Here is a 56480-nt window from a genome sequence, read left to right as displayed (position 1 = left end):
TTATCGACGGCAAGACGCTGGCGTTCGCCGATTTCAGCGGCAACGTGCAGTACCTCAGCGTCGGCAACCTGAAAAAGGATGACCGCATTTCGATGATACTGATCGACTATGCGGAACAGGTACGCCTCAAGATCATCGGCCGCGCGCGGACGGTGGAAGCAGCCGACGATCCGGAACTGATGGAGCAGCTGCGCATGCCGGGTTATCCGGCGCGCATCGAACGGGCCTTCATCATCACCGTGGAAGGCTACGACTGGAACTGCCCGCAGCACATCACGCCGCGCTTCACGGAAGCAGAGGTCAGCCGGATGGCGGCGCCGCTGCACGCGCAGGTGAAGCGCCTGAAAGAGCAACTGGCAGCCGCCGACGCCACGCCACGCGCGGTGCAGCGCTCCGTCCTTGGCAATGGCCCGCTGGCCCTGACCATTACCGGCGTGCGCCAGATGACGCCCCGCGTGCGCGCCTACGAGCTGCGTAGCGCGGACGGCTCACCGTTGCCGCCGGTGCAGGCCGGCGCGCACATCGACGTGCCGGTCACGCTGCCCGACGGCGTCAGCGCCACGCGCCGCTATTCGATCGCATCCAATCCGCTGCTGGTCAACAGCTACGAAATCGCCGTGTTGCGTGAGGACGACGGCGCCGGCGGCTCACAAGGCGTGCACGCCGAATACCGCCTTGGACTGGAACTGCGGTGCGCCCTGCCCGGCAACGACTTCGCGTTGTCGGACGAGGCCGCGCCAGTCCTGCTGATCGCCGGCGGCATCGGCATCACGCCCGTCAAGGCGATGGCCCACACGCTCGCGGCGCAGGGACGAAACCTTGTATTGCACTACGCTGTGCGCTCACGTGCCGAGGCTCCGTATCTCGACCAACTGGCGGCGGAACTCGGCGACCGGTTGATCATCCACGCCTCCAATGAAAACAGCCGCATGGACCTGGCCAGCGTGATCGCCCTCGCCGGCCCGGACACCGTGATCTACACCTGCGGACCGGAGCGGCTGATAGACGCGGTACGGCGCGAGGCAGTCAACGCCAGCATTCCCGCCGCGCGAGTGCACTTCGAGCGCTTTGCCGCGAACACGGCTCGCGCCGGCGACCAGCCGGTATTCGTAACGCTGCGACGCAGCGGCAAAGTGGTGGAAGTAGCGGCCGGCACCAGCATCCTGGACGCCGTGCAGGCCGCAGGCGTCGCGGCGCCCGCCTCCTGCCGCATCGGCAACTGCGGTGCCTGTGCGGTCAACGTGCTGGAGGGCTCGCCGGACCATCGGGACGATGCCCTGACGCCAGAAGAGCACGCGCAAGGCCGCATGTGCATCTGCGTCTCGCGCGCCAACGGACCTGCCCTGACGCTGGATCTTTAAGGCGTGGCGTACAGGTAGCCGCAACCATTGTCGGCGGGATCTCGCGCCATGATGCGGTCGTATAGTCCGAGATTGCCGGCCATCGTGCGCTCCACGTCCTCCGGCAACAGCAGCCCGGCAGCGAGCTGGCGATCGGCGGCGGCACGGACGGCGGCAGCGAAATCGTCACGCTTGGGATAGCGCGCCTCCAGGCTCGGACGAGGGTCGCCGGCGGCAAGGCGCTCGGCCTCGGTGCGCGCGAACGGTACAAAGCTGCCGTCGAAGCGCGAAGTAGCCCAGGCGAAGCCGGTTTCCGGTGCGCGAAGATTCCAGCCAGTGTGGGTGCCCAGCGGTGCCTGCACTTCCACCAGCCGCACGCCGCCCTTGTCGTTGCCGTCCGCATCGGGCACCGGCACGCGGGTTTCGTAGTCGTCACCGCGTTTCGGCAGGCCCGCGCCACGGCTGAAGTCCAGGCGGGGCTCTCGCAGATTCTGTTCAGGAGGCGTCAGGCCGAAACCCTTGGGGAAGATGGCGCGATAGTCCGCCACCGTGGTCAGCGTGCCGTCCGCCAGTTGCGGATAGGCGCTGGCCGGCGGCTGCTTGCCCTTGACGGTCCAGTCATCCAAAGCCAGCACCAGCGCGCGCATCGGCAGGTAGTGGTCGCTGGTCGACACGCAGGCCGTGAAAGGCGCCACGGTGCGCGAACGGCCCACATAATGCTGGGCGCCCATGAAGGCGTAGATGCGCACATTGTCGGCCGGCGCCACATCCTGCGCGCCATCGGGTGTGGTGGCGATCAGCGAGGCGCCGCGGTTCCAGAACTCCGTCGATGTATTGGCGAAGAAGAGCTTGGGCAGCCTGCCCTGCTTGTCGCGCGCCTTGTCGAGGAAGGAAGCCGTCTTGCGGCTGACCGGGTCGCTCGACGGCGCGGTGGTGAATGGGAAGGCGTCCGCCGGATACTCGTGCTCCTCCATCATCGACGGATGGCGGGTCGGCTGCGCGAAGCGGCTGTTGAAGCCCGCGCTGCCGCCGGCTCCCGGCACATGCAGGTAGGCACCGTTGAAGGCCAGGCGGCCGGATTCATCGACATTCAAACCGTCGTGCAGCATGCGGCCGATCACGCGGCCGGACTGGCTGATGCCGAACATCAGCACGTTCTTCGGTGCGGCCGCGCCCTCAAACGGCTTGTCGCGGAAGTAGGACAGCAGGTCGCGTATGCCGGCCAGGCCGGCACCAGTGACGTAAGGATCCTTGGCTACGTAAGTCAGCTCGTAGATCGTGCCGGGTTTGAAGCCGCCTTCCAGCTGCACGCGCCCCGGCCCGCCCGCCTGTTCCGGCGCGACGAAATGCCAGCTGCTGCGCGGGATCGGGCGGCGCTTGTCTTGCGGGCGTGCGCGCTCGGTCAGCTGGGCATGAGGATCTTCCGGCCTGGCCGGCTCATAGGTCAGGCCGCGCATGCCGGCATAGGTGGCGACATCGGCCGCCGCGTTCACCGTGAATTCGTTGTACACCTTGCCCTTGACGCCCTTGGCCACCGGCGGCGCAAACACCAGCGGCCGCGCACCGGCCGGCGGCGGCGCCACGTCCCAGGTCCAGGCGGAGAACAGCAGCGAAAAACCGTGGCGCATCAGGAAGCCATCGCCGGCATCGGCCGCCGTGGTTGGATCGTTATGGGCCGGGCTGCGGCCGTTGATCTGTCCCAGCATGGCGATGCCGCCACGGTTGTTGACGTCGTAGATCAACGTCGATGGCTGGCCGCTGGTTGGCCGCAACAGCACGAACTCGCTGGAGAACAGCACGCGGCCACGCGCATCGCGCGGCGCCAGTTTCAGATCCGTGATGGCGGCGTTGGCGGCAGCCTTGGGATCGAGCGCGAAGTAGGCAACGCCGCGTATTTTTTCATAGGCACCGGCCTCGCCAAAGCTGACACCGGGCGCGAACGCTATGCGCTCCTTGATCTCGATACGCTCGACCGCCGCCTGTGCGCTCAACGATATGGCCGCAATCGCGGCACCCATTGCCAGCTTCTTCATCCTCGCGCTCCTTAGCACACGTCCACCCACTGCCCTTGCGTGACAGACGCCATCAACGCCGGAGTGATGCGCACGGCACTGTTGACCGAGCCTGCGGCGGGCAGCACTTCATCAAAATTATTCAGCGAATGATCGAGGTAGACCGGCAGCGCTTGCGCCAGGCCGAACGGGCAGACGCCGCCCACCGGATGACCGGTCGCTTCGGCGACTTCCTCGGGCGCCAGCATCTTGCCCTTGCCGAAGGCTTGCTTGAACTTGCGGTTGTCGATGCGGGCGATGCCGCTGGCCACCAGCAGGATCACGCGGCCTTCGCCGACGCGGAACGCCAAGGTCTTGGCGATGCGGCCGGGTTCAACGCCATGCGCTTCAGCCGCCAGCGCCACCGTGGCGGTGCTGACGTCGAGCTCCATGATGGGCGGATGAAGATCGCGGGAGAGAAAGAATTCGCGTACCGATTGCAGGCTCATAAAAAAAAATGCTGGACAGTTTGAACTGTCCAGCAGTGTAGCAGAGCGGCGAACGCTCTTTTAGTTATTCAGCAGCAGGTTGGCGATGATGCCGGTGGCAATGGCGACCAGCACGTAATCGCCGCCGGTCTGCACCCAATGGTAGCCGCGTGGAGGCGCGTTCAGATGATGGCCGCGCCAGTCGTCGACGACGTATTGATGACCGCGATATTCATTCGGCAGACGGCCACCCTTGCGCAGGTCATGGCGCGGTCCGGCGCCGCGATTCGGGCCGCGGTCGTCGTCGTGATGGTAGTCGGCGCGGTCGTTGCGGCGTTCGTCGCCGCGATCGTAGCGATTGTCGTGACGATCATCCTTCTTCATCTGCCCAGGCGCGTCGCGGCGGCCGTTGTCGTGACGGTCCTGCGCGGATGCGGAGCCGATGCCGGCAACGCTTGCAGCCAACACGGCGGCGATAATCATATTCTTGTTCATTTCAGCTCCCTTGGGTTGCGCTTCGATGATCCAATATACTGCGCCGGTCGCCATCGTTCCGTACGGTAACGTACATTGCTCAGGTCGGTGTATCGACGTCGTCCCAGTCACGGTCTTCAAAGCGCACCAGCCAGTTCAGCGCCAGGTGGCGCTCCTGCAGCACGCCATCGTTGAGACCTGCCGGGGCCGGGGTCTTTTTCAGTATCGCCTGGCGCGTGGCCCAATGCAGCCGGTAGTGCAGATCCAGCGCGTCCAGCAGCTCGCCGGCCGGACGCATGGCCAGCTGCTTGCGCAAGCCGTCGGTTCCCCGCTCGATGACGGTGCGCGAGATCGCCGCCACGTCGCAGATCGCGTCGGCGAACGGCAGCGCATCCTGCAGGCCTAATACCCATTGCAGCACCAGGATGGCCTCGTAGCGCCACAGGAATTGGGCGGTCTCCTGTTCGCTGGGCTCTTCCTGCGCGAGATAGGCGCGCTCCACGTCGGTCAGGCCGGCGAATGCGGGCGGAAAGCGTTCTTGCAGATCATCGACGGCGATAGGCCGGCCGCCAGCCAGCGATTCCGCGCGGATCGCAACCACGAACAGGGCCAGCATCCGGCGCAGTACATCCTCCGGCGCACGCAGGCGCAGTTCCGGCTCGGAGACCAGCGGCGGCAACGTGGCCGGCACCATGATCTTGTACGCGGCGAGCAGCTCGTCGGAACGCGCCTTGCGCCGCCAGGCCTGCGGCGGGTACGGCACGACGGCCTTCGGGTCACCGTTGTCGCCGGCGGCGGGCAGCAGGATGCGCCCCTGCGGATCGCGCACGCTGCCGTCTTCCATGAACACGACGGCGTTTGCCGCTTCCGCCCATGCGGCGAAGCTGTCCATGGCGCCTGGCTCGATGGACAGGCTGACATGCTGCTGCACCCGCTGAAGATGGCGGATCACGTGGTACCGCACCTGAGTCATCTGGCCTTGGCCAGCTTGCGCAAGGTGGTTCATGAAACCGTTGAGATGCGGCGGCAATTCGGGATCGGACAGGCCGCGCCGGGCATTGAGCACATGCGGGAAGCCGGGCTTGGGAACGTCGGCGACCGTGCAGTAGGCGTTGATCAGGATGTGGTTGCTGGTATCTTTTGGGAAGAACAGTTGCTTGATTCGGTTGAGCATAAATTATTCATTGTTTAACGCATGTCCAGCGCGCGGGCGCGGCGCGGCGGTGGAAACGCACGGTCCAGCGCCGCCAGGTCCTCCGCCGAGAGGCGGATATCGGCGGCGGCGCGATTAGCGCGCAAGTGTACAGGATCGACGGCCTTGGGGATGGCGATCACGCCATCCTGATGCAGCACCCAGGCCAGCGCGATCTGCGCCGGCGTCACGCCGTGCGCGTCGGCGACGGTCCGCAGGCCGGGATTGCCCAGCAGCGCGGCCTGATCGCGGCCGCTCGATTCCAGCGGCGAGTAAGCCATCAGCGGCATGCCTTGCTGGCGGCACCACGGCAGCAAATCGAATTCGATGCCGCGCTTGATCAGGTTGTACAGCACCTGGTCGGTGGCGACGGTGCCGCAATCGACGGCGTCGCGCATGCTCTCCAGGTCGAAGTTGCTGACGCCGTACTCCTTGATCTTGCCGGCCTTCTTGAGCGCCTCGAAGCCGTCAAAGGTTTCGTCGATGGCGTAGTGTCCCTGCCAGTGCAGCAGGTACAGGTCGATACAATCGACCTTCAGGCGGCGCAGGCTGCGCTCGCACGCCGCCTGCGTTCCTTCGAAATCGGCGTTGTGCGGGTAGACCTTGCTGACCAGGTAGACCTCGTCGCGCCGGCCGGAGATGGCTTCGCCCACCACCTCCTCCGCCCCGCCCTCGCCGTACATCTCGGCGGTATCGATCAGCGTCATGCCGAGATCGAGGCCGAGCTGCAGGGCACGGACTTCATCGCGCTTGCGGGCGCTCTGCTCGCCCATGGCCCAGGTGCCCTGCCCCAGCACGGGAACCTGCCGCCCCGAAGGGAAACTTATCGTCTTCATTGCCGCCTCCGATAGATCAGTGGCCCTGGCCTCCGCCCAGATAGGCTGCGATCACCTTCGGATCGGTTTTCAGGCTTTCGGCAGGACCGTGAACCGAGATACTACCGTTTTCCAGCACATAGCCATAGTCCGCCACATTCAGCGCGGCGGCGGCGAACTGCTCCACCAGCAACATCGTCACGCCTTCCGACTTCAGGCGCTGGATGATGCGGAACACTTCCTCCACCAGGATCGGCGCCAGGCCCATCGACGGCTCGTCCAGCAGCACCACCTCCGGATTGAGCATGACGGCGCGCGCCATCGCCAGCATCTGCTGCTCGCCGCCGGACAGGGTGCCGGCCAATTGCGTGCGGCGCTCCTTCAGGCGCGGGAACAGTTCCAGCGCCTTTTCCAGGTCGCGCTTGATGTCGCCCTTGGGCCGTGCGCGCGTGAAGCGCGGGAAGGCGCCCAGCAGCAGGTTGTCGGTGACCGTCATCGAGGCGAACACGCGCCGCCCCTCCGGCGAATGCGCCAGGCCTGCGCGGGCGATCTTGTGCGAGTCGTGGCCGGTGATGTCCTTGCCGTCCAGCGTGACCTTGCCGCCTTTCGGTTTGAGCATGCCGGAGATGGCGCGCATGGTGGTGGTCTTGCCGGCGCCGTTGGAGCCGATCAGCGTCACCAGCTTGCCTTTCGGGACCTCCAGCGAGATGCCGTGCAGGACTTCGACTTTGCCGTACGACGCTTGCAGATTGGTGATCGATAGCATGTGCTGTCCTTTTTAATGCGCCGCCGGCGCCTTGGTGCCGCCATGTTCTTCGCTGCTGCCGCCCAGGTAGGCCTCGATCACCTTCGGATCGCTCTGCACGGCCGACGGCACGCCTTCGGCGATCTTCTGGCCGAAGTCCAGCACCGTCACCGTGTCGGACAAGGCCATCACCACGTCCATGTGGTGCTCGATCAGGATGATGGTGATGCCGTGGTCGCGGATCTTGCGGATGATCGCCATCAGCTCCTTGATGTCCGGCGCGGTCAGGCCGGCCGCCGGCTCGTCGAGCAGCAGCAGGCGCGGACTGAGGCCCAGCGCGCGCCCGATCTCCAGCAGGCGCTGCTTGCCGTAAGGGAGATTGCGCGCCTCCTCGTCGGCCATCGCCGACAGGCCGACAAACTCCAGGATGCTGGCGGCCCGCTCGCGCGCGGCCTTTTCCTCGCGCTTGTAGCGCGGCGTCTGCAGCATCACGTCCAGCACGTTCGATTCGAAGGTGTTGTGCAGGCCGACCAGCACGTTCTCGGTGGCCGTCATCTCGCCGAACAGCTGCACGTTCTGGAAGGTGCGCGCCACGCCGCCCAACGCGATCTCGGACGGCGTGCGGCCGGAGATCACCGCGCCGCTGAACGACACCTTGCCGTCGGTCGGCTTGTAGATCCCCGTCAGCACGTTCATCATCGTGCTCTTGCCCGAGCCGTTGGGGCCGATCAGGCCGTGCACCGATCCCTGCACCACGTTCAGGTTGACCTGGTTGAGCGCCTTCAGGCCGCCGAACTGCATCAGGATCTGGTCGACGCTGAGCAGCGTGTCGCCGGCGTTGCCGCCCTTGGCGCGCGCGAACGGCTCGACGCCGCTGGCCGCCACCGCCTTCGCATGCACGGCGCCCTTGCCGACAAGGCTGAACAGGAAGCCGACGATGCCGTCCTGCAGGTAGTAGACCACGAACAGCGTCATCAAACCGAACACGGTCAGGCGCCAGTCGACGATGTTTTCCAGCTTGTACGAGAAGGCGGCCATGCCGATGGTGGCGATCAGCGGCACGATCACGTCGCGCGGCGTCGAACGCTTCTTGGCCAGCATGTAGGCCGAGCCGACCACGCCCAGCACGGCGGCGGCGGTGGCGATCTGGCGGAACAGTTCGATGTCGGCCAGCAGGCTTGGAAGCATGACCACGATCAGCGCGCCGATCAGCGAACCGGAACGGGTCTTGCGGCCGCCCATGATCACCGCCAGCAGGAACAGGATGGTCAGCTCGAAGTTGTAGGTGTTGGGCGAGATGTACTCTTCCGAATACGCATACAGGCTGCCCGCCAGGCCGGCAAAGCCGGCGCTGATGATGAAGGCGTACACCTTGTAGCGGTAGACCGACACGCCCATGCAGTCGGAGGCGATCGGGCTGTCGCGCAGCGCTTCGAAGGCGCGCCCCAGGTTGGACTTCAGGATCCGGTGCACCACGATCAGCGACAGCACCATCAGCGCGGCCACCATGTAGTAGTAACTGACCTCATTGAGCTTCTGGCCGACGATCATCGGCTTGGCGATCTTGATGCCCATCGGGCCTTCGGTGATGAAGGTCATCTCGTTGATCAGGATCTGGATGATGGTGCCGAAGGCCAGCGTGACCATCGCCAGGTAGGGGCCGGTGACGCGCAAGGCCGGCAACGCGAGGATGGCGCCGAACACCGCCGCCCCCAGCACGCTGGCCGGGATGGCGATCCAGAACGGCGCGCCCAGCTTGAACACCAGCACCCCGGTGGCGTAGGAGCCGATGCCGAACAGGCCGGCGTGGCCCAGCGACACCTGCCCGGTGTAGCCGACCACGATGTCCAGCCCGAACAGCAGGATGGCGTAGATCAGGATCGTTTCAAACAGGTGGATGTAATACGGATTGGGGATCAGCACCGGATACAGCACCAGCACCGCCAGTCCCGCTATGCTCGCAGCCAGGAGTTTCTTGTTCATGGGTCAGACCTTTTTGATGGCGGCTTTGCCGAACAAGCCGGACGGCTTGACGGCCAGTACCAGCAGGAGCAGCAGCAATCCCGGCACTTCCTTGTAGCCGGTCGAGATGTAGTAGCCTGTGGTGGTCTCGGCGATGCCCAGTATCAGCCCGCCGACGATGGCGCCCACGCCAGACGTCAGGCCGCCGATGATCGCCACCGCGAACGCCTTCAGGCCCAGCGAAGCGCCCATGGTGGCGCCGGTCAGCGTCAGCGGCGCCACCAGCACGCCGGCAAACGCCGCCACCGCCGACGACAGCGCGTACGAGAAGGTGATCACCATGCCGGTGTTGATGCCCATCAGGCCGGCCGCGTCGCGGTCGTTGGCGGTGGCCACCACGGCCTTGCCGTAGATCGATTTGCGGTTGAAGATCTCCACCGCCGCCATGATGGCCAGCGCGCCCACCACCACCGCCACCTGCATCGGCTGCACGTTGGCGCCCAGCACCTGGAACGGCGTCGAGCTCAAAGGCGAAGGGAAAGTCAGGTCGTCCTTGCCCCAGATATTCTCGGCCACGTTCTTGAAGATGATGGCCAGCGCGATGGTCGACATGATCCAGCCGAATTCGGACTTGATCTTGATCGCGGGCCGCACGCCTATCCATTCGACGAACATGCCCTGCAACGCACCGAACACGATCACCAGCGGTATCATCAGCAGGTAGCTCATGTAAGGCCCGCCGTGGATATTGCCGACCAGGCTAAGCCCGACCAGCGCCCCCAGCATCAGCGATTCGCCCTGGCCGAAGTTCAGCGTGCCGGAGGTGGCGAACGTGAGCTGGTAGCCGAACGCGATCACCGCGTAGATCATGCCGAGCGCGATGCCGCTGAACGCCAGTTGCAATAAGATTTCCATGATTTCCACCACCAGTGAGGTCTACAGAAGACGGCAAGAAAATGGCCAGGCTTGACTCGTCAAGACTGGCCAGTGCAAAGACTCGCGAGCTTACTTGGCCAGGACTACTTTACCGTCCTTGACCTCGCCGAAGACGGTGATGTCCGCAGTGATCGCTTCGTGGTTATCCTTGCTGAACGGCTTGCTGTACGAGGTCACCACGCCATCGATCTTCTCGTTCAGGTTTTCCAGCGCGGCCTTGACCTTCGGGCCGTCGGTGGAACCGGCCTGCTTGATGGCGGCGGCCAGCAGGTAGATCGAGTCGTAGCCCTGCGCGGCCGACACCGGCGACGGCATGCGGTCGCCAGGCGGATGGTAGGCCTTCACGTAAGCGTCGATGAAGGCTTTGCGCTTGGGCGTGGTCGGGTCCTGGATGAAGGTTTGCGGCATGCGGGTGCCGTTGCCGTTCTTGCCGGCGTTGTCGATGAAGTTAGCCATCGACAGCGTCCAGCTGCCGATCAGCGGCACTTTCCAGCCCAGCTTTTCCATGCCGTTGGCGATCTGCGCCAGCTCGGGGCCGATACCGTAGGTCAGCACCACTTCGGCGCCGGCCTGCTTGGCTTTCAGCAGCTGGGCGGTCATGTCGACGTCCTTCAGGTTGTACTTCTCGACGGCGACCGCTTTCAGGCCTTTCTTGTCGAGCGCTTTTTCCAGGTCTTCGCGACCCAGCTGGCCGTAGTTGGTGGAGTCGGCCAGGATCGCGACCTTCTTGAATTTGCGGCTCTCGACCGCCTCGTGCACGATCATGCCCGACTGGATGGTGTCGTTGGCGGCGTTGCGGAAGATGTAGTTCTCCGGCTGGTCGGCGAACTGCTTGGTGACGATGGAGCCGGTGGCCACATTGTTCATGACCGGGATCTTGGCTTCCTGGTAGAAGCGCTGCGAGGCCAGCGCGACGCCGGTGTTGATGTAGCCGACGGTGGCGGCGACCTTCTCTTTATTGATCAGTTCCTGGGCGATCTGCACGCCGCGTTCGTTCTTGGCTTCGTCGTCGCGTTCGACCAACTGGATCTGGCGGCCCAGCACGCCGCCCTTGGCGTTGATCTCCGCCACGGCCAGCTTGACGCCGTCGCGCATCGACACGCCCATCGGCGCGGAACCGCCGGTGAACGGACCGGCCACGCCGATCTTGATGGGATCAGCCGCCATGGAGGAAGCCGAGATACCGAAAGCTACACTTGCAACGAGCAATTTCAACTTGAAGTTCATCTGTCATCTCCTGTATTACAACATTTTTTTAATAGTCGTTACGTTGGAAACTCAGCCGGATAGCCATCCCATCGATGGGCCATTGTAGGTGACTACATCGACAGCAGCAACAGATAGATATGCCGCGTCGCAGCAAGGCGCGAAGCCCTGCCACGTGTAAGCAAACAGTAAGAATTCAGTGGATTTTTCGGGAACGTTTACATACCCGGAGTTACACGGCTGCTGCCGCGTTGCGCCAGCGCGCGATTGGCGAAGCGCATCTGGGTTTCGGACAGCGCCTCGTTGCGGTCGAAGCCCATCGAGCCGTCGCGCAGGCCGATGGCCATCGCCATCACCGCGTCAGGATACTCCAGGTCGGCGGCCTTTTCTATCAGATGGCGCGCGGCCTGCTCGTCGCGCTTGACGCCGTCGCCGCTCAGATACAGCTTGGCCAGCGCGAACATCGCCGCCGGCATCTGGCGATCGGCCGCGAACTGCAGCCAGCGCGCGGCGGCCCTAGCGTCGCGCGCCACGGCCATGCCGTTCTTGTACATCAAGCCCAGGTAGTAGGCCGCCAGCGGATCGCCCGCCTTGGCGGCGCCGCTGAACAGGGAGAACGCCTTCGGCAGGTTGACGGCCACGCCCTCGCCGCCGCGCAGGTACAAGCGCGCCTCGTCGACCGGCCCAGCGTGAGCCATTCCGACCGAAACGAACAACATCGATACCGCCGCCATTTTCCGCATGAGCTTCATGCGCCCTCCATTCATATCGACAAATCGATGGCGTACAGGGCAAAGCCCTTGCCGCCGCCATCGTCCGTTTTAACCTGGGAGACCGACTTCAAGCCGGCCTCCTTCGCCAATTCCATCATGCCGGGGGCCGAGTGAAATACCACGGCGCCCCTGGTCGCCACCGGAGCGAACCGCCAGCTGCGCGTGGAGCCGTTACGCGCCCGGGTGAGATTTTTCTGCCGCTGGATATACGCGATCAGCACGTCGCGACTGGAATCGGGCGCCGCCAGCACGGTCTTGCCGCCATCCAGGCCGGGGAAACCTCCGCCGCCGCTGGCGCGGTAGTTATTGGTCGCCACCAGGAACTCCTGCGACGGCGACAACGCCGCACCTTTATAGTGCAAGTCGACGACGCGCTGGCCCACAGGCTTGGTGACGTCGATCTGGTAGGAGACGTCGGCGCTGGTCAGCATGTCGAAGTTGAAGCCGGCAAAGGCGGCGTTGACCAGCTCCTGCTGCGCGCCGCTGGCCGGGTCGATGCGGTTGAAGCGCTCGGCCGATTTTTCCAGCCAGGCCTTGAGCCCGGCGCCGTTCAGCTTGACCGCATGCAGCGCGTTCGGATACAGATACAGGTCGGCGGCGTTGTTGAGCGCCAGGCCGCCAGGCTTGACGTCGGTGTAGTCGCCCACGCCGCCGGCGCCAGTCTTGAACGGCGACGCCATCGACAGCACCGGCAAGCCTGCGTACTGCGGCAGGTTGGCCTTGACGTAGTCCTGCACATAGGCCGTCTGCGCCTGGTTCACCAGTTCGATGGCGCTGATGTCGCCGGCGTCGGCGAAGTACGTCGTCATGCGGAAGTCGCTGGTGCCGACCGGCGTTTGCACGTAGCTGATGGTGGCCTCGTGTTCGGCGGCCACCAGCGCGGCGATGGCGAGATCGGCGGCCACGTAGCTGCGGTCGGGATTTTGCGTACCACGCGCCTCCACCGTGGTGCGGCGCTTGTCCACCACCCAAGCCTTGCCGTCGTACGTCAGGTGCAGGCCGATCACGCCCAGGTGCTTGCCCCACAGGCTGGCCATCACCGCCGGCACGCCGTGTACCGTGCCTGCCGCCTTGTCGACGCCCTGCAGGTTAAATTCAGGCAGCTTGCTGGCCGCGTTGGGGAACTGCTGGTGCGAGTGGCCGATCAGCATCGCGTCCACGCCTGGCACTTGCGACAGGTAGTAATTGGCGTCGTCCATCCGGGCAGAGTATGGCGCACCATCAAGACCTCCGTGTGACACGGCCACCACCAGGTCGGCGCCCTCGGCGCGCATTTGCGGGATGTATTTTTGCGCCGTCTCGCGCACGCCCTCGGCGTAGACCTTGCCGTCCAGCCAGCGCTTGTCCCACGACAGCACGGCCGGCGGCGCGAAGCCGATGATGCCGACCTTGATCGTGGCCGTCAGCGGCTTGCCGTCCGGACCGGTGGCGCCGATCCGGCGCGTGAGGATGCGGTAAGGCTGGAACAGCGGCTGCCGGGTCCTGGCGCTGTAGATATTCGCCAGCACGATGGGGAATGCCGGCCCGGCGCAACGCGGCGCGTCGGCTGGCACGCCGTCCACGTCGAAATGGCTGCCGGTCACCTGGTTCAGGTAGGCCAGGCCGTAGTTGAATTCATGGTTGCCGATGCCGGCGCCGTCGAAGCGCAGCAGGTTCATGGCCTTGTAGATCGCCAAGGGCTGGCCGCAATCGACCGGCTTGACCAGCGCCTGGTAGTCGGCCAGCGCCGTGCCTTGCAGGGCGTCGCCGTTGTCGAGCAGCAGATTGTTGGGGAATTCGGCGCGCGCCTGCTTGATCAGTGTCGCGGTGCGCTCCAGGCCCATGGCCGGATCGGCCTTGAGCTTGTAGTAATCGTAACTCAGCACGGTCGCGTGCAGGTCGGTCGTTTCCAGCAGCGCCAGCGTGGTCTCGGTCCCGACAGGCGTCGTACCGCCCTGCGGCAGGCTGGAACAGCCGAGCAGCATGACAGGCAACACGAGATACGCTGGACGCATGAATGATCTATGAATAAAGTTGCAATTTTCTGGGCAACGGGCGCTGCGCCACATCATACGCAGCGTGTTTCCTTGAATCAAGTCACTTAAGTCTTGAGCACGATATTTTAAACTTTCCGTGGCAAGAATGGCAGGATTTAGCGACTTGCAGGCGACATTCAGCATGCAAGAGCCATGCCGGAGGCGCCGCGCGGGGCATCATAACGATCTGGGGGGGGGATAAATCTCTAGGCCTGCGTCAGGAAGACTTCTTTATCGATGTAACTGCCAATTTCTCTCGGTGTTGCACCGAATAACTTGATGAAGTCAGATGCTCCGAGGATAGCCTCGCATTGCAGGGCGATGGAAATATGAAGTTTATTCAAATCGTCGACATAGCGACTGCGGCCAATTTCATGAGAGTCCAGGGCTTTGCGTAAACCGGCCTGGGCCTCGTGTAAAGCAAGCTGCAGCACTTCGACTCGGGCCAGCTTCACGCGGTCAAAACGTGGCCCGAGGAAGGCATCCGCCATAGCCATGAATTCCTTATGCCGAATGTCCATGACCCCACCTCCCATTCAATATCCCGGTTGGCATCGCCCCTCCACCATAAAGTTACACTAAGTCAACGATTACATGTGCAGGCAGCGCGTGCAATACAAACTTGTCTTATGGGGGACATTGCTCAATAGGGTATAATCTAGGGTTTGATTTCAGCCATAGAAAAGAAGAAAACCATGGAAGCCGAACGCATCAACGCCCTCTCCGCCCTGCTCGCCGATCTGACCTCGCGCGAAGCCGAACTACGGAGGTATCTTTGACTTCGATAAAAAGTCAGAGAAACTCGAACAAGTAAACGAAGAACTGGAAGACCCGACGGTCTGGAACGACCCGAAAAAGGCCCAGGACCTCGGTAAAGAGAAAAAATCGCTCGAAGCCATCGTCTTCGCGCTGACCAAGGCCGACACCGACCTCAAAGACATGGGCGACCTGTTCGCCATGGCCAAGGAAGAAGGCGACGACGACACGCTCGAAGCGCTGATCGTCGATGCCGAAGAAGTCCGCAAAGTCATCGAAGGCATGGAGTTCCGCCGGATGTTCAACAATCCGATGGACCCGAACAACTGCTTCATCGACATCCAGGCCGGCGCCGGCGGCACCGAGGCCCAGGACTGGGCGTCAATGCTGCTGCGCCAATACCTGCGCTACGCCGAACGCAAAGGCTTCAAGGTCGAAGTAATGGAACAGTCCGACGGCGAGGTGGCCGGCATCAAGACCGCCACCATCAAGGTCGAAGGCGATTACGCCTATGGCTACCTGCGCACCGAGACCGGCGTGCACCGCCTGGTGCGCAAGTCGCCGTTCGACTCGGCCAACGGCCGCCACACTTCGTTCACGTCGCTGTTCGTGTACCCGGAAGTGGATGACTCGATCGACATCGAGATCAACCCCGCCGACCTGCGCATCGACACCTACCGCGCGTCCGGCGCCGGTGGTCAGCACATTAACAAGACCGACTCCGCGGTACGCCTGACGCACGGCCCGTCCGGCATCGTCGTGCAGTGCCAGAACGACCGCTCGCAGCACCGCAACAAGGCCGAGGCGATGGAAATGCTGAAGGCCAAGCTGTACGAGATGGAACTGCGCAAGCGCATGAGCGAGCAGCAGAAGCTGGAAGACTCGAAGACCGACGTCGGCTGGGGCCACCAGATCCGTTCCTACGTGCTGGACCAGTCCCGCATCAAGGACTTGCGCACCAACTTCGAAACAGGTAACACCAAGGGCGTGCTGGATGGCGACCTGGACGACTTCATCTCCGCATCGCTCAAGCAAGGCGTATAACCCATGACTTCTCAATCGCAGCGCGCGTTCATCTTCGACATGGACGGCACCATCGTCGACAACATGGCCTTCCACACCAAATCGTGGCTGGCCTTTTTCGAACGTCGCGGCCACGTGCTGGACGCGGACGAATTCTTCCGCGCCACGGCCGGCCGCCAGGGCCATGAAATCATGAGCACCTACTTCGGCAAGCAGATGACCAAGGAAGAAAGCGCCGCGCTCGATTTTGAGAAGGAATCGCTGTACCGCGAGCTGTACGCGCCGCACCTGGCGACGGTCAACGGCTTCGAAGCCTTCATCGCCCGCGCCAAGAACGCCGGCGTCAAGCTGGCTGTGGCCACCGCCGCGCCCAACGAAAACATCGACTTCACGCTCGATGGCCTGGACCTGCGCAAGGAGTTCCACGCCATCGCCGGCGCCGCCGACGTCGCGCGCGGCAAGCCCAATCCGGACGTGTTCCTGCTGGCAGCCGAACGCACCGGCGCCCTACCCGTCAACAGCATCGTGTTCGAAGACGCGCCCCTGGGCGTGGAAGCGGCGCGCCGCGCCGGCATGCGCGCGGTGGTGCTGACCACCACCCTGCCGGCCGAAGCGTTTGCCGAATTCGACAACGTGATCGCCATGGCGCGCGACTTCAGCGAGCTGGATGTCGAAGAGCTCTTCGCCTCCGTCACCAACTAATCATCACCTCAACAAAAGAACAGACCATGACTACGGATCTTCAAGACCAAGCCGGCACGCCTGCGCCACAAGACGAAAACAAGATCATCGCCGAACGCCGCGCCAAGCTGGCCGCGATTCGCGAACAGGGCGTCGCCTTCCCGAACGACTTCAAGCCGCAGCACAAGGCGGCCGACTTGCACGCGCAATACGGCGAGAAGTCGCGCGAAGAGCTGGAAGCCGCTCCGGTCACCGTGGTGCTGGCCGGCCGCATGATGCTCAAGCGCGAAGCCGGCAAGAAGGCCGCCTTCGCCACGCTGCAGGATGCCTCCGGCCCGAAAGCCGACGGCCGCATCCAGATCTACGCCACGCTGGACCTGACCGGCGAAGCCGCGATGGCCGCGCTGCACCACTACGACCTGGGCGACATCCTGGGCGTGACCGGCACGCTGTTCAAGACCAAGACCGACGAGCTGACCATCAAGGTCACCGAGCTGCGCCTGATCACCAAGTCGCTGCGCCCGCTGCCGGACAAATTCCACGGCCTGGCCGACCAGGAAACCAAGTACCGCCAGCGCTACGTCGACCTGATCATGAACGAGGACACCCGCCGCACGTTCAAGGCGCGTACCGCCGCGATCTCGTCGATGCGCCGCTTCATGGAAAAGAACGAGTTCATGGAAGTGGAAACGCCGATGCTGCACGCCATTCCGGGCGGCGCCGCGGCCAAGCCCTTCATCACCCACCACAACGCGCTGGACATGCAGATGTTCCTGCGCATCGCGCCCGAGCTGTACCTGAAGCGCCTGGTGGTCGGCGGCTTCGACCGCGTGTTCGAGATCAACCGCAACTTCCGCAACGAAGGCGTGTCGATCCGACACAACCCTGAATTCACGATGATGGAGTTCTACGCGGCCTACACCGACTACACCTGGATCATGAACTTCACCGAAGAGATCATCCGCCAGGCCGCGGTCGATGCGCACGGCACGGCGACGCTGACCTACGGCGGCCGCGAGCTGGATCTGGCCAAGCCGTTCCACCGCCTGACCATCGTCGAGGCGATCAACAAGTACGCGCCGGGCTACACGCCGGAGCAGCTGACGGATGTGGAATTCATCAAGAAGGAACTGCTGAAGTTTGGCGTCAAGCCGTTCGCCACCGCCGGCCTGGGCGCGCTGCAACTGGCGCTGTTCGAGGAAACCGCCGAGGCGCAGCTGTGGGAACCGACCTTCATCATCGACTATCCAGTCGAAGTGTCGCCGCTGGCGCGCGCATCGGACGACCGCGAAGGCATCACCGAGCGCTTCGAGCTGTTCATGGTCGGCCGCGAGATCGCCAACGGCTTCTCCGAGTTGAACGATGCGGAAGACCAGTCGGCCCGCTTCCTGGCGCAAGTCGAAGCCAAGGACGCCGGCGATGAAGAGGCGATGTTCTACGACGCCGACTACATCCGCGCGCTGGAATACGGCATGCCACCGGCCGGCGGTTGCGGCATCGGCATCGACCGCCTGATGATGATCATCACCGACTCGCCGAACATTCGCGACGTGCTGCTGTTCCCGCACTTGCGACGCGAAGAGTAATCGACCAAAAGCCGCTCAAACCGAGCGGCTTTTTTTGGTCCGTCAGTATTTAAAGGAAGGCCCACTAGGTCCTAATGCCGCTAAGTTAAGCCTGTTTTTGACCACAAACCGACGAACCGTCATTCCCGCGCACGCGGGAATCAGAGTCCATATACAGACCTTGAATTTTCAGAGGTGGATAGTGAAGATTAGATACATTTCGTTAGCTGTCAGCGCAGTTATTCTCTGCGGGATTTCTGCATGTACCTACCGGGTTGCTGAAACGGAGCGGGAGTTTGAGTTGATCGATGATGGTGCCCCAGAAAACAACGCAGTAAAAAAACTCGGCACACCTGATGTTGTCGAGACCTTCACTTCTCCTTTTTTTAGGTACGCATCCGAACCGTGCCGTCTCCCATGTGTGAGACGGCTTTGGTGGGAACATCCGATACTTAAAGGGTTTGAGGCATGGTCAGTTGAAGTTGGTTCGACTGGAACTATATTAAAAAAAACGCACTGGGTATCCCCATAGTTGGCAGTTCCCGACTGCGGATTCAACCGGTCGAGTACGTATCGCGTCGGGTTAAATTTTGCCTACTACAAATAATCTGCCAAGAACCTTTTTGCTCGACCGGCCCCGATAAAGCGAGTAGTCTTCAGAACACCGACTATTAAATGGAAAGGAAGCGACATGGCTTGCCGCCATACGCTGCTACGCCTTGGTGCGGCGCTGGTGACGGCAGCCGCATGCCTCGCCGCGCACGCGACGGACACGGTGACGCTGTACACCGAAGAATACCCACCCTTCAACTGGAACGACAAGGCCACCGGCACCGCCACCGGGCTGTCGCACGACATCGTCGTTGAGCTGATGCGGCGCGCTGAAATCCCGGTCAGCGCCGCGGCCGTGATGCCCTGGGCCCGCGCGATGGCGCTGACCAACAAGAACGCCAACAGCTGCCTGTTCTCGATGGCGCGCACGCCGGAACGCGAGGCCAATTATGCTTGGGTCGGCCCGATAGGCCGCAATGAATGGGTGATGTATGCGCGCCGCGAAGACCATATCGCGCTCGCCAGCCTGGCCGACGCCAGGCCCTACACAGTCGGCACCATCATCGGTGACGCCGTGATCCCGCTGCTGCGCGAGAACCAGCTCAAACTAAGCATCGTCCCGTACAACCGCACCAATGGACCGAAGCTGAAGATGCAGCGCATCCAGCTATGGTCGGAAGGCCGTCTGCCTGGCCTGTACATGATGCGCGAGATGGGCATCACCGACGTCGAGGCGGTCCTTACCTTCGCCCACTACGACATGTACATGGCCTGCAACAAGGCGATGGACAACCACGAGGTCGCGCGCCTGAACGCGCTGCTGCGCGCCATGCACCGCGACGGCACGGTCAGGCGCATCTACGGCAACTACGGCTACGACAACTACGCGCCCCGCGCCGAGCAACTGGCTAAATGAGCGCTGCGCCGTGATCGCTCAGGGCGAGCGGGCAAACATCGCCGCCATCGCCGTGACGTCGCGGCCGACGCCGCGATAGCCGATAAAGCGGCTGGCCTCGTCGAACATCGGCTCGCCGCTGACCTGCAGATACTGGACCACGCCGGCTGCGGTGGTCCGGCTGTAGACGAAATCGAGGAACGGCTTGCGGTCGGCGATATTCGATTCCAGCAGCGCGCGCTCGGCGATATCCCATCCGCCGGTATCGCGCCCGCCTATGCCCACCATGTCGGCCACCGGGCCGGACCAGTTGCTGAGCGTTCCTTCGGCATCCTGTTCCCAGTACCAGTCGGTCGACAATTCGGCGAAGCGCTGGAAGCGCGCCTCGCTCGCGCGCAACTGTGCCGTGCGCTCCAGGACCGTGTATTCCAGCTGCTGGTTGTAGCGCCGCAGCTTGCGGTGCAGCAGGCGTACTTCCAGCATGTTGTGGATGCGCGTTTCCACTTCGATCAGCTCGAACGGCTTGCCGACAAAGTCCTTGGCGCCGGCCTGCAGCGCGCGCAGCTTGTGATTGGGCTGGGCGGTGACCACCAGCACCGGCACATAGCCGTCTGGCTCGATATCGTGCAGCGCTTCCAGCACCGCGAAGCCATCCATGCCGGGCATTTGCAGGTCCAGCAGGATCAGGTCATAGTGATGGCGGCGATGCAGCTCGCACACGGCGAACGGATCCATGGTGCTGCTGACGTTGGTATAACCGGCGTTGGCCAGCATCTGTTCCAGCAGCATCACGTTGGCTTCCTGATCGTCGACGATCAGTATCTCGGCGGCAAGCATTTCGGCTGGTTCTATCATGATGCGGGTCCCTCGGTATTTGGATGCAGGCTGCCGTGCGTTGCGGCGAATTCAAGCGCTAGATCGAGCGCGCTCATGAACTGGACTACATTGATCGGCTTGGTCAGATAGCGGAAGAAGCCCGCGTCCACGCCTTTTTCTATATCGCGCGCCATGGCGTTGGCGGACAAGGCCACGACCGGTATGTGCGCGGTGGCGGTATCGTCCTGCAAAATCTTCAGGCAGCCGAAACCGCTGATGCCGGGCAGGTTGATGTCCATCAGGATCACGTCGGGCTGGTAGGTACGCGCCAGATCGATGCCGGCATAGCCGTCAATGGCGGTCAACAGCTTGAGGTCCCTGCGCCGCAGCACCAGCTGCTCCACCAGGTTCAGGTTGGCTGGGTTGTCTTCGATGTACAGCAGAGTCTTCATCGGCGCATTGTCGAAATCGCTCAGCGACAAGGGCCGTCCGAACGCCGCGATTTCCAGCACCGGCTCGCTGCTGGCGGCCAGCTCGATCCAGAATGTGGTGCCGACGCCGATCTCGCTGTGCACGCCGATGACGCCGCCCATCAGCTCGGTAAGCTGCTTGGTCACGACCAGGCCGATGCCGGTGCCCTCTTCCGCGCCGTCCTCCTGGCCCAGGCGGTTAAAGGGCTGGAACAATTGTTCGACTTGTTCCTGGGAGAGGCCGGCACCAGTATCGGTCACGCTGACGCGCACCATGCCGTCGCTGGCCGCCGTGCACTCGACCGTCACCATGCCGTCGCGGCGGTTGTATTTGATGGCGTTGGAAAGCAGGTTGATCATCACCTGCTTGACGCGCGTGCGGTCGGCGTGGACGAAGAACGGCTCGCTCATCGGCGCGAAGAACAGCCGGATGCCGCGCTTCTCCGCCTGCGGCCCGATCAGCGCCTGGCAATCCTTGAGCACTTCCGACAAGCCCATCGATTCCTGCGACATCGTCACCTTGCCCGATTCGATCATGGCCAGGTCGAGGATCTCGTTGATCAACTGCAGCAGATACCAGCCGCCCTTGAGGATCTGGTCCAGCGAGCGCTGTTGCGACGGGCTCGGCGGCGGTTTGTCGGACGCCAGCAATTGCGCAAAGCCCAGCACCGCGTTCAGCGGCGTGCGCAGCTCATGGCTCATGGCCGACAGGAATTCCGACTTGGCGCGGTTGGCGGTCTCGGCCAGCGCGCGCGCCGCCTCCAGTTCGACGTTGGTTTCCTGCAGCGCCAGCTGTTGTTCGTGCAGCCGCTGGGCCAACAGCGCCTGCTCCTGCTCGACCCGCTTGCGGGCCGTGTTGTCCGTCCCCATCAGCAAGTAGCCGATGACTTTTTCGTCGGCGTCGCGCAGCGGGCTGACCGAGACGATCGCCGGGAAACGGCTGCCGTCCTTGCGGATATAGGTCAGTTCGTAGATGTCCTCGATGCCGCGCGAGGCCTTGAACACCAGCGCCTCGAAGCCCGGCCGGATGGTCATGCCGACCTCGACGCTGAGCGCGGCCGCCCGCGCCACGATTTCCTGCGCGTCGGAGATGCCGGCCGGCGTGATCTGGTTCACCACCTCGGAGGCGCTGTAGCCCAGCATGCGCTCGGCGCCGACATTGAAGATCTGGATCACGCCCTGGGCGTCGGTGGCGATGCTGGAAAAATTGGCGCTGTTATGGATGGCCAATTGCAGCGCATCGGCCTTGAGCAGCGGCGCTGCGGATTGTCGGACGGATTTCATTTCACTCCCTGGCGTTGACGTACGTCCGACATCAGGCGGGCGAATTCTTTTTTGACCACTTCATAGCACTCGCAGACATCCCCTTCGAGACCGACGCGATCCAGCACGGAGATATGGCCGCGCCGGCTGCTGATATAGCCCTGGCTCTGCAGGCGGCCGGCGGCCACCGTCACGCCTTCGCGCCGTACGCCCAGCATGCTGGCGATCAGTTCCTGGGTCATGGTCAGCTCGCTGGTCGGCAGGCGGTCCAAGGTCAGCAGCAGCCAGCGGCAGAGCTGCTGGTCCACCGTGTGGTGGCGGTTGCAGATCGCGGTCTGCGACATCTGCGTGATCAAGGCCTGGGTGTAGCGCAGCAGCAGACGCATGACCGGCCCGGCGCGGTTGAACTCCTCCATCAGGATGTGCGACTTGAGGCGGTAGCCGTGGCCGGCGGTCTGCACCACGGCCCGGCTCGGCGTCGTATTGCCGCCCATGAACAGCGAGATGCCGAGGATGCCCTCGTTGCCGACGCCGGCGATCTCGGACGAGCTGCCGTTCTCCAGCACGTAGTGCAGCGAGACGATGGCCGAGGTGGGGAAGTACACGTAATTGAGCTGGCCGCCGGACTCATACAGCACGTCGCCCAGGCGCATCATGATCGGTTCAAGATGGGGCGACAGCCGGGCGAACTCGGCATCGAGCAGCGCTGCCAGCAAATGGTTTTGATTGGGGTCGTTCAGACGCATGGAAAAACGTTCCTTGTTTTCCAGTCGTCAACTAGGCGTTAGGCTCAGACGGCAAACGATGACCGTCCCGCAGCGTAACACATATAAAGAAATATAGGTTTAAGGTAAGACCGCCCGGCCAGTGCGTATCACTGTTTGAAGGGCTCGATCTTCTTGAATGCCGCCATCGTTTTGCTGTGGGCCGCCGTGACCCGTTCGAACAGTTCGGCCGCCAGCAGGTGGTAGACCTCGACCTTGGCGCACTGCGCCAACTCATGCACCGCGGCATGTTCTTCGGCCAGGGCCGTGGCCAGGTCGGTAAATTCGGGCTGTCCTTCCGGACGATAAATCGACATATCACCTCCGTAGCGGAAAGCTCATCGTAACAGGCATTCGTGCACCGGGATGTTCTGCAGGCGCCGCCCGCCGGCGGCACCCTCTCAGGGAAAAATAAACAGGAACTGGGCGTCGTCCAGCACCACCGCATCGTCGTCGTGCTGCGGCTGGCTGCGCCGCTCCACCCGTCCGGTGCGGCGGGTGCGGGTGTCGTTGCGCTTTTGCCAGTAGGCCGGCCTTGCTTCCGGTGGAGGTGCCGGCGCCAGCAGCCGTGCGGATTCGCGGCGTATCACGCCATAGCACTCACAGACATGCCGCTCCAGCCCGTCTCGCGTCAATACGCGTATGTGGCCGCGCCTGCAGCTGATGAGCCCGAGCGTTTGCAGGCGGCCGGCCGCTTCGGTGATCCCTTCGCGCCGCACGCCCAGGATGGTCCCCAGCGCCTCCTGGGTCACCACCAGCTCGCTGGTGCGCGAATGGTCCAGCGTCTGCAGCAGCCAGCGGCAGAGCCGCTGGACGGTCGAGTGATGGCTGTTGCAGACTGCGGTTTGCGACATTTGCGTCATCAGCGCCTGGGTGTAGCGCAGCAGCAAATCAAACAGCGCGCCCTTGCGGTGAAACTCCTCCAGCAACAGACCCGCCCGCAGGCGGTATCCGTAGCCGCCGCTGTGCACGATCGCCCGGTTGGGCGTGGTGGCCCCGCCCATGAACAGCGATATGCCCAGCACCCCCTCGTTGCCGACGCTGGCGATCTCCAGCGCCCCGCCATCCTCGAGCTCGTATTGAATGGAGACGATGGCCGTGATGGGGAAATAGACGTGCGTCAGCTGGCCTCCGCAGTGGTACAGCACGTCGCCCTGCGCCAGCACGACCAGTTCCAGGTGAGGCGCCAACCTGCCGAATTCCGCCGCACCAAGCACCGCAAGCAGGCGGTTCTGGTGCGGGGACGCATTGTGCATGGGCATGTTCGGTTCCCTGATTTCAAGATTTCGATTGCTCAGGCTGCCAGTTCCAGTGCCGCAGGTCTGTGCGTTTCCGAACATTATCTTTTTTAAAATACATAAAAACAACATTGAATTTTTGTGCGGAAACCCACAGAGGCGTTTATCGGCGGACGTCACGATGCATTAACGGCGGCGTGCGGAGCTGCGGGGTGCCTCGGTTCCGCCGCCTGCCGGTGTAGCACCTCCACCCGGTATCCGGGTCATTAAGTTTTTCTTTCGGGACGTAAAAATGAAAACAAAATTTGCAATGGCAGCACTGGCTTGGCTGGCGATCGGCGGCGCCGCATCAGCCAACAATATTACGTTCGATGCAGGCGTCCTGCCTACGAACCCTGCGGCCCCCTATGGTCACGTATTCATCCATGACGCCTCGGCCTTCACCGACACCATCGACTTCGTCGTCAGCACGGGCAGCCTGGGCGCGTCGCTCAACTCGCTCAACGTCAAGCTGCGGACCCTGGATGTGCTCAATATCGACGGACTGAGCTATTCGGTCTGGGGCGGCACCGCGGCGGCAAGCACCACCTGGTACGGCACCTTCCCCGGCGACAACCTGAGCTACGACATTGGCCTCACCCTGCCCGGCGCCTACCACCTGGTGGTCACCGGCATGGCCGATGGCAGCAGCGGCGGCGCCTACGGCGTGGCACTGGTGTCGGGCGTGCCGGAGCCGGAAACGTATGCCATGATGCTGGCAGGCTTCGGTTTGCTGGGTGTGGTGGCCCGCCGCAAGAAGTCCGGAAAAACAGCGATCTGATCCAGACAAAACCGCTCTCCCGAGCGGTTTTTGTTAGGCGGCGAATTCACCTGCTGTCGCGTTTTTTGATGGATAAATCATGACAGCTGACAAGTACCACCCGCAAGCCGTCCTGATGTGGCTGGAAACGGATCACTCCCTGCTGCTGGCCCGGCGTTCGGTTCAACTCTGGGCCGCCATCGCAGACGAGCTGATGCCGATAGTCGGCGACCGCGGCCTTATCGCGCTGTTTAACCGCTGCATCGACATCTGCGGCACGACCTTTCCGTGGCTGCTGAAAGCGCCCGCGCGCAGTTCGCCGCCGCGCTGCTTCGACACGCTCGGCGCGCAATTGTCCGAACGTGAACCTCGGGACGGGCTGGCGGCCAGCCGCGCCTTGTTCGGCACCTTCCACGACCTGCTGCTGATACTGATCGGCGAACCGCTGGCGGGCGGCGTGCTCGAGGCGGCCTGGCGCGACCTGCTGCGCCATCCCGATGGCAACCCCCTATCCCTTCCCGCCCAATCTGAACCAGAGGAGCAAGATGAACACAAACACCGGTGATCCCCCGGTCACGGAGCGTCGCTCCGGCGAGCACGGCAGCGCGCATGACCGGCGCGCCACGGACCGTGCCCGCGCAGTCATGCTGGCCGGCGGCGAGCGTCAATTGGCAAGGCGCGAGACGCTGGTCAGCGCGCGGGAGCAGGCGGCGGACCGCCATGACGCCGACCTGCAGCAGCGGGAACAGGCGCTCACGCTGCGCCACAAGCATCTTGCGGCCCGGAAGCAAGGCGAACGCGAAGCCCGGCGCATCAAGCGCGCACTGGAGCGCCACATCATCAAGCTGCGACGGGCCAACGCCCATCTGGTGATCGCCACGCTGGGCGCCCAGGCCATGATGGAGACGGTGCAGCGCGCCAAGGAGCACATGGGCTACATGGCCCACCATGACTTCCTGACCGACCTGCCCAACCGCATCTTGCTGATGGAGCGGCTGGCGCTGGCGATTGCCATGGCCAGCCGCCAGCAAAGCCGGATGGCCGTGCTGTTTATCGACCTCGACCGGTTCAAGGTGATCAACGATTCGCTGGGGCATGCGGTCGGCGACCTGCTGCTGCAGTCGGTCGGCCGGCGGCTGCTGTCGGTGCTGCGCGCCAGCGACACCGCCAGCAGGCAGGGCGGCGACGAATTCGTCGTGCTGCTGGCCGACGTGGCCAACGAGCGCGCGGTGTCCGAGCTGGCCGACAAGCTGTGCCTGGCGATCGCCGAGCCGTACCAGCTCGGCGGCGAGACGGCGCATATCGGCGGCACGATAGGGATCAGCATGTACCCGGACGACGGCGAGGACGCCGAGACGCTGATACGCAACGCCGACGTCGCCATGTACTACGGCAAGCACAGCGGCCGCAACCGCTGGTACTTCTACCGGCCCGAAATGAATCTGCGCGCGGTCGAACGCCAGCGCACCGAGGCTGACCTGCACCGCGCGCTGAAACTGGGCGAGTTCGAGCTGCACTACCAGCCGCGCGTCAACCTGTCCAGCGGCGCCATCACCGGCGCCGAGGCGCTGCTGCGCTGGTCGCATCCCGAACTGGGCGCGGTGGCGCCGGCGCGCTTCATCCCGGTGGCCGAGGACTGCGGCCTGATTGTGCCCATCGGGCAATGGGTGTTGCGCGAAGCGTGCATGCAGATTTCACGTTGGAAGCAAGTCGGGCTCGATCCCGGCATCGTGGCGGTCAACATCTCGGCGCTGGAATTCCGCACCGACGGCTTCACCGACGCGCTGCGCGCCATCCTGGCCGAGAGCGGACTGGAGCCGGCCTGCCTGGAACTGGAAATCACCGAAGGCGTGCTGATGCGTGACGCCGGCGCCAGCGCCGCCATCCTGCGCGAGCTGAAGGAAATTGGCGTGGTGCTGGCCATCGACGACTTCGGCACCGGCTATTCCAGCCTCAGCTACCTGAACCGGTTTCCCATCGACGTTTTGAAGATCGACCAGTCCTTCGTGCGTGAAATCAATACGGAGCCGGGCGACGGCATCATCGTCGGCGCCGTGATCGCGATGGGAAGCAGCCTGGGCCAGCGGGTGGTGGCGGAAGGCGTGGAGGAGGCGGCGCAATTAAACTTTCTGCGCGCCCACCATTGCGACGAAGGCCAGGGCTATCTGTTCAGCAGACCATTGCCCGCGCCCGGATTTGCCGCGCTGCTCAGGCAGGGTCTGGACAATTAAACACCATGCCATGCCCTAATGCCGTTAAGTTAAGGATTTCCTGAGCCTCCGTTCAGGATAGCGTTGCGGTTTTGCTTTGGTGACCCGATCGAATTTCCGGTCGGGTCGATAGACATTGAGTTCGAGGATCATCCTCTCGCGCATCCGTTTGATCGTTCCTGGTAGATTGCCCAAGGCCCGTTCGGAGGCCGCATGTAGCATCTCGAGCTGAAATATGCCGAGGGCGAAGACAAAGCTAACGTCATTGGGAGCGCATTTTGCCTGGTCGGCCGTGCGCGCCATTTCTAGTCGCACGAGGTTATAGGCGATAAGAATGCCCCAGATTTCCTGCCTGGTTGCTGCGACACTTTGGCTGCGCAGGCATAGGGCCATCCCCATCATGGTTTGCTTGATCTCGCGGTAGCTCGTTTCGATCTGCCAGCGCTCGCTATAACAGTCGCGGACGGTTTTGGCGGAGAAGCGCCGGCGATCCGTCAATGAGGTCAGCAAATAGCACAGTTTGCCCGTCGGATCTTTCGTTGCAATGGCACGCGCTTGCCACTGCTCGGGCATGGAGGGGACGCGCTTGCGTACTTGTGGGGAAACGCGCATTTCGACGATGCCATCCTCACTGTCGCCGCTCACAAGACGCCATTGCGTATTAGCCTTGGCCGGCACGAGGAAGTGCCGCTCCTGGCCTTGCATACGAAGTTTATGCAACAGCTCGGCGGCTAGAAAACCTTTATCGAAGACCGTCAGCGAATGGTCGGGTATATCGTCTAGCAACGGCAAGGCAAAGCTCATCTCGCCTTTGCTATAGGGGCCAAAATCGGCGGCCAAGACCAACTGGGTGCGCAGCGCAGCCAATGTCACCATGCGGGCATGGGGGTAACTGGCCAAAGCTCCCTTGGCGAAGTGTGGCGAATCGAAATGTGCCCGGTTTTCCGCGCTATCGGCTAATTTCAGGGTCGTCCCATCCATGGCGAGCAGTTGGAGGCCGTGGAAGTCGGAACGATGGGCGTCTTGCATCTGCCAATGGCGCGCGGACGTTGAGAATAGCCACGCCAACGGTTCTTCGCCCAGCCGCTGACGTGCTTGCGTTACAGCGCTATCAGTGACGCAAGTGTCCTTCAGATCCGGTAGCGCCAGTTCCAATTCACCCAGCACTTGTCGCACTGAGTGATGTCGGTAGATCGCTAGCGCGATGACCAACCAGACTACCTGCTCCGCCGGCAGACGCCGCTGCCGAATACTCGCCTTGCCGGTGTAGCTCAATGCTCCCATGATCCATTCGACGGGCAACTGCTCCCCAAGCCGGCCCCAGTCCGGAGCTGGCAAGTCACACGTGGTCAAAGGGAGAACGTCGGAAAGCATGGCGCGAAGGTTAACAGCCTTCGCGCATGTTTACAACAACTAACTGGGGCCGGCCTAGTTCCTTAACTTAACGGCATTAATGCCATGCCCGGTATTTCCCCCGCTGGAGGGCAATCCGGAGTATGGTGTAAGTCTGTGCCGTCATAGTGGTGCGCCGCGTGGTTCCGATTTACTTATCAAGACTGGCCTGTCCCATCATGAATGACAATGCGGAATCCGATGCAACTGCCGCATCACCGGCACCAGCCGAGCGGGACGAACGCTACCTGCAAGCCTTGCATGACAAGGAGCTCGGCGACCTGCGCGCCCTGATTGCCCAGCTGCTGATGCAGCTGGAGCTGCTGCAGCTGCAGCATACCAGTGCGCAAACGCTGGAGAGCCATGTGATACAGCTGCGCGAGGCGAACGAGCACCTGGTGCTGGCGACGTTCAGCGCGCAGGACAAGCAAGCCAACGCGGAAGCGTCGATGCAGCGCCAGACCAACTTCCTGTCGATGCTGGCACACGAACTGCGCAATCCGCTGCAACCCATTGCCTACGCCAATACCTTGCTGGGCAAGCTGACCGGCGGCAATCCCGAATTGTCGCGCCTGCACGCCATCGTCGAACGCCAGATGAGCCATATGACGCGCCTGATCGACGACCTGCTCGACGCCTCGCGCATCAGCAGCGGCAAGATCGGTCTGGACAAATCCGCGCTACTGCTCGAGGACATCGTGACGCTGGCGGCGGAAGGCAGCCAGCAACGGCTCGACGCCCGGCAGCAGCAGCTGAGGATCGTGCTGCCGCCGATCCGGGTGCTCATCTACGGTGACCGCATGCGGCTGGCGCAGGTGTTTTCCAACCTGCTCAACAACGCTTCCAAGTTCTCGCCGGAGCACGAGGTCATCGTGCTGGCCGCGCAAGTGGTGGGCAACATGGTGCAGATTTCGGTGAGCGACCACGGCATGGGCATCGCGGCCGAGCTGCAGCCATTCATCTTCGACCTGTTCACGCAAGGCCTGCAGTCGTTGGACCGGGCACAAGGCGGACTGGGCATAGGCTTGACGCTGGTGCGTTCGCTGGTCGAAATGCATGGCGGCACGGTGCGCGTGCACAGCGACGGCATAGGATTCGGCAGCACCTTTACCGTGCTGCTGCCGCTAAGCACCGAGGTCGCCACGGCGCCGGCCCTGCCCTCGCCGCGGCTGCCCACCCCACGCCCGCTGCATATCCTGCTGGTCGAGGACAATCTGGACGCCGCCGAAACGCTGTGCCTGCTGCTGGAACTGGGCGGCCATACGGTGGTACCGTGCCATGACGGCGCCGACGCGGTGGAACTGGCGCTGGCGGGACACTTCGACCTGGTCATCTGCGACATCGAGCTGCCCAGCCTGGACGGCTTTGTCGTCGTCGAGCGCATCCGCGCAGGGCTGCCGGGCAAGGCGCCGTTTTTCATCGCCACATCCGGCTACAACCAGCCGCAGGACCGCGCGCGCGCCATCCGCAGCGGCTTCGATCACTATCTGGTCAAGCCGGTGGCGATCGATATGCTGCTGGCATTGATAGAGCTGCATGTACACTGACGGCCCGCAGCGGCCCGCAAGCGGCAACCATACTGATCGCTTTACTGTATTGATACTTAATTATGGCGACTAACGACGAACGGTACCAGATGATCGAGCGCAACGTGATGCGCCGCCCCGAGACCGCCAAGGCCGACACCATCGTGCTATGGGAACGGCTGGCCATCGAGTTGGTCGCCATTATCGGGCACAGCGGTTTCGACACGCTGTATGCGCGCACCATCCACATGGTGCGGATGGAGCACCCGTGGCTGGCCGAGGGTGCCGACCCGCGCTTCGAGAAACTCAGGGCCAGCCTGGAGGGCCAGGAGCAGGTGCCCGCGGGCACCGCCAGCATCGCCCTGCTCACTACTTTCACCGACACGCTGATCCAACTGATCGGCGAGTCATTGACCACTGCCATACTTCGATCGGCCTGGGGCCAGGATACTGCGGGCACTGCCGCTAAGGGAATTCAACAATGAGCAATAAAGTCAACATTCAGCGCCTTGCGACGGGTGTTCCGGGGTTGGACGAACTGCTGGGCGGCGGCGTTCCGGAATTTTCATTCAATTTGCTGGCGGGCACACCGGGCAGCGGCAAGACCACGATGGCGCACCAGATCATGTTTTCGCTGGCCAACCCGGACCGGCGCGCGCTGTTCTTCACCGTGCTGGGCGAGCCGCCGCTGAAAATGCTGCGCTACCAGCAGCAGTTCCCGTTCTTCGACGTCAGCAAGGTCAACCAGTCGATCAAGTTCGTCAACCTGGCGTCCGACCTGCTGGACGGCGATTTCGACCGCGTGCTGGCGCGCATCGCCGACGAGGTGCGCAATTTCTCGCCGAGCCTGGTGTTTGTCGATTCGTTCCGCTCGGTGGTGCAATCGGCCCAGGGTGTGGACCGCGGCGCCGCCGGCCTGCAGCACTTTGTGCAGCAGCTGGGCATGCAGATGACCAGCTGGCTGGCGACCACCTTCCTGATCGGCGAATACCTGGCGCCGGAGGCGGAGTCTAGCCCGGTGTTTACCGTGGCCGACGGCATCATCTGGATGTCGCAGCTGGTGCACCGCGACGCGCTGGTGCGCAAGATCCAGGTGGTCAAGATGCGCGGCCAGGCGCAGAGCCTGGGCGTGCACACCTTCCGCATCAGCGACAGCGGCGTCGATATCTTCCCGCGCGCGATGCTCGGCGCCACCACCGCCAAAGTCACTATCGACGGCCAGCAGCGGCTGTCGATGGGCGTGCCGGAGCTCGATGCGATGATGGACGGCGGCGTGCCGGCCGGTTATTCGTTGCTGCTGGTCGGGCCTTCGGGATCGGGCAAGTCGGTGCTGGCCACGCAGTTCCTGGCCGAGGGCGTGCGCAACGGCGAGACCGGCGTGATCGCGGCGTTCGAGAAGAGTCCAAACCAGTTGCTCAGCCACCACTTGAACACGCTGATCGAGAGCGGCCAGGTCGGCGTCATCAATACCCGCACCTTGGACCTGTCGATCGACGAGATACTGCACGACCTGGTCGCCATGATCACGCGCATGCAGGCCAAGCGGGTGGTGATCGACTCGCTGTCCGGCTTCGAGCTGGCGCTGGCGTCGTCGTTCCGCGACGATTTCCGCGAATCGCTGTACCGCATGGTGGCGGTGCTGACGGCGATGGGCGTGACCGTGCTGATGACGGCCGAACTGGAAGACCGCTACGAGATGCTGCGCTTCAGCTCCTACGGCAACGCCTTCCTGGCCGATGCCATCGTCATGCAGCGCTACATCGAACTGGAGGGCGAGCTCAAGCGCGCAATTTCAGTGATCAAGATACGCGCCAGCGATCACAGCAAGGAGATCCGCCTTTTTGACATTACGTCCGACGGCATCGTCATCCGCGAGCCGCTGACGCGGTATGTGGGCGTACTGACCGGCCGCCCGGAAGTGGCGCCGGCCCGCGCCGACCAGCCTTAGCCTGGCGCCCGCCGGCCCGGCGCCGGCGGCCAGGCTGGGTTTCCGCTGCCTACTTGTAGATGCCGCAGTTGATGATGTGGTCTCCGTAGCGCTCGAAATACATCGACTTGGCTTCGATCTGCTTGCTCACCGGATTGACGAATTTATAGTCCTGCCAGCCCTTGCCCTTCGCCACGGCCAACTGGATGCGCTCGCGCATGAAGTACTTGCCGTCCGCGTCCTTCAACTCGATCAAATCCTTGCCCTGCATCTTGGGATTGGCGCCGTGCGCGATATTCTTCGCGTTTAAGTCGTTGATCGTGATGTAGAGGTCACGGTCCCTGAAACGGCCCGGCTTGCCCTCGTTGATCTCGGCAACGACCTTGTCGAACCCGTCGGTCTTGATGGCGGCGATGGCCCGGTTCACCATTGCCACCGCCTCTTCGGGGGTGCCGTGGGAATCGGCCGCCCAGCTGCTGGTGCTCAGGCTGAAGGTAAGGATGGCCAGGGCCAGGTAGAAAAATTTGCGCATGCATGTCTCCTTGGTTGTTTTAATGGTGGTCCGGTACTTTCGCAATTCCCATGCCATCGCGCGCGCCCTCCTCAACCGCGGATAAGTGCTTGATATTGTAGGCCGTTTTACCAACAGCGGCGGCGCGATTTGTGCGAAAAGCCAGCCTGATGCCACGGAGCGTTCCGGATTCCCACACGACGCCGTGTGAGGGCCAGCTTGAAAAGATGGGGATGATTTTGATCCAGATCAAAGGTTTTTCGGGCGTCGATTCATAGTATGAATACCAGCAGTCCCACATCAGATCATATATTCCAACAGGAGCGAGCAATGAGCAAAATGATGAAGGCTGCGGTGGTGCGCGCGTTCGGCCAGCCGCTGCAAATCGAGGACGTCGCGGTACCGACGCCGGGGGCCGGACAGATCCTCGTCAAGATCGAGGCCTGCGGGGTTTGTCATACGGACCTGCACGCCGCTCAAGGCGACTGGCCGGTCAAGCCGACGCCGCCGTTCATTCCCGGACACGAGGGGGTGGGCTATGTGGTCGAGGTCGGGGCCGGCGTCAAGCATGTCAAAAGCGGCGACCGGGTCGGCATTCCATGGCTGTATTCGGCCTGCGGGCACTGCACGCATTGCCTGGGCGGCTGGGAGACATTGTGCGAGTCGCAGCAAAATACCGGCTATTCGGTCAACGGAGGATTCGCGGAATACGCGCTGGCCGATGCCGACTACGTCGGCCACTTGCCGAAGGATATAGGTTTCATCGATATCGCGCCCATTCTGTGCGCCGGCGTCACGGTCTACAAGGGCTTGAAAATGACCGATACCAAACCCGGCGACTGGGTGGTCATCTCAGGAATTGGCGGGCTCGGCCATATGGCGGTCCAATATGCCCGCGCCATGGGACTCAATGTGGCCGCGGTCGATATCGACGACAACAAACTGGCGCTGGCCCGACGTTTGGGCGCCGCCCTGACGATCAACGCGAAGACCACGGACCCGGCGGCCATGGTCAAAAAAGAGATCGGCGGCGCGCATGGGGTGCTGGTGACCGCCGTCTCGCCGGTCGCCTTCTCTCAGGCGCTGGGCATGGTGCGCCGCGGCGGCACGGTCTCGTTAAACGGCCTGCCGCCGGGCGATTTCCCCCTGCCAATCTTCGACATGGTGCTGGGCGGCATCACCGTGCGCGGCTCGATCGTCGGCACGCGGCTCGATCTGCAGGAGTCGTTGATTTTCGCCGCCGAGGGCAAGGTCAAGGCGACAGTCGCCACCGATAGCCTTGACAATATCAACCATGTTTTCCAGCGCATGCGTGAGGGCGATATCGAAGGTCGCATCGTGCTCGACTTTGCCGCAAAGCCGCATTGACATCGATCGCCACGCCCGAGCACAAAAATGCCGCCCGTGGGCGGCATTTTTTCAGCATGCAGGCCTTGAGCGCGCGCCTACTGGATCACGCGGTAGCAAGGCGTGTACTGCTTGCCGGCCAGCTTCATACGGTGCTGGGCGACGAACGATGCCAGCAGCGCGTCCATCGGGCCCATGATCTCCTTGTCGCCGTGGATTTCAAAGTGGCCGAACTTCTCGATGGCGCGGATGCCCTCGTCCTTGACGTTGCCGGCCACCACGCCCGAAAACGCCCGGCGCAGATTGGCCGCCAGCATGTGCACTTCCTGGTTCTTGTGCAGGCTCAGGTTGCGCATGTTCTCGTGCGTCGGCGCGAACGGCTTCTGGAATTCCTGGTCGATCTTCAGGCCCCAGTTGTAGTAGTAGGCGTCGCTGCGGGATTTGCGGAACTCGCGCACCTGCTTGATCCCGGCCTGCATCTCGCGCGCCACCAGTTCCGGATCGTCGATGATGATCTTGTAGCGCTGCTGCGCCTCCGGTCCCAGCGTGTCGTGGATGAACTGGTTGATCTGCACGAAGTACTCGCGCGACGTCTCCGGACCGGTGAACACCAGCGGGAACGGGATGTCGGCGTTATCCGGGTGCAGCAGGATGCCCAATATATAGAGGATCTCCTCGGCCGTCCCCGCGCCGCCCGGGAACACGACGATGCCGTGGCCGGTGCGCACGAACGCTTCCAGCCGCTTTTCGATATCCGGCATGATGACCAGCTCATTGACGATCGGGTTCGGCGATTCGGCCGCGATGATGCCCGGCTCCGAGATGCCCAGGTAGCGCCCCTTGTGCAGGCGCTGCTTCGCGTGGCCGATGGTGGCGCCCTTCATCGGGCCCTTCATCGCGCCGGGACCGCAGCCGGTGCAGATGTCCAGGTCGCGCAAGCCCATTTGATAGCCGACTTCCTTCGAGTAGTTGTACTCGGCGCGGTTGATCGAATGGCCGCCCCAGCACACCACCAGGTTAGGATTGAGCATCGGCTTGAGCACACCCGCGTTGCGCAGGATGTGGAACACCGAGTCGGTGATGCCTTCGGTGGCGCTCATGTCGAACTTGGGATTGTCGGTCACCTCGTTGCTGACGAAGACGATATCGCGCAGCACCGCGAACAGGTGTTCGTGGATGCCCTTGATCATTTTGCCGTCGACGAAAGCGATCGCCGGCGCCCCCTTGATATCGAGCTTGATGCCGCGCTCGCGCTGCACGATGCTGATGTCAAACGATTTATACCGTTCCAGCAGTTCCTTTCCATCGTCGATAGTGCTGCCGCAATTGAGCACGGCCAGTGCGCAATTGCGGAAGATGTTATAGAGGCCGCCCTGGCTAGTGTCGAGCAGCTTGTTCACTTCCGCCTTCGAAAGGACCTCCAGCTGGCCTTCGGGCGAAATCAGGGTATCGACAACGTCATGTTCCATGATGCGTAAATCCTTATTCAAATTCGATGCATAACAGGTAAGCCTGCAGTGCCAATATACGACAACTCGGCACTTTTTGGGTCGGAGATTGCAATAGCGGGAATCACCACATTTATTAGCACAATTGACACAATCGTGCAGGACAGGCCTCAAAAAGCTGGACAGGAACCGTTTGTAGATTAAAATGGCGCCCAATTTGGATTCCCCACAAGGGAGTCTCGATCCCCTTTTCACAGATCCATAAAATTAGGAGAAGCCGCATGAGCGGTGCTACCACCACCAATACGGAAGTCGCCATTCCCGAATTCAAGCAGATCATGGGCCACCCTGCTCCGCTGTGGATGTTGTTCATGACAGAATTCTGGGAGCGCTTCGCGTTCTACGGCATCCGCTGGGCACTCGTGCTCTACGTCGTCGCCCAGTTCCACAACGGCGACCCATCCGGCCAATCCGCCGCCAACCTGGTGTACGGCTCCTATCTCGCGCTGGTGTACGCCGCCGCGCTGTTCGGCGGCTATGTCGCCGACCGCGTATTGGGCTACCAGCGCTCGATCCTGGTCGGCGCCGCCTTCATGTCGGCCGGCCTGTTCATGATCGCATTCCCCAACGAGACCGTGTTCCAGTTCGGCCTGGCCACCATCATCGTCGGCAACGGCATGTTCAAGCCGAACATCTCGACCATGGTCGGCAAGCTGTATAGCGTGGCCGATACCCGCCGCGACTCCGGCTTCACCATTTTCTACATGGGCATCAACTCCGGCGCGCTGGTCGCACCGGTGCTGACCGAGTGGCTGGCTGCCACCGTCTTCGGCCACAACGGCATGCCCGCTTACAAAGTGGTGTTCATGTCGGCCGGCGTCGGCATGTTGATCAGCCTTGTATGGTTCTTCATCGGCCGCCGCAACCTGAAAGGCATCGGCGCCCCGGACGCGTCCAACGCCGATCCGAAGCGCCTGCTGTACGTGATCGTCGGTTCGCTGTTCGTGATTCCGGTCGTATACTTCCTGCTGGCCGCCGGCGCCAACAAGCTGCAGGCCGTGCTGTCGGTGCTGTTCGTGCTGCTGTCGGTGATGCTGATGGTCGAAGGGATCAGGAACGGCAAAGTGGCGCGCGACAAGGTCATCGCCATGCTGGTCATCTTCTTCTTCAATATCATGTTCTGGATGTTCTTCGAGCAGGCGGGCAGCTCGTTCACCTTCCTGGCCGAGAACATCATCAACCGCAAGATGTTCGGCGACTGGATCTTCCCGGTGGCGTGGTTCCAGACCGTGAACTCGCTGGCGATTATCGCCTTCGCTCCGGTGATCGCGTTCATCTGGGTCATGCTGGGCAAGAACAACCCTTCGATCCCGCGCAAATTCGGCCTGGGCCTGTTGTTCAACGGCTCGGCCTTCGGCCTGCTGATGTACGCGCTGTCGATGCTGGTCGATATCGACAACAAGATCCCGTTCTGGACCCTGTTCATGGTCTACGTGCTGCAATCGGTCGGTGAGCTGTGCCTGTCGCCGATCGGCCTGTCGATGGTGACCAAGCTGGCGCCTACGCGCCTGGTGGGCCTGGGCATGGGCGGCTGGTTCCTGTCGACCGGTATCGGCAACAACCTGTCGGGCATCTTCGCCTCGGCGGTCAGCGGCGAAAGCGGCATGTCGGTGACGTCGGCGCTGTCCGGCTACACCTTCGGCTTCTGGTCGCTGATGGCGGGCGGCGTGCTGCTGTTCCTGCTCGCACCGTTGATCCAGAAGCTGATGCACGGCGTGAAGTAAAAAGCCAGACAATGAAAAACGGCGCTTGATTCAAGCGCCGTTTTTTTATTTGATCGGATGCGCAAGCAGCCAGGATTGCAGCGTGGCGCCGGCGTCCTGCGGCAGGTGCAGGCCCAGTTTCGAGCGCCGCCACAGGATGTCCTGCGCGGTGCGCGCCCATTCGTAGCGGCGCAGGTATTCCACTTCCGCCGCGTACAATCCCGGCGCGATCTCGTCCCCCATCCCATCGATACCCTCTTTCTGCGCCAGCAGCGTGTGGATGCGCGTGCCGTAGGCGCGGGCATAGCGCATCGCCAGCAGCGGCGGCAGCCAGCTGTAGCGGGCACAGACCCCGTTCACCCAGCTGTCGAATTCCTTGACCGAACGGTTCTGCGGTTCGGCGCCGAACAAATCGCCGCCCGGCAGGCAGGCGTTGTGGGTCCAGCCGCCGTGGCGGTTGCCCAGCGCCTTGGCGATCTGGTCGACCGCCTCCTCGGCCAGCTTGCGGAAGGTGGTGATCTTGCCGCCGAAAACGCTGAGGATGGGTGCGCCGTCGCTGTCGACCTCCAGCCGGTAGTCGCGGGTGACGGCCTTGGCGTCCGCGCCATCCTCCACCAGCGGACGCACGCCCGAGTAGGTCCACACCACGTCGTCCGGCACGATGGGCTGGACGAAATACTCGCTGGCCAGCTGGCACAGGTAGGAGATTTCATCCGCGCTGATGACGACCTGGTTGGCGTCGCCGTGATAATCGAGATCGGTGGTGCCGATCAGCGTAAAGTCGCGCTCATACGGAATGGCGAACACGATGCGGCCGTCGCGGTGCTGGAAGATGTAGGCATTGTCATGCTCGAAGATGCGCCTGACGATGATATGGCTGCCCTTGATCAGCCGCAGGTGGCCGCCGCCCTCCTTCGGCACCGCCGCATGCAGGAAGTCCGCCGTCCACGGCCCGGCCGCGTTGACCACGAAGCGGGCATTGACGCGGATGTCGCCGCAGCCGGCCTTGTGCAGCGCCGCCTCCCAGCCGCCGGTCTTGCGCACCAGCGCGGTGCAGGCGGTCTGGGTCAGGATGGTCGCGCCCTTCTCGCAGGCGTCGATGGCGTTCAGCACCACCAGCCGCGCGTCGTCGACCCAGCCGTCCGAATAGATAAAGCCGCGCCGGAATTCCGGCTTGAGCGGCTTGCCCGCCGGGTGGCAGCGCAGGTTGATGCCGGCCGACGCGGGCAGCAGCTCGCGCTTGGCCAGCAGGTCGTACAGCATCAGGCCGGCCCGTATCAGCAGCGCCGGGCGCTGGCCTTCGGCATGCGGCATCACGAAGCGCAATGGCCACATGATGTGCGGCGCGGCGCGCAGCAGCACCTCGCGTTCGATCAGCGCCTTGCGCACCAGGTTGAATTCGTAGTACTCCAGATAGCGCAGGCCGCCGTGTATCAGCTTGGTGGAAGCGGACGACGTGTGCGAAGCCAGGTCGTCCTTCTCGCACAGCACCACCGACAATCCCCGCCCCGCCGCATCGCGCGCGATGCCGGCGCCATTGATGCCGCCTCCCACCACCAGGACATCGCAATCGAGAGTGTGCTGCGGTTCCGCCATGTCTTCCCCGGTAGAGCAAATAGATGTAGATACCTAGTACGTTACGACAAAATCACCATTAGTCATAGGGCTGAGCGGCCAAATTTGCACAAATTATCAGTTTCTCTTTAAGTGTGGCCAAATTTTGATGGTCTATAATCCGGTAACCGATGCAACCGTGAGACTGAGTTTTGACTGCTTCCCCCATCGATTTCTCCAAGTGGCTCACCCGCCGTAATGCCATCCGCGGCTTCATCCTGGCCGGCGTCGCCGCGCTGGTGGCCGGCGCCCTGCTGCTGGGCTACCTACTGCTGTACGTGGCCCCCAACCTGCCGTCGCTCGACGTCATCACCGACTACCGGCCCAAGATCCCGCTGCGCATCTACACCGCCGACAACGCCCTGATCGGCGAATTCGGCGAGGAACACCGCGATTTCGTGCCGATCAAGGACATCCCGGAGATGATGAAGAAGTCCGTGCTGGCGATCGAGGACAAGCGTTTTTATGAACATAATGGCATCGACTGGCGCCGCGCGCTGGGCGCCGCGCGTGCCAACCTCGGCGGCGCCATGCGCCAGGGCGGCTCCACCATCACGATGCAGGTGGCGCGCAACTTCTTCCTCACGCGCGAGAAATTCTACGGCCGCAAACTGAATGAAGTCATGCTGGCCTATAAGATCGAGGCCGCGCTGACCAAGGAACAGATCCTCGAGCTGTACATGAACCAGATCTACCTGGGCCAGCGCTCGTTCGGCTTCGGCGCGGCGGCGCAGGTCTATTTCGGCAAGTCGCTGAAGGACCTCGATGTCGCCGAGATGGCGATGCTGGCCGGCCTGCCGCAGAATCCCGCCCGCCACAACCCGGCCGTCAATCCCAAGCGCGCCAAGCAACGCCAGCACGTGGTGCTGAAGTCCATGCGCGAGCTGAATTACATCACCGAAGACCAGTACCAGAAGGCGCTGCACGAGACGCTGCACGTCAGCCACAAGGGCCAGGAATTCGACACTCACGCCGAGTACGTGGCCGAGCTGGCGCGCCAGGTGGTGTATGCGCAGTTCAAGGAAGATTCGTACACCAAGGGCATCAGCGTCTACACGACGATCCTGAAGGCCGACCAGAACGCCGCCTATGAATCGATGCGCCGCAATGTGTTGAACTACGACCAGCGCCACGGCTACCGCGGTCCGGAAGCCTTCATCACGCTGCCGGCCGGCGAGGACGAGCGCGACGACGCCATCGAGGAAGCGCTGCAGCGCCGCCCGGGCAGCGACCGCCTGATTCCGGCCGTGGTGCTGGAAGCGGGCCCCAAGGCGGTCAAGGTGCAGAACCCGTTTGGCGAGGAGATCACCATCACCGGCGACGGCCTGAAACTGGCGTCCAACGCTCTGAGCGAGAAGGCCAAGGACACCGTGCGCCTGCGTCCAGGCGCGGTGATCCGCATCATGCAGGACAAGAAGGCCTGGAGCATCACCCAGGTGCCGCAGGTATCGGCGGCGTTCGTGTCGATGGACATGGTCAGCGGCGCCTACCATGCGATGGTCGGCGGCTTCGATTACAACCTGCAGAAGTTCAACCACGTGACGCAGGCCTGGCGCCAGCCCGGTTCATCGATCAAGCCTTTCGTGTATTCGGCGGCGCTGGAAAAAGGCTTCTCGCCGGCGACGATGATCAACGACGTGCCGCTGGACCTGACCGGCGCGGAGACCGGCAACGAGCCGTGGAGCCCGAAAAACGACGACGGCAAGTTCGACGGCCCCATCACCATGCGCCGCGCGCTGGCGGAATCGAAGAACGTGGCGTCGGTGCGCATCCTGCGTTCGATCACCGTGCCGTTTGCGCATAACTACCTGGGCAAGTTCGGCTTCGACCTGTCCAAGCATCCGAAAAACCTGACCATGACGCTGGGCACCGGCTCGGTCACGCCCAACCAGCTGGCCGGCGCGTACGCCGTGTTTGCCAACGGCGGCTACACGGTAGAACCCTATTTGATCGCCAAGATCGTCGACGGCAACGGCAAGCTCATTTCCGAGGCCAAGCCGCGCACCACGCTGCCCGACGACGCCCGCGTGCTCGATCCGCGCAATGCCTTTGTCATCGACGGCATGCTGCGCGAGGTCACGCGCTCGGGCACCGGCGCGGCCGTGGGCAAGCTTGGCCGCGCCGACCTGGCCGGCAAGACCGGCACCTCCAACGACGCGGTCGACGGCTGGTTCGCCGGTTATGGCGGCGGCATCGTGGCGGTGTCGTGGATGGGCTTTGACGATTCCAAATCGCTGGGCGGCAAGGAGTTCGGCGCCACAGCGGCGCTGCCGATCTGGATCGACTACATGAAGGTGGCGATGCAGAATCGTCCGGCGCAGGAACGCCAGGTGCCGACCGGCCTGACCCAGGTGGGCGGCGAATGGCTGTACGACGAGTTCACCGGCGACGCCGCGCGCCACTCGCTGGACATGGACGAAGCCGACGCGGTGCCGGGAGCGGAGAACGTCACGCCGCAACCTACGGGCGCCACGCCGCCGCCACCGCCGTCAAACTAAGGGGCGAGATAGCCGCGCATCATGCGCACGGCGCTATCGGCAAACTGGTCCGGGCTGACATCGGCAGCCCGGTACTTCCAGCGCTTCACATACCAGTCCTGGAACATGGCCATCACGTGCGCGGCCAGCAGTTCCGGCTTGCCTTCCGCCCGCCGCGGCATCTGCGCGATCACCCCGGCGATCAGCGCCTGCACATGCAGCTCCGATTCCTTGGCCGTGTTGCGCTGAGCCGCCTGCAGCACGCGCGAATCCATGAAGACGAAGTAGAACCACGGCTGCAAGATCTCCGACACGTAGATCGAGGCCCGCACCAGCGCTTCCAGCTTGTCCAGCGGATCGGTGACGTCCTCGAACATGCGCGGCATTTCGTGGGTGGCGTGGCGCACCACGTCCTCGATCATTTCCGCCAGTTGGTCCTTGCCGCTGATGTAGCCATACAGGCCGCCCATCGACAGCCCCGTCTCGCGGCACAGGTCGCGCAGGTTCATCGCGCGGAAGCCGACGTCGTTGGCGAGCTTGAAGGTGGCGCGGAATATCTTTTCCAGATTTTCCAGCGCAGGTTTGCGGCGCTTGACCGTGATGCGCCCGGCATTGTGGTCGAGCAGATAGGCCCAGATATTTTCGCCGTCCAGCGGCGTCATCGCCTGGAATTGTTGGAAGTCGAATTGTGCCTGCAAGGTTGTCTCGATGTGATTTTTGGTCCGATTATAGCGCAGGAAAACAACTCCGCTCAGCAGGAATGCAATTTGGCTCCGCAGGCCTAGCGTGCGGACTGCAAGGCCAACGGCTCGGTGCTACATTTTACTGACCGGGACGCATATCCGGATCACAAAATAATCGGAGACCACAAATGCAAAAACGCTTCTGGAAGATCGTCGCGATCTGTCTGATCGCCCTCACCTCACTGCCCGCCCCGTCCTGGGCCGCCGGCTACACGCAGACCAAATACCCGATCGTGCTGGTGCACGGCCTGTTCGGCTTCGACAGCGTGGGCCCGGTCGACTACTTCTACGGCATCGCCTCGGCGCTGCGCAGCGGCGGCGCCGACGTCTACGTGACGTCGGTGTCGGCGGCCAACAGCACCGAGGTGCGCGGCGAGCAGCTGCTGGTGCAGGTCAAGCAGATCCTGGCCGCCACCGGCGCCGCCAAGGTCAACCTGATCGGCCATAGCCATGGCGGCCCGACCGCGCGCTACGTGGCATCGGTGCGGCCGGACCTGGTGGCGTCGGTCAGCAGCGTGGGCGGCGTGAACAAGGGCTCCAAGGTGGCCGATGTGCTGATCGGCGCCGTGCCGAACGTGACCTACAGCCTGGCCAACGCGGTATCGGGCTTGATCAGCTTCCTGTCCGGCAGCCCGACCTTGCCGCAGAACGCGCGCGCGGCGGCGACCTCGCTGAGCACCGCCGGCACGCTGGCGTTCAACAGCCGCCATCCGGAAGGTGTGCCGACGTCCGCCTGCGGCGAAGGCGCGTACCAGGTGAACGGCGTGTCCTACTTCTCGTGGAGCGGCGCCCAGCCGTACACCAACGTGCTCGACGCCAGCGATCCCGTGCTGGCGCTGACCGCGATCGCCTTCGACGGCGCCAAGAACGATGGCCTGGTCAGCAGCTGCTCCAGCCACCTGGGCCGCGTGATCCGCGACGACTACGCATTGAACCATCTCGATGAAGTCAATCAGCTGATCGGCATCACCAATCTGTTCGAGACCAGCCCGGTGACCATCTTCCGCCAGCAGGCCAATCGCCTGCAGGGCCTGGGACTGTAAGGAGCGGCAATGAACACAAACGCAAAACTGTCGTGGCTCATGGCGCTGGCCGCAGTCCTCGGTGCCGGCCTGTATCTGACACCGGCGCGCAACGAGGCGCCAACGGCGCCGGCCAAACCCGCCGATGCTAACTATTTTGCGTTTGTGCGCTCGATGGAGGGCACGCGTCCCGACGGCGATATCCGCCAGGACGGTGCCGACAAGCTGGCCGTCAACGCCGAACTGGCCTACCTGTTCGACTACTACCTGGCGGGATTGGGCGAGAAGCCGCTGGACGCGATACGCACCGAAATCGGCCGTGAGCTGGATCGCCGCCTGAGCGCGAAACCGGCGGCGCAGGCCAGGCGATTGCTGGACGCCTACCTGGCCTACAAGCGCGCGCTGGTCGACGTCGAGCGCGGCCTCCCGCTGGTGGCGGATCAGGCGCAAGGCGCGCGCCAGCGGATGGACGCGATGCGCCGCCTGCGCCTTGCCTACTTCAGCGCGGAGGAAGCCGAAGGCCTCTTCAGCGCGACCGACGCCTACGACCTGGATGCGCTGGCACGGCTGGAAATCAACAACGACAAGAGCCTGACCGACGCGCAGCGCAAGGAGCGCATCGCCGCGCTGGACGCGCGGCTGCCGCAAAAAGTACGCGAGGAACGCGAAGCGCCGACCAAGGTGCTGCGGTTGGAGGAATCGGTGGCGCAGGCGCGCGCGCAAGGAGCTGGCGACAATGAGATCTACCGCATGCGCTCAAGCGCCCTGTCGCCCGAAGCCGCCGCGCGGCTGGCCGACGTCGATCGCGAGGAAGCCGACTGGCAGCGCCGCATCGCCGCCTACCAGGCGCAACGGCAACAACTGCAGCAACAAAACCGCACCGACCCTTCCGCACTGCAGCAATTGCGGGACAATGGCTTCACCAGCGACGAGCAGAAGCGGCTGGCGGCGTATGAATAATATTTAAGGACCGTAGCGGGCAATAAGATACACGCCCCCCATTACCAACGAGGCAACGCCATATAGTCTCCGACGATGGATCATCAGAGCCTTCTGCAGTTCGGCGTTACGATTCGTCATCGCGGTTTGCAATTCCGCTTTCGTTCTCACCGTCGCAAGGCTTTTACGTATAGCCGCCTGATCAGCCTCTATCGCCGCGATGCGCGTTTCAATGACCCCGAGCCGCGTATCGACTCTTGCATCATATGCGCCGCGTGGCGCGTTTTCAATGTGACTCCCGTTGTCATTGGACGACATGATTTGCTCCTCGAAGCACGTGGCCGAACTGCCAAACTACTCCAGACCGCTCCACTTCGATTGAGCCACATCAAACAAAAAAAAGCAGCCTCAAGGGCTGCCTTACTGTACTACTGCGCCAGATAGTGGCTTGCTTTATTGTTGGTTCTCGTCGGTCAATATGATGCTCCGTCGGGATACCGTCAATCACATTCTTTCAGTCTGTGGCGCCGAGTGCACAGTTGTAGGTTAAGCTTGCGGTTTTGACACTCGGAACACCGAAACATGGAACCACTGGACATCGTCGACACCCAGAACGACACCCCCGCCACCGGCAAGAAACTCAACGCCACCGTCGCCATCACCGTCGCCCTGCTGGCCACCTTCATGGGCATCTGCAAGGTCAAGGACGACAACATCAACCAGGGCATGCAACAGGCCCAGGCCAACCGGGTCGACCACTGGGCGTTCTACCAGGCCCGCAACGTGCGCGAGGAAGTCGCCAAATCCACCGTGGTGCAACTGCGATTGGCGGCGGCTGGCAAGCCGGCGGCGGAACAGGCGGCGTACCAGGAAGCGATCCAGCAATATGAGAAGGTGGCGCAGGATCAGGCCAGCAAGAAGGCCGAAGCCAAGGCGCAGGCCGAGCAGGACCAGAAAACCTACGACGCGGCCAATTTCAAGGACGACCAGTTCGACCTGTCCGACGCCCTGCTGGCGATCGCCATTTCCCTGCTGGCCATCACCGCGCTGACCCAGTTGTGGGCGCTGTACTTCACGGCGCTGGTGCCGACCGCCTTCGGCGTGCTGATGGGCTTGTCCGGCCTGGCCGGCTGGGGCCTGCACCCGGACTCGCTGATCGCGCTGCTGTCCTAGCAGGCGCTTAACCGCCGATCACGCGGTTGCGGCCGGAGCGCTTGGCCTCGTACATGGCGGCGTCGCCGGCCGAGATCAGGCGTATCAGGTCGTAGCCGTGCTCGTCCGAAGAGACCACGCCCACGCTGGCGGTGTAGCGCACCGACAGCGCGTCGATCTCCACCAGTTCCAGTTCGATGCGGGCGCGCAGCCGTTCGGCGACCTTGGTCGCCCCATCCAGATTCAGGCCGTCGAGCACCAGCACGAACTCCTCGCCGCCAAAGCGCGCCAGCAAGTCGTAGGGCCGCAGCTCCAGCCTGAGCACCTGCGCGATATGCCGCAGCACCTCGTCGCCAACCGGGTGGCCGTAGGTATCGTTGATCAGCTTGAAATGGTCGATATCGACCATGATGAGCGCCATGCTGCGGGAGGCGCGCAGTGCGCGCAAACCGACCCGCTTGCCGTGGATTTCCAGCCCGGCACGGTTCAGCGCGCCGGTCAGCGCATCCAGCGTCGACAGGTGGCGCAGGCGTTCGGCATAGCGCCACATCACCATCAGGATCAGGCCGAAGGCGATGCAGACCTGCGACAGCGGAATCGCCAGCAAGGTCATGCCCATCACCCGCGAACTGGCGACGTCGCCCGCATCGGCGTGGAGCAGCATGTGCGCGCCGCGCAGGAACATGGCCAGGCCCAGCACCGTGAAGCCGATCAGGCTGATGGCGATGCCGCGCCAGCCGCCGTGCCGCGCGATCGTCGCCGCACACCACCAGTTGAGCAGGGCAAAATAAAAGCCGCTAAAGCACAGCCGCGCGCGCAGGCTGGGGACGATGACGGTAAAGTAAGCAGGTATCAACATCGCCAGCGCGGTGGCGATGGCGACGGTGCGCCATGGCAGCGTGTCCGAGCCATGCACGCGCAGGCCGCGCAGCACCAGCATATTGCCGAACGCGATCACGCCATAGCCGAGAATAGTGTTGAAGATGGGCGGGGCGCTGTCCAGGTTGGCCATCGCCAGGCCAAGCGCCACCAGCAGGTTGCCCGCCGCCCACCAGCGCAGTTCGGGCGGACTGCCGGAATAGCATGCGGAAGCAATCAGCAGCGCCGTCGTCAACAGCGTGATGCAGACTTGAACCAGCAATAAGGTGTCGAAATTGAGCACGCTGAGGTCCGTCCTGATGATGTGACAATGTATCTCAGTGCAACACAGGTGGCAATCGCTCATGCAAAATAGAAACAAAAAACCGCAGTCGGCCGGTCAAATTCGCGGAGGAAACCGCGCATATCGGTTAAAGTGGCGCTTATAGCAATTTATCCATTTCAGCCATGGCCTACCCTATCGAGCACAAGCTGGTCATCGGCATCGCCTCCAGCGCGCTGTTTGACCTCACCGAATCGCATAAAATCTACCTGGAAGGCGGCGCCGAGGAGTACCGCAAGTACCAGGAACAGAATATCGACGTCATCCTCGGCAAGGGCGTGGCGTTTCCGTTCATCCGCCGCTTTCTCGGCATCAACAAGCATTACGCGCAATCGGCGCCGGTCGAGGTGGTGCTGTTTTCGCGCAATTCCCCGGAAACCGGGCTGCGGGTGATGAATTCCATCGCCCACTACGGGCTGGACATCTCGCGCGCCTGCTTCGTCACCGGCCAATCGCCGTACACCTACCTGCCGGCCTTCAATACCTCGCTGTTCCTGAGCGCCAATGAGGAAGACGTGCGCAACGCGCTGGCGGCCAACTATCCGGCCGGGCTGGTGCTGCCGTCGCGCACCGAGGACGACGACAGCGACGCCGAACTGCGCGTGGCCTTCGACTTCGACGGCGTGATCGCCGACGACGAATCGGAGACCGTCTTCAAGCGCAACAACGACGTCGACGAATTCCATGCGCACGAACGCGAGCGGGTGGCGATTCCGCACCAGCCGGGCCCGCTGGCCGACCTGTTCCAGAAGCTGTCGCTGATGCAGCGGCTGGAGGAGCGCGCGCAGCGCCGCGATCCGTCGTACAGGAAGATCCTGCGCATCGCCATCATCACGGCCCGCAGCGCGCCGTCGCACGAGCGGGTGGTGACCACGCTGAAGAGTTGGGGCGTTTCCGCCAATGAAACTTTTTTCCTCGGCGGCATGGAAAAGGCGCGGGTGCTGGGCATCTTCAAGCCGCATATATTCTTCGACGACCAGCTCAGCCACCTGAAGTCGGCCGGCGGCAATATACCGATGGTGCATGTGCCCTTCGGCATAGCCAACCGGCCGCCCAAGCCGGCGTGAACGGCAGGCGGCGGCGGAGCGGGGCTTCGACTATAATGTCGGCAGGTCCCTCACTCCCCCTACCGTTGAATGGCTGTTGTGTCCCTGGTCTTAAAAAAATCCCTCCCCAAACCCGGCACCCGCTTCGCCCTGCCCGCGCTGCACGGCTCGTCGGATGCCTACGCCCTGGCGCTCACCGCGCTGGAATTGAAATCCCAGGGCCGGATGCTGGCCGTGATCGTCGCCAGCGCCAGCGACGCCCAGCGCCTGCTCGACGAGATTCCATGGTTCGGCGGCGACCAGCTGCGCTGCCATCTGCTGCCCGATTGGGAGACCCTGCCCTACGACTCCTTCTCGCCGCACCAGGACCTGGTGTCCGAGCGCCTGGCCACGCTGCACGAAATCTCCAGCGGCCAGTGCGACGTGATGCTGGTGCCGGCCACCACCGCGCTGGTGCGCATGGCGCCGCCGTCGTTCCTGGCGGCCTACACCTTCTTCTTCAAAAAAGGCGAGTCGCTCGATGAAGCGCGCCTGAAGTCGCAATTGAGCCTGGCCGGCTACACCCACGTGACGCAGGTGATGTCGCCCGGCGAATACTCGGTGCGCGGCGGACTGATCGACCTGTTCCCGATGGGTTCCGCGCTGCCCTACCGCCTCGACCTGTTCGGCGACACCATCGAAACCATCCGCACCTTCGACGCCGACACCCAGCGCTCGCTGTACCCGGTCAACGAGGTGCGATTGCTGCCGGGCCGCGAATTCCCGATGGACGAAGCGGCGCGCACCACCTTCCGCAACCGCTGGCGCGAGCAGTTCGAAGGCGATCCCTCGCGCACGGTGGTGTACAAGGACATCAAGAGCGGCATCGCCTCGGCCGGCATCGAGTACTACCTGCCGCTGTTCTTCGACGAGACGGCCACGCTGTTCGACTATCTGCCGCAAGGCGCAGCGCTGGCACTGGTGGGCGACATCGACGCCGCCATCAAGCGCTTCTGGACCGACACCGGTTCGCGCTACCGCTTCCTGAAGGCCGACCGCGACCGCCCCATCCTGGCGCCGGAAGCGCTGTTCCTGTCGGACGAGCAGTTCTTCACGCTGGCCAAGCCCTACGGCCGGCTGGTGATATCGAAAGATAACGACGGCAGCGCCTCCGAACTGTCCGCGCCGGTGCCCAACATCGCCGTCAACCGCCACACCGACGACCCGCTGACCAACCTGCGCGCCTACCTGCTGCAGGCCGGCCGCCGCGTGATGATCTGCGCCGAATCGAACGGCCGCCGCGAAACACTGCAGCAGTACTTCAACGAATACAACCTGGCCTTGACGCCGGTCGAGGGCTACCAAGGCTTCGTCACGTCCGATGCGAAGCTGATGCTGGGCGTGGCGCCGCTGCACGCCGGCTTCGAGCTGTCGACGCCGGACGAGAACATCATCTTCATCACCGAGACCGAGCTGTATGCCGGCTCCGGCCGCCGCGTCGGCAAGAAGAAGCAGGAAGCGGTCACGCAGGTCGAATCGATGGTGCGCGACCTGTCGGAGCTGAAGATCGGCGACCCGGTGGTGCACATCAACCACGGCATCGGCCGCTACATGGGCCTGACCAGCATGGACCTGGGCGAAGGCGAGACCGAGTTCCTGCATCTGGAATACGCCAAGGACACCAAGCTGTACGTGCCGGTATCGCAGCTGCACGTGATCTCGCGCTACTCCGGCGCCTCACCGGACGACGCGCCGCTGCACTCGCTGGGCTCCGGCCAGTGGGAAAAGGCCAAGAAAAAAGCCGCCGAACAGGTGCGCGACACCGCCGCCGAGCTGCTCAACCTGTACGCCCGCCGTGCGCTGCGCCAGGGCCACTCGTTTGAATATTCGGCGCATGACTACGAACGCTTCGCCGACAGCTTCGGCTTCGACGAAACGCCGGACCAGCAGGAAGCGATCAACAACGTCATCAAGGATATGACGTCCGGCAAACCGATGGACCGGCTGGTCTGCGGCGACGTCGGCTTCGGCAAGACAGAGGTGGCGTTGCGCGCGGCCTTCATCGCCGTCATGGGCGGCAAGCAGGTGGCGATCCTGGCGCCGACCACGCTGCTGGCCGAACAGCACGCGCAAACCTTCGCCGACCGCTTCGCCGACTGGCCGGTGCGCATCGCCGAAATGTCGCGCTTCCGCAGCGGCAAGGAGATCACGCAGGCGATCAAAGGCATGGCCGACGGCACGCTCGACATCGTCATCGGCACCCACAAGCTGCTGTCGGACGACGTCAAGTTCACCCGCCTCGGCCTGGTCATCATCGACGAGGAACACCGCTTCGGCGTGCGCCAGAAGGAAACGCTGAAAGCGCTGCGCGCCGAGGTCGACGTGCTGACCCTGACCGCCACGCCGATCCCGCGCACGCTGGGCATGGCGCTCGAAGGCCTGCGCGACTTCTCCGTCATCGCCACCGCGCCGCAAAAGCGCCTGGCGATCAAGACTTTCGTCCGCAGTGAAGGCGAATCGATCATCCGCGAAGCCTGCCTGCGCGAACTGAAACGCGGCGGCCAGGTGTACTTCCTGCACAACGAGGTCGAGACCATCCAGAACCGCATGGCGATGCTGACCGAACTGCTGCCGGAAGCGCGCATCGCCGTGGCCCACGGCCAGATGCACGAACGCGACCTGGAAAAAGTGATGCGCGACTTCGTGGCGCAGCGCTTCAACATCCTGCTGTGCACGACGATTATCGAAACCGGCATCGACGTGCCGACCGCGAACACTATCATCATGCACCGCGCCGACAAGTTCGGCCTGGCGCAGCTGCACCAGCTGCGCGGCCGCGTCGGCCGTTCGCACCACCAGGCCTATGCCTACCTGCTGGTGCACGACCTGCTGTCGCTGACCAAGCAGGCGCAGCGCCGGCTGGACGCGATCCAGCAGATGGAGGAACTGGGCAGCGGCTTCTATCTGGCGATGCACGACCTGGAAATCCGCGGCGCCGGCGAAGTGCTGGGCGACAGCCAGTCCGGCGAGATGACCGAGATCGGCTTCCAGCTATATTCGGACATGCTGAACGAGGCGGTGCGCTCGCTCAAGGCCGGCAAGGAGCCGGACCTGGCGGCGCCGCTGGCCACCACCACCGAGATCAACCTGCATGTGCCGGCGCTGCTGCCGGCCGATTTCTGCGGCGATGTGCACGAACGGCTATCGATTTACAAGCGCATGGCCAACTGCACCGTCCAGGACAAAATCGACGACATGCAGGAAGAGATGATCGACCGCTTCGGCAAGCTGCCGGACGCGGTCAAGGCGCTGATCGAAACGCACCGCCTGCGCATCGCCGCCAAGACAGTCGGCATCATCAAGATCGACGCCCATGGCGAAGCGGCCACGCTGCAGTTCATGGCCAAGCCGCCGATCGACCCGATGCGCATCATCGAACTGATACAGAAAAACCGCCAGATCAAGCTCAATGGCCAGGACAAACTGAAGATCACCGCCGCCATGCCGGACCTGGCGGCGCGTGTCGCGCAAATCAAAGGCGCCATCAAACAGTTGACCGCCTGACGCATACCACGTAATTTAAACACTTAGCCCAAAAAACGCTAATGCCTTTTATGAAAAACACCATGAATTTAGTACTGCAGGGGCTTGACGATTGCAAGGCCCGACTGGAGCGTATCGCCGCGCTCACCGCACCCAAAAGCCTGACATGGCTAAGCGACCGCGCCGTCCGTTGCGAAGGCATCGCTTTCTCGCCCGCGCTGCGCCAGACCATCGAAGTGGCGGCGCAAGCGGCGCAACTCGACGCCACCTATTCCATCGGCATCCACAAGATGAGCGAATTCAAGCTCGTGGCGATGGACATGGATTCGACGCTGATCACCATCGAATGCATCGACGAAATCGCCGACATGCAGGGGCTGAAGCCACAGGTGTCCGAGATCACCGAAGCGGCCATGCGCGGCGAGCTCGATTTCTCCGAGAGCCTGAAGCGCCGCGTGGCGCTGCTGGAAGGCCTGGATGCGTCGGCGCTGGAGCGCGTGTACACGGAGCGCCTGCAGCTGTCGCTGGGCGCCGAGGCGATGCTGAAGGCGGTACAGCAGGCCGGCTTGAAAACGCTGCTGGTATCGGGCGGTTTTACCTTCTTCACCTCGCGCCTGAAAGAGCGCCTGGGGCTGGACTACACCCACGCCAACGAACTGGAAATCGTCGACGGCCGCCTCACCGGCCGCGTGGTCGGCGGCATTGTCGATGCGGACGAAAAGAAGCGCACGGTGGAACGCGTCTGCGCGGAACTGGGCATCAAGCCGTCGCAGGCGATCGTCATGGGCGACGGCGCCAACGACCTGAAGATGATGAGCATCTCGGGCATGTCGGTGGCGTTCCGCGCCAAGCCGGTGGTGCGCGAGCAGGCCAACGTCGCGTTGAACTTCGTCGGCCTCGACGGCATCCTGCCGCTGCTGACCTGAGCGGCGCGGCGGCCCCGTTGCCGCCCTGCCTGCACTTCTATTCCTGCCTGCGCGCCACCTGACGGTCCGGGCCGCGCAGGCGGACGCCAGCCACGCTGCCGTTGTCGCGCTGGTCGAACTCCACCCGCACGCCTCCCCAGCGCGTGACGAACACGCCGTCCCCGGCCGGCACCACCTCGATCGGCGTGTCGTTGTTCATCCGCACAAACAATTTATTGCCGCGCTGTGTGACGGTCAACAGCCGCCCGTCGGCCAGTTCGTACTGGCCGCGATAATCCTGTAGGTCCGACGCGGGCAGCGTTTTTTCGGCAGCCCCGGCGGCGCCGGCCATGCAGCAGCCCAGCGCCAAAGCCAATACTAAAGTACGCATGATATTTTCCATCCAGGTCAAGGTCGCCATCGCTCACAATGTGGATGGCAACATGCACACTTTAGACAAAATAATCACGGCTTGCGCGCGAAATCCGACCAACACCGCCGCGACGGCGATGAAAGGTCGTTATGGAGGGATGGACGGGAGGCCCGGGTTCGCCTATTGCGGCTTGGGCGGACGGATGCCGGTGTATTGCGCCGACGCCAGCTTCCACTTGCCGCCCTCGTTCACCGCGACATAGCCGGCGCGGAAGGCAAAGCTGCGCTTCTCGGCGCCCATGGTCATGGTGCCGCTCAGCTTGACCAGGATGGTGCCGGTGCCGCCGTAGGTGTGGATGGCCGGCTCGGAGACTTCCATCGTTGGAGCCTCGCGCTTGTTGGCCGGCAGATAGAAGCCCAGCACTTTTTCGCGCGGATCGACTTCGCCGACCGGCGATATCTCGTAGAAATCGCGCGTGACGATGGCGTCGATTTTCGACGGTTCGAAGTCGCGCTGCGCTTCGGTATAAGCCTGCACCAGTTTCAGCAACTGCTGCTGAGCTGTTTCTTCGGCATGCAGCGGGAAGGATGCGATGGCGATGGCTGCGAACAAAATAGATTTCATGATTTCCCCTTATGGTGCGGCTGGCGCGACATTGATGACCGGCTCCTGCGCGTTGGCGACATTCAAAATAAAAGTGTATTTGCCCGGCCTTGGGATCTCGACCGACAGATTCGGGCCGACGGCATCCATGACCTGCGCGGTGCCCAGTGCCACCTGCTGGTCGTCCTCCAGGCCGCCCAGGTCGATGGTTTTGAAATCCTCCGAACCGACCTTGAAGTCGTAACGTCCCGGCGCCAGTTCGATGGTCGCGGCGTAGCTGCCGGCCCCGGTCTTTTGCAGGCGGTCGCGGATGCCCCAGTCATTCATGTCGCCGCGCAGATAGAGCGCGGTAGCGGATATGTGCGCCGGCGCCAGCATGACCGCCTTGCGTTCCGACGGCAGCATCACCGCGTCACCGTGCGCAGCGCCCGACAGGTCGCTGACCAGTGATCCAAACCGGCTGCCTTCCACATTGCTCAGCACGATAACGCTGATCCTGTCGGCGATACGATAGCTCACCTCGGTGGCAAAACCTTCGATGCCGCCGCCATGCCCAAGCTCCTTGCTGCCTTGCGCCTCGCGCACCAAGAGGCCATAGCCGTAGCCGGACTTGTAGGCGGTGGTCATCGCCTGCAGCGCGCCGGCGGACAGCAGCTTGCCCTCGTACAGCGCGCGCTGCCAGCGCAGCAGGTCGGCGGTGGTGGAATACAGCGCGCCGGCGCCGTGCGGAATGCTCATGTTGATAAAGCCGGCGTTGGCGATGCCGCTCTTGCCGCGCGCATAACCGGCGGCGCGGTTGGGCAGGATGGCGGCGTTCCAGTCGTAGCCGGTGTCCTTCATGCCCAGCGGCTCGAAGATATTCTTGCGCAGGAAGGTGGCGTAGCTGTCCCCGCTCACCTGTTCGATCAATTGGCCCAACAGCACATAGCCGGTATTGCTGTATTCGAATTTGGAACCGGACTCGAACCGCAATGGCAGATCGCGCACCAGCGCGGCGATTTCCGCCGGCTTTTTGGTGAACGGCTCTATCGACTGGTACTCTTTTTGCGACGTGAAGTTGGCGATGCCCGAAGTGTGGTTCAGCAGCTGCGCAATGGTGATCTTGTTCCAGGCGGCCGGCAGGTCAGGCAGGTATTTGCTGACCGGCTCCGACACTTTGAGCTTGCCGCGATCCTCCAGCAGCAGCACGCCGGCCGCCGTGAACTGCTTGGTCACGGAGCCCAGCCGGAACTTGGTGCTGGGCGCGTTGGGGATGTTCCATTCGAGGTTGGCGGAGCCGTAGCCCTTGTCCAGCAAGACCCGGTCGCCTTTGGCCACCAGCACGGTGCCTGAGAATTTGCTGGTGGCGGCAAAGGAATCGGCGACGGCCTCCAGCCGCTTGACGTCCTGCGCCTGAACCGCGGCGCTGAACGTGAGGGCCGCGGCAAGGCCGGCGGCATGCATCCACTTGCGGTGTTGCGACATATGTTCTCCCGGTGCGGATCGCGCTCAAGTGGCGATCGACCGGCATATGCTGCCACCAACTTATTTTTATAGCAACGCTTATTTTTTCTCGTTCTCGCGCAGCCGCTGCGGCAGGCCGTACATGACGATCAGCGCGCACAGCAAGGTCGTGCCGCCGATGACGTACAGCGCCGGCGTGGTGCTGCCGGTCAGGTCGCGCACCCGGCCCACCATCACCGGGCTGACGATGCCGCCCAGCTGGCCCAGCGTGTTAATCAGCGCGATGCCGCCCGCCGCGCCGGCGCCGGTGACCAGCTTGGGCGGCAGCGCCCAGAAGGCCGGAATCGCGGCGACCACGCCGGCGCCCAGCACGCCCAGCGCCACGATCAGCAAGCCGGTTTGCTTGTCGAAGATGCCGGCGCTGAAGAAACCCAGCGCCGCCAGCACCAGCAGGCCGGTGACGAACTTGCGCCGCTCGCCGCTGGCGTCCGACATGCGCCCCACCACCACCATGCAGATCGCGCCGCAGATGTAAGGCACGGCGGTCAGCAGGCCGATGATGGTCGGGTTTTGCGTGCCTGCGCTGCGGATCAGGTGCGGTGCCCAGAAGTTCAGGCCATACGACGCGACCTGGATCAGGAAGTACACCAGTCCCAGCGTCAGGAAGCCCGGCGTCTTGATGGCGCTCAGCAGCGAATGGCCGCCGTGTTGCGGCGCGCTCTGCTCGATGCGGCTGCGCAGCAGGGCCTTCTCGTCGGCGGACAGCCAGCCGGCGTCCTCGATGCGGTCCTTCAGTTGGCTCAGCACCACCAGCCCCAGCGCGATGCACGGCAGGCCACCCAGCATGAACAGCCAATGCCAGCCGCGCATGCCGGCCACGCCTTCCATGTGGCCGAGGATCAGGCCCGATACCGGCGCGCCGAACAATCCGGCGAAGGCTGAAGCCAGGAACAGCATCGACGTGATGCGGCCGCGGAAGGTGGTTGGGAACCACAGCGTCAGGTAGTACAGCACGCCGGGCGCGAAGCCCGCCTCCATCGCGCCGATGATGAAGCGCAGGCCGTAGAACTGCCATTCGCTGGACACGAACACCATCGCCGTGGTGGCCAGGCCCCACGAGATCATGATGCGGGCGATCCAGCGCCGCGCGCCGACCTTGTAGAGGAACATATTGCTCGGCACTTCGAACAGCACGTAGCCGACCACGAACAGGCTCGCGCCCAGGCCGTAGGCGGTGTCGCTCAGTCCCAGGTCGCCCTGCAGCTGGAACTTGGCGAAGCTGATGTTGATGCGGTCGAAAAAGGCGAACAGGTAGCAGATCATAATCAGCGGCATGATGCGCCAGGCAGCCTTGCGGACGACCGTGGCTTCGTCGAGTACCGCCGGTGCGGCCGCGTTGCGGGCGGCCAGTGTGGTGTGGCTTTGCATGTAAGTCTCCTGATCCGGCGCTGCGTGGCGCCGGCTATTGTTTTAAAAGGATGGTGCGGCGGTGATTCAGGCCGCCGCCGGTACCGCCGGCCGCGTTGCCGATATCGATGCCGGCGCCGGATGCAGGTCGCAATTGCGGCCGGCCTTGGCCACCTGCCCCGCCGTGTCGTGGCCCAGCAGTTGCGGCAGGCGGCGCGACATCGCGATCAGCAGCGGCAAGTCGATGCCGGTGGCGATCCCCATTTCTTCGCACATGTTCACCAGGTCCTCGGTACAGATATTACCCGAGGCGCCGGGTGCGAAGGGGCAACCGCCCAAGCCGCCCAGCGCGGCGTCGAAACGCCGCGCGCCGGCTTCATAGGCCGCCAGCACATTGGCCAGGCCGAGGCCGCGCGTGTTGTGGAAGTGCAGCGTCAGTGCCTTGGCCGGCACCCGCTCCAGCACGCGCCGCACCAGCCGCGCCACCTGACGCGGGTTGGCCATGCCGGTGGTGTCGGCCAGCGTGATGCCGCCGACGCCCAGCGCCAGGTAGCGGTCGACCAGCTTCAGCACGCGGTCTTCCGCGATCGCGCCCTCGAACGGGCAACCGAAGGCGGTGGCGACGGTGCCGTTCAGCGTGACCGCCGTACGGAAGCCGTCGATGCTGCAGGCGCTGGCGGCGTCGCGGTTGACGGCCGCCGTCAGCGATGCCACCGCCGCAAACGCCGTCATCGAATCGTCGCCGCTCATGCCCATGTTGGCGCGGTTGTGGGTCTGGCTGGCGGACAGCACCAGGTTGAGCTCATCGGCGCCGGCCTCCAGCGCGCGCTGGGCTCCCTTCAGGTTCGGAATCAGCGCGACATAGATCAGGCCAGGCGCACGGCGGATGCGGGAAAACACCTCGGCGCCGTCGCGCAGCGCCGGTATCGCTTTCGGCGACACGAAGGAGCCGGCCTCGATGCGCGAGAAACCCGCGCCGGACAGCTGGTTGATCAGGCCGACCTTTTCATCGGTCGGCACCCAGACGGGTTCTATCTGCAGGCCGTCGCGCGGGGCGACTTCCTGGACGATCAGACGGTCCGCGCTCATTGCACCACTCCTTGCTGTTGCAGGCGGGCGATCTGCTGCATGCTCATGCCCAGTTCCGTCA

Annotated in this window: 50 protein-coding genes and 1 pseudogene (2 of these 51 only partly in view); 20 read left to right on the top strand and 31 right to left on the bottom strand. The window is 63.3% G+C overall.

What is annotated here, in order from left to right; translation table 11 throughout:
* Positions 1-1361: the 3' portion of a 2Fe-2S iron-sulfur cluster-binding protein gene (locus ACSQ3S_RS15340; protein WP_436142899.1), read on the top strand. 235 nt of this gene lie to the left of the window's left edge; only the last 1361 of its 1596 coding nucleotides appear in the window; its start codon lies beyond the left edge, outside the window; the stop codon is at positions 1359-1361.
* Here ACSQ3S_RS15340 and ACSQ3S_RS15335 read toward each other — a convergent pair.
* From ACSQ3S_RS15335 to ACSQ3S_RS15280, 12 genes are all read right to left on the bottom strand, one after another.
* The gene (locus tag ACSQ3S_RS15335; protein ID WP_436142898.1) at positions 1358-3373 is read right to left on the bottom strand and encodes an alpha/beta hydrolase domain-containing protein; all 2016 of its coding nucleotides are present in this window, start codon (positions 3371-3373) and stop codon (positions 1358-1360) included. The two genes, ACSQ3S_RS15340 and ACSQ3S_RS15335, sit on opposite strands and share 4 nt — an antisense overlap.
* A gap of 11 nt (positions 3374-3384) precedes the next feature.
* Positions 3385-3840: a YbaK/EbsC family protein gene (locus ACSQ3S_RS15330; RefSeq protein ID WP_176650445.1), complete on the bottom strand. Its 456-nt coding sequence runs from the start codon at positions 3838-3840 to the stop codon at positions 3385-3387.
* A 60-nt stretch (positions 3841-3900) separates the two neighbouring features.
* Complete coding sequence (locus ACSQ3S_RS15325) at positions 3901-4314, bottom strand: RcnB family protein (protein ID WP_436142897.1); 414 nt, start codon at positions 4312-4314, stop codon at positions 3901-3903.
* 79 nt (positions 4315-4393) lie between these two features.
* Positions 4394-5467 (bottom strand): DUF4272 domain-containing protein, encoded by a 1074-nt coding sequence (locus tag ACSQ3S_RS15320; RefSeq protein ID WP_436142896.1) that lies wholly within the window; start codon positions 5465-5467, stop codon positions 4394-4396.
* Between the two features lie 14 nt (positions 5468-5481).
* Positions 5482-6321, bottom strand: a complete 840-nt coding sequence (locus tag ACSQ3S_RS15315) for an aldo/keto reductase (RefSeq protein WP_436142895.1) — start codon at positions 6319-6321, stop codon at positions 5482-5484.
* 16 nt (positions 6322-6337) lie between these two features.
* Entirely contained in the window at positions 6338-7066 is a 729-nt protein-coding gene (locus ACSQ3S_RS15310) for an ABC transporter ATP-binding protein (protein ID WP_436142894.1), read from the bottom strand.
* 12 nt (positions 7067-7078) lie between these two features.
* Positions 7079-9028 (bottom strand): branched-chain amino acid ABC transporter ATP-binding protein/permease, encoded by a 1950-nt coding sequence (locus tag ACSQ3S_RS15305; RefSeq protein ID WP_436142893.1) that lies wholly within the window; start codon positions 9026-9028, stop codon positions 7079-7081.
* Positions 9029-9031: 3 nt separating this feature from the next.
* Positions 9032-9922, bottom strand: coding sequence for a branched-chain amino acid ABC transporter permease (locus ACSQ3S_RS15300; RefSeq protein ID WP_176650439.1), 891 nt, complete (start codon positions 9920-9922; stop codon positions 9032-9034).
* A 90-nt stretch (positions 9923-10012) separates the two neighbouring features.
* Positions 10013-11170, bottom strand: coding sequence for an ABC transporter substrate-binding protein (locus ACSQ3S_RS15295; protein WP_176650438.1), 1158 nt, complete (start codon positions 11168-11170; stop codon positions 10013-10015).
* A 197-nt stretch (positions 11171-11367) separates the two neighbouring features.
* A complete protein-coding gene (locus tag ACSQ3S_RS15290; RefSeq protein WP_353398079.1) occupies positions 11368-11901 on the bottom strand; it encodes a tetratricopeptide repeat protein in 534 nt (177 codons plus the stop codon).
* A gap of 11 nt (positions 11902-11912) precedes the next feature.
* Complete coding sequence (locus ACSQ3S_RS15285; protein WP_436145026.1) at positions 11913-13886, bottom strand: bifunctional 2',3'-cyclic-nucleotide 2'-phosphodiesterase/3'-nucleotidase; 1974 nt, start codon at positions 13884-13886, stop codon at positions 11913-11915.
* Between the two features lie 257 nt (positions 13887-14143).
* Complete coding sequence (locus ACSQ3S_RS15280) at positions 14144-14458, bottom strand: hypothetical protein (RefSeq protein ID WP_436142892.1); 315 nt, start codon at positions 14456-14458, stop codon at positions 14144-14146.
* 174 nt (positions 14459-14632) lie between these two features.
* Here ACSQ3S_RS15280 and prfB point away from each other — a divergent pair.
* From prfB to ACSQ3S_RS15260, 4 genes are all read left to right on the top strand, one after another.
* Positions 14633-15737 (top strand): peptide chain release factor 2 gene (gene prfB / locus ACSQ3S_RS15275; protein WP_176650434.1). Its coding sequence is split into 2 segments (ribosomal slippage): positions 14633-14713 and positions 14715-15737, totalling 1104 coding nucleotides; the frame shifts between segments, so codons are not numbered across the junction.
* 3 nt (positions 15738-15740) lie between these two features.
* Complete coding sequence (locus ACSQ3S_RS15270; RefSeq protein WP_436142891.1) at positions 15741-16418, top strand: HAD family hydrolase; 678 nt, start codon at positions 15741-15743, stop codon at positions 16416-16418.
* 26 nt (positions 16419-16444) lie between these two features.
* Positions 16445-17983, top strand: coding sequence for a lysine--tRNA ligase (gene lysS / locus ACSQ3S_RS15265; RefSeq protein WP_176650432.1), 1539 nt, complete (start codon positions 16445-16447; stop codon positions 17981-17983).
* Between the two features lie 670 nt (positions 17984-18653).
* Positions 18654-19430: a transporter substrate-binding domain-containing protein gene (locus ACSQ3S_RS15260; protein ID WP_176650429.1), complete on the top strand. Its 777-nt coding sequence runs from the start codon at positions 18654-18656 to the stop codon at positions 19428-19430.
* Between the two features lie 18 nt (positions 19431-19448).
* On the opposite strand, the gene ACSQ3S_RS15255 is transcribed toward ACSQ3S_RS15260, so the two are convergent.
* From ACSQ3S_RS15255 to ACSQ3S_RS15235, 5 genes are all read right to left on the bottom strand, one after another.
* Positions 19449-20264 (bottom strand): response regulator, encoded by an 816-nt coding sequence (locus tag ACSQ3S_RS15255; protein ID WP_436142890.1) that lies wholly within the window; start codon positions 20262-20264, stop codon positions 19449-19451.
* The gene (locus ACSQ3S_RS15250) at positions 20261-21979 is read right to left on the bottom strand and encodes a PAS domain-containing hybrid sensor histidine kinase/response regulator (RefSeq protein WP_436142889.1); all 1719 of its coding nucleotides are present in this window, start codon (positions 21977-21979) and stop codon (positions 20261-20263) included. The genes ACSQ3S_RS15255 and ACSQ3S_RS15250 overlap by 4 nt, the downstream gene beginning before the upstream one ends.
* Complete coding sequence (locus tag ACSQ3S_RS15245; protein ID WP_436142888.1) at positions 21976-22704, bottom strand: Crp/Fnr family transcriptional regulator; 729 nt, start codon at positions 22702-22704, stop codon at positions 21976-21978. The genes ACSQ3S_RS15250 and ACSQ3S_RS15245 overlap by 4 nt, the downstream gene beginning before the upstream one ends.
* Positions 22705-22832: 128 nt before the next feature.
* Entirely contained in the window at positions 22833-23039 is a 207-nt protein-coding gene (locus ACSQ3S_RS15240) for a hypothetical protein (protein ID WP_436142887.1), read from the bottom strand.
* An 84-nt stretch (positions 23040-23123) separates the two neighbouring features.
* Positions 23124-23984 (bottom strand): Crp/Fnr family transcriptional regulator, encoded by an 861-nt coding sequence (locus ACSQ3S_RS15235; protein ID WP_436142886.1) that lies wholly within the window; start codon positions 23982-23984, stop codon positions 23124-23126.
* 298 nt (positions 23985-24282) lie between these two features.
* Between ACSQ3S_RS15235 and ACSQ3S_RS15230 the strand changes: the two are divergent.
* The 3 genes and pseudogenes from ACSQ3S_RS15230 to ACSQ3S_RS15220 all read left to right on the top strand — a co-directional run.
* Positions 24283-24780 (top strand): annotated as a pseudogene (locus ACSQ3S_RS15230) (FxDxF family PEP-CTERM protein); the annotation flags it as partial.
* A gap of 79 nt (positions 24781-24859) precedes the next feature.
* Entirely contained in the window at positions 24860-25324 is a 465-nt protein-coding gene (locus ACSQ3S_RS15225) for a hypothetical protein (protein WP_436142885.1), read from the top strand.
* Positions 25305-26990: a putative bifunctional diguanylate cyclase/phosphodiesterase gene (locus tag ACSQ3S_RS15220; RefSeq protein ID WP_436142884.1), complete on the top strand. Its 1686-nt coding sequence runs from the start codon at positions 25305-25307 to the stop codon at positions 26988-26990. Before ACSQ3S_RS15225 ends, ACSQ3S_RS15220 begins: the two co-directional genes overlap by 20 nt.
* A gap of 24 nt (positions 26991-27014) precedes the next feature.
* On the opposite strand, the gene ACSQ3S_RS15215 is transcribed toward ACSQ3S_RS15220, so the two are convergent.
* On the bottom strand, positions 27015-28343 hold the full coding sequence (locus ACSQ3S_RS15215; protein ID WP_176656081.1) for an IS4 family transposase: 1329 nt from the start codon (positions 28341-28343) through the stop codon (positions 27015-27017).
* A gap of 197 nt (positions 28344-28540) precedes the next feature.
* Between ACSQ3S_RS15215 and ACSQ3S_RS15210 the strand changes: the two genes are divergently transcribed.
* The 3 genes from ACSQ3S_RS15210 to ACSQ3S_RS15200 all read left to right on the top strand — a co-directional run bounded on the left by ACSQ3S_RS15210 (position 28541) and on the right by ACSQ3S_RS15200 (position 31835).
* Positions 28541-29908, top strand: coding sequence for a hybrid sensor histidine kinase/response regulator (locus ACSQ3S_RS15210; RefSeq protein ID WP_436142883.1), 1368 nt, complete (start codon positions 28541-28543; stop codon positions 29906-29908).
* A gap of 62 nt (positions 29909-29970) precedes the next feature.
* Positions 29971-30372 carry a hypothetical protein gene (locus tag ACSQ3S_RS15205; RefSeq protein ID WP_436142882.1) on the top strand — a complete coding sequence of 134 codons (402 nt, stop codon included), beginning with the start codon at positions 29971-29973 and terminating at the stop codon, positions 30370-30372.
* Complete coding sequence (locus ACSQ3S_RS15200) at positions 30369-31835, top strand: RAD55 family ATPase (RefSeq protein WP_436142881.1); 1467 nt, start codon at positions 30369-30371, stop codon at positions 31833-31835. Before ACSQ3S_RS15205 ends, ACSQ3S_RS15200 begins: the two co-directional genes overlap by 4 nt.
* A gap of 49 nt (positions 31836-31884) precedes the next feature.
* On the opposite strand, the gene ACSQ3S_RS15195 is transcribed toward ACSQ3S_RS15200, so the two are convergent.
* Both ACSQ3S_RS15195 and ACSQ3S_RS15190 read right to left on the bottom strand, forming a co-directional pair.
* Positions 31885-32346: a cache domain-containing protein gene (locus ACSQ3S_RS15195; RefSeq protein ID WP_413446573.1), complete on the bottom strand. Its 462-nt coding sequence runs from the start codon at positions 32344-32346 to the stop codon at positions 31885-31887.
* 19 nt (positions 32347-32365) lie between these two features.
* Positions 32366-32578 carry a hypothetical protein gene (locus ACSQ3S_RS15190; RefSeq protein WP_436142880.1) on the bottom strand — a complete coding sequence of 71 codons (213 nt, stop codon included), beginning with the start codon at positions 32576-32578 and terminating at the stop codon, positions 32366-32368.
* A gap of 77 nt (positions 32579-32655) precedes the next feature.
* Here ACSQ3S_RS15190 and adhP point away from each other — a divergent pair, with 77 nt between their 5' ends.
* On the top strand, positions 32656-33693 hold the full coding sequence (gene adhP, locus ACSQ3S_RS15185; RefSeq protein WP_436142879.1) for an alcohol dehydrogenase AdhP: 1038 nt from the start codon (positions 32656-32658) through the stop codon (positions 33691-33693).
* 77 nt (positions 33694-33770) lie between these two features.
* Here the strand turns inward: adhP and ppnN are convergent, their stop codons facing one another.
* Positions 33771-35141, bottom strand: coding sequence for a nucleotide 5'-monophosphate nucleosidase PpnN (gene ppnN, locus ACSQ3S_RS15180; protein WP_176650415.1), 1371 nt, complete (start codon positions 35139-35141; stop codon positions 33771-33773).
* 260 nt (positions 35142-35401) lie between these two features.
* On the opposite strand from ppnN, the gene ACSQ3S_RS15175 reads away from it, so the two are divergent.
* Complete coding sequence (locus tag ACSQ3S_RS15175; RefSeq protein WP_353398041.1) at positions 35402-36904, top strand: peptide MFS transporter; 1503 nt, start codon at positions 35402-35404, stop codon at positions 36902-36904.
* A gap of 45 nt (positions 36905-36949) precedes the next feature.
* Here the strand turns inward: ACSQ3S_RS15175 and glpD are convergent, their stop codons facing one another.
* On the bottom strand, positions 36950-38479 hold the full coding sequence (gene glpD, locus ACSQ3S_RS15170) for a glycerol-3-phosphate dehydrogenase (protein WP_436142878.1): 1530 nt from the start codon (positions 38477-38479) through the stop codon (positions 36950-36952).
* Between the two features lie 170 nt (positions 38480-38649).
* On the opposite strand from glpD, the gene ACSQ3S_RS15165 reads away from it, so the two are divergent.
* A complete protein-coding gene (locus tag ACSQ3S_RS15165) occupies positions 38650-40995 on the top strand; it encodes a penicillin-binding protein 1A (protein ID WP_436142877.1) in 2346 nt (781 codons plus the stop codon).
* Here ACSQ3S_RS15165 and ACSQ3S_RS15160 read toward each other — a convergent pair.
* The gene (locus ACSQ3S_RS15160; RefSeq protein ID WP_413446569.1) at positions 40992-41672 is read right to left on the bottom strand and encodes a TetR/AcrR family transcriptional regulator; all 681 of its coding nucleotides are present in this window, start codon (positions 41670-41672) and stop codon (positions 40992-40994) included. The two genes, ACSQ3S_RS15165 and ACSQ3S_RS15160, sit on opposite strands and share 4 nt — an antisense overlap.
* A gap of 173 nt (positions 41673-41845) precedes the next feature.
* Between ACSQ3S_RS15160 and ACSQ3S_RS15155 the strand changes: the two genes are divergently transcribed.
* Positions 41846-42760 carry a lipase family alpha/beta hydrolase gene (locus tag ACSQ3S_RS15155; RefSeq protein WP_353398030.1) on the top strand — a complete coding sequence of 305 codons (915 nt, stop codon included), beginning with the start codon at positions 41846-41848 and terminating at the stop codon, positions 42758-42760.
* A gap of 9 nt (positions 42761-42769) precedes the next feature.
* Positions 42770-43699, top strand: coding sequence for a lipase secretion chaperone (locus ACSQ3S_RS15150; RefSeq protein WP_436142876.1), 930 nt, complete (start codon positions 42770-42772; stop codon positions 43697-43699).
* 3 nt (positions 43700-43702) lie between these two features.
* Here the strand turns inward: ACSQ3S_RS15150 and ACSQ3S_RS15145 are convergent, their stop codons facing one another.
* Positions 43703-43996 (bottom strand): hypothetical protein, encoded by a 294-nt coding sequence (locus ACSQ3S_RS15145; protein WP_436142875.1) that lies wholly within the window; start codon positions 43994-43996, stop codon positions 43703-43705.
* 264 nt (positions 43997-44260) lie between these two features.
* Between ACSQ3S_RS15145 and ACSQ3S_RS15140 the strand changes: the two genes are divergently transcribed.
* Positions 44261-44851 (top strand): DUF4337 domain-containing protein, encoded by a 591-nt coding sequence (locus ACSQ3S_RS15140; protein ID WP_413446562.1) that lies wholly within the window; start codon positions 44261-44263, stop codon positions 44849-44851.
* Between the two features lie 7 nt (positions 44852-44858).
* Here the strand turns inward: ACSQ3S_RS15140 and ACSQ3S_RS15135 are convergent, their stop codons facing one another.
* Positions 44859-45992 (bottom strand): GGDEF domain-containing protein, encoded by a 1134-nt coding sequence (locus ACSQ3S_RS15135; RefSeq protein ID WP_413446561.1) that lies wholly within the window; start codon positions 45990-45992, stop codon positions 44859-44861.
* A gap of 164 nt (positions 45993-46156) precedes the next feature.
* Between ACSQ3S_RS15135 and ACSQ3S_RS15130 the strand changes: the two genes are divergently transcribed.
* From ACSQ3S_RS15130 to serB, 3 genes are all read left to right on the top strand, one after another.
* Positions 46157-47098, top strand: a complete 942-nt coding sequence (locus ACSQ3S_RS15130) for a 5'-nucleotidase (RefSeq protein WP_176650402.1) — start codon at positions 46157-46159, stop codon at positions 47096-47098.
* Positions 47099-47176: 78 nt separating this feature from the next.
* Positions 47177-50620 carry a transcription-repair coupling factor gene (gene mfd / locus ACSQ3S_RS15125; protein WP_436142874.1) on the top strand — a complete coding sequence of 1148 codons (3444 nt, stop codon included), beginning with the start codon at positions 47177-47179 and terminating at the stop codon, positions 50618-50620.
* A gap of 62 nt (positions 50621-50682) precedes the next feature.
* Positions 50683-51525, top strand: a complete 843-nt coding sequence (serB, locus tag ACSQ3S_RS15120; RefSeq protein ID WP_176650400.1) for a phosphoserine phosphatase SerB — start codon at positions 50683-50685, stop codon at positions 51523-51525.
* A gap of 37 nt (positions 51526-51562) precedes the next feature.
* On the opposite strand, the gene ACSQ3S_RS15115 is transcribed toward serB, so the two are convergent.
* The 6 genes from ACSQ3S_RS15115 to ACSQ3S_RS15090 form a co-directional block, all read right to left on the bottom strand.
* Positions 51563-51895: a DUF3471 domain-containing protein gene (locus ACSQ3S_RS15115; RefSeq protein ID WP_176650399.1), complete on the bottom strand. Its 333-nt coding sequence runs from the start codon at positions 51893-51895 to the stop codon at positions 51563-51565.
* Between the two features lie 162 nt (positions 51896-52057).
* A complete protein-coding gene (locus ACSQ3S_RS15110; protein ID WP_176650398.1) occupies positions 52058-52501 on the bottom strand; it encodes a nuclear transport factor 2 family protein in 444 nt (147 codons plus the stop codon).
* Positions 52502-52510: 9 nt separating this feature from the next.
* A complete protein-coding gene (locus ACSQ3S_RS15105) occupies positions 52511-53944 on the bottom strand; it encodes a serine hydrolase (RefSeq protein WP_436142873.1) in 1434 nt (477 codons plus the stop codon).
* A 78-nt stretch (positions 53945-54022) separates the two neighbouring features.
* Positions 54023-55351, bottom strand: a complete 1329-nt coding sequence (locus ACSQ3S_RS15100) for an MFS transporter (protein ID WP_436142872.1) — start codon at positions 55349-55351, stop codon at positions 54023-54025.
* A gap of 66 nt (positions 55352-55417) precedes the next feature.
* Positions 55418-56419: a hydroxymethylglutaryl-CoA lyase gene (locus ACSQ3S_RS15095; RefSeq protein WP_436142871.1), complete on the bottom strand. Its 1002-nt coding sequence runs from the start codon at positions 56417-56419 to the stop codon at positions 55418-55420.
* Positions 56416-56480, bottom strand: partial view of a CaiB/BaiF CoA transferase family protein gene (locus tag ACSQ3S_RS15090; protein ID WP_436142870.1) — the 3' portion only. 1129 nt of this gene lie beyond the right edge of the window; only the last 65 of its 1194 coding nucleotides appear in the window; its start codon lies off the right edge, out of view; its stop codon occupies positions 56416-56418. Before ACSQ3S_RS15090 ends, ACSQ3S_RS15095 begins: the two co-directional genes overlap by 4 nt.

This window comes from Duganella sp. LjRoot269, from assembly GCF_964254095.1.
Classification (GTDB): Bacteria; Pseudomonadota; Gammaproteobacteria; order Burkholderiales; family Burkholderiaceae_D; genus Rugamonas; species Rugamonas hordei.
The sequence above is the reverse complement of the archived record's forward strand: the minus strand, read 5'-3'. Positions and strand labels throughout refer to the sequence as shown.

Excerpts from the sequence above, each read along its gene's own strand:
- ACSQ3S_RS15335 (WP_436142898.1), bottom strand. The coding sequence starts at position 3,373 with ATGAAGAAGCTGGCAATGGGTGCCGCGATTGCGGCCATATCGTTGAGC.
- ACSQ3S_RS15330 (WP_176650445.1), bottom strand. The coding sequence starts at position 3,840 with ATGAGCCTGCAATCGGTACGCGAATTCTTTCTCTCCCGCGATCTTCAT.
- ACSQ3S_RS15325 (WP_436142897.1), bottom strand. The coding sequence starts at position 4,314 with ATGAACAAGAATATGATTATCGCCGCCGTGTTGGCTGCAAGCGTTGCC.
- ACSQ3S_RS15320 (WP_436142896.1), bottom strand. The coding sequence starts at position 5,467 with ATGCTCAACCGAATCAAGCAACTGTTCTTCCCAAAAGATACCAGCAAC.
- ACSQ3S_RS15315 (WP_436142895.1), bottom strand. The coding sequence starts at position 6,321 with ATGAAGACGATAAGTTTCCCTTCGGGGCGGCAGGTTCCCGTGCTGGGG.
- ACSQ3S_RS15310 (WP_436142894.1), bottom strand. The coding sequence starts at position 7,066 with ATGCTATCGATCACCAATCTGCAAGCGTCGTACGGCAAAGTCGAAGTC.
- ACSQ3S_RS15305 (WP_436142893.1), bottom strand. The coding sequence starts at position 9,028 with ATGAACAAGAAACTCCTGGCTGCGAGCATAGCGGGACTGGCGGTGCTG.
- ACSQ3S_RS15300 (WP_176650439.1), bottom strand. The coding sequence starts at position 9,922 with ATGGAAATCTTATTGCAACTGGCGTTCAGCGGCATCGCGCTCGGCATG.
- ACSQ3S_RS15295 (WP_176650438.1), bottom strand. The coding sequence starts at position 11,170 with ATGAACTTCAAGTTGAAATTGCTCGTTGCAAGTGTAGCTTTCGGTATC.
- ACSQ3S_RS15290 (WP_353398079.1), bottom strand. The coding sequence starts at position 11,901 with ATGAAGCTCATGCGGAAAATGGCGGCGGTATCGATGTTGTTCGTTTCG.
- ACSQ3S_RS15285 (WP_436145026.1), bottom strand. The coding sequence starts at position 13,886 with ATGCTGCTCGGCTGTTCCAGCCTGCCGCAGGGCGGTACGACGCCTGTC.
- ACSQ3S_RS15280 (WP_436142892.1), bottom strand. The coding sequence starts at position 14,458 with ATGGACATTCGGCATAAGGAATTCATGGCTATGGCGGATGCCTTCCTC.
- ACSQ3S_RS15270 (WP_436142891.1), top strand. The coding sequence starts at position 15,741 with ATGACTTCTCAATCGCAGCGCGCGTTCATCTTCGACATGGACGGCACC.
- lysS (WP_176650432.1), top strand. The coding sequence starts at position 16,445 with ATGACTACGGATCTTCAAGACCAAGCCGGCACGCCTGCGCCACAAGAC.
- ACSQ3S_RS15260 (WP_176650429.1), top strand. The coding sequence starts at position 18,654 with ATGGCTTGCCGCCATACGCTGCTACGCCTTGGTGCGGCGCTGGTGACG.
- ACSQ3S_RS15255 (WP_436142890.1), bottom strand. The coding sequence starts at position 20,264 with ATGATAGAACCAGCCGAAATGCTTGCCGCCGAGATACTGATCGTCGAC.
- ACSQ3S_RS15250 (WP_436142889.1), bottom strand. The coding sequence starts at position 21,979 with ATGAAATCCGTCCGACAATCCGCAGCGCCGCTGCTCAAGGCCGATGCG.
- ACSQ3S_RS15245 (WP_436142888.1), bottom strand. The coding sequence starts at position 22,704 with ATGCGTCTGAACGACCCCAATCAAAACCATTTGCTGGCAGCGCTGCTC.
- ACSQ3S_RS15240 (WP_436142887.1), bottom strand. The coding sequence starts at position 23,039 with ATGTCGATTTATCGTCCGGAAGGACAGCCCGAATTTACCGACCTGGCC.
- ACSQ3S_RS15235 (WP_436142886.1), bottom strand. The coding sequence starts at position 23,984 with ATGCCCATGCACAATGCGTCCCCGCACCAGAACCGCCTGCTTGCGGTG.
- ACSQ3S_RS15225 (WP_436142885.1), top strand. The coding sequence starts at position 24,860 with ATGACAGCTGACAAGTACCACCCGCAAGCCGTCCTGATGTGGCTGGAA.
- ACSQ3S_RS15220 (WP_436142884.1), top strand. The coding sequence starts at position 25,305 with ATGAACACAAACACCGGTGATCCCCCGGTCACGGAGCGTCGCTCCGGC.
- ACSQ3S_RS15215 (WP_176656081.1), bottom strand. The coding sequence starts at position 28,343 with ATGCTTTCCGACGTTCTCCCTTTGACCACGTGTGACTTGCCAGCTCCG.
- ACSQ3S_RS15210 (WP_436142883.1), top strand. The coding sequence starts at position 28,541 with ATGAATGACAATGCGGAATCCGATGCAACTGCCGCATCACCGGCACCA.
- ACSQ3S_RS15205 (WP_436142882.1), top strand. The coding sequence starts at position 29,971 with ATGGCGACTAACGACGAACGGTACCAGATGATCGAGCGCAACGTGATG.
- ACSQ3S_RS15200 (WP_436142881.1), top strand. The coding sequence starts at position 30,369 with ATGAGCAATAAAGTCAACATTCAGCGCCTTGCGACGGGTGTTCCGGGG.
- ACSQ3S_RS15195 (WP_413446573.1), bottom strand. The coding sequence starts at position 32,346 with ATGCGCAAATTTTTCTACCTGGCCCTGGCCATCCTTACCTTCAGCCTG.
- adhP (WP_436142879.1), top strand. The coding sequence starts at position 32,656 with ATGAGCAAAATGATGAAGGCTGCGGTGGTGCGCGCGTTCGGCCAGCCG.
- ppnN (WP_176650415.1), bottom strand. The coding sequence starts at position 35,141 with ATGGAACATGACGTTGTCGATACCCTGATTTCGCCCGAAGGCCAGCTG.
- ACSQ3S_RS15175 (WP_353398041.1), top strand. The coding sequence starts at position 35,402 with ATGAGCGGTGCTACCACCACCAATACGGAAGTCGCCATTCCCGAATTC.
- glpD (WP_436142878.1), bottom strand. The coding sequence starts at position 38,479 with ATGGCGGAACCGCAGCACACTCTCGATTGCGATGTCCTGGTGGTGGGA.
- ACSQ3S_RS15155 (WP_353398030.1), top strand. The coding sequence starts at position 41,846 with ATGCAAAAACGCTTCTGGAAGATCGTCGCGATCTGTCTGATCGCCCTC.
- ACSQ3S_RS15150 (WP_436142876.1), top strand. The coding sequence starts at position 42,770 with ATGAACACAAACGCAAAACTGTCGTGGCTCATGGCGCTGGCCGCAGTC.
- ACSQ3S_RS15145 (WP_436142875.1), bottom strand. The coding sequence starts at position 43,996 with ATGTCGTCCAATGACAACGGGAGTCACATTGAAAACGCGCCACGCGGC.
- ACSQ3S_RS15140 (WP_413446562.1), top strand. The coding sequence starts at position 44,261 with ATGGAACCACTGGACATCGTCGACACCCAGAACGACACCCCCGCCACC.
- ACSQ3S_RS15130 (WP_176650402.1), top strand. The coding sequence starts at position 46,157 with ATGGCCTACCCTATCGAGCACAAGCTGGTCATCGGCATCGCCTCCAGC.
- serB (WP_176650400.1), top strand. The coding sequence starts at position 50,683 with ATGAATTTAGTACTGCAGGGGCTTGACGATTGCAAGGCCCGACTGGAG.
- ACSQ3S_RS15115 (WP_176650399.1), bottom strand. The coding sequence starts at position 51,895 with ATGCGTACTTTAGTATTGGCTTTGGCGCTGGGCTGCTGCATGGCCGGC.
- ACSQ3S_RS15110 (WP_176650398.1), bottom strand. The coding sequence starts at position 52,501 with ATGAAATCTATTTTGTTCGCAGCCATCGCCATCGCATCCTTCCCGCTG.
- ACSQ3S_RS15105 (WP_436142873.1), bottom strand. The coding sequence starts at position 53,944 with ATGTCGCAACACCGCAAGTGGATGCATGCCGCCGGCCTTGCCGCGGCC.
- ACSQ3S_RS15100 (WP_436142872.1), bottom strand. The coding sequence starts at position 55,351 with ATGCAAAGCCACACCACACTGGCCGCCCGCAACGCGGCCGCACCGGCG.
- ACSQ3S_RS15095 (WP_436142871.1), bottom strand. The coding sequence starts at position 56,419 with ATGAGCGCGGACCGTCTGATCGTCCAGGAAGTCGCCCCGCGCGACGGC.